The following is a 51,445-nucleotide window of genomic DNA, read 5'->3' on the forward strand; positions in this document are numbered from 1 at the left end:
TGATGGATCCAACCCCTCCGCTGCTATAGTGCAGTCGGCTTCTGACGTTCAGTGCAGCCGTCTTCTGAAAACGACAATGGAGGTGGTAGCCGAGGGTGTGGAAACACCCGACTGCCTTGCGTGGTTGCGGCAGGCGGGTTGCGACACGGTGCAGGGTTTCCTGTTCGCCAGGCCGATGCCGGCGGCGGCCTTCGTCGGCTTCGTCAACCAATGGAGGAACACCACCATGAACGCCAATGAACCGAGCACCAGTTGCTGCGTGTGCTGCAAGGAAATCCCGCTCGATGCCGCCTTCACGCCGGAAGGGGCCGAGTACGTGGAGCATTTCTGCGGGCTGGAGTGCTATCAGCGCTTCCAGGCGCGGGCCAGCACTGCGACCGAAACCAGCGTCAAACCGGACGCTTGTGATTCGCCGCCGTCAGGTTGAGGCATACCCTAACCTGATGTCAGATGCCATGTGTAAATTGCGTCAGGATAGGATTGAATTTTGAATTTATTGACATATCTCGTTGAAGGTCATAGAGTCTTCCCTGACATTTTGCAGGGAATTCCATGACTGGACAGCGCATTGGGTATATCAGGGTCAGCACCTTCGACCAGAACCCGGAACGGCAACTGGAAGGCGTCAAGGTTGATCGCGCTTTTAGCGACAAGGCATCCGGCAAGGATGTCAAGCGTCCGCAACTGGAAGCGCTGATAAGCTTCGCCCGCACCGGCGACACCGTGGTGGTGCATAGCATGGATCGCCTGGCGCGCAATCTCGATGATTTGCGCCGGATCGTGCAAACGCTGACACAACGCGGCGTGCATATCGAATTCGTCAAGGAACACCTCAGTTTTACTGGCGAAGACTCTCCGATGGCGAACCTGATGCTCTCGGTGATGGGCGCGTTCGCCGAGTTCGAGCGCGCCCTGATCCGCGAGCGTCAGCGCGAGGGTATTGCGCTCGCCAAGCAACGCGGGGCTTACCGTGGCAGGAAGAAATCCCTGTCGTCTGAGCGTATTGCCGAACTGCGCCAACGTGTCGAGGCTGGCGAGCAAAAGACCAAGCTTGCTCGTGAATTCGGAATCAGTCGCGAAACCCTGTATCAATACTTGAGAACGGATCAGTAAATATGCCACGTCGTTCTATCCTGTCCGCCGCCGAGCGGGAAAGCCTGCTGGCGTTGCCGGACTCCAAGGACGACCTGATCCGACATTACACATTCAACGATACCGACCTCTCGATCATCCGACAGCGGCGCGGGCCAGCCAATCGGCTGGGCTTCGCGGTGCAGCTCTGTTACCTGCGCTTTCCCGGCGTCATCCTGGGCGTCGATGAACTACCGTTCCCGCCCTTGTTGAAGCTGGTCGCCGACCAGCTCAAGGTCGGCGTCGAAAGCTGGAACGAGTACGGCCAGCGGGAGCAGACCCGGCGCGAGCACCTGAGCGAGCTGCAAACCGTGTTCGGTTTCCGGCCCTTCACCATGAGCCATTACCGGCAGGCCGTCCAGATGCTGACCGAGCTGGCGATGCAAACCGACAAAGGCATCGTGCTGGCCAGCGCCTTGATCGGGCACCTGCGGCGGCAGTCGGTCATTCTGCCCGCCCTCAACGCCGTCGAGCGGGCGAGTGCAGAGGCGATCACCCGTGCTAACCGGCGCATCTACGACGCCTTGGCCGAACCACTGGCGGACGCGCATCGCCGCCGCCTCGACGATCTGCTCAAGCGCCGGGACAACGGCAAGACGACCTGGTTGGCTTGGTTGCGCCAGTCTCCGGCCAAGCCAAATTCGCGGCATATGCTGGAACACATCGAACGCCTCAAGGCATGGCAGGCACTCGATCTGCCTACCGGCATCGAGCGGCTGGTTCACCAGAACCGCCTGCTCAAGATTGCCCGCGAGGGCGGCCAGATGACACCCGCCGACCTGGCCAAATTCGAGCCGCAACGGCGCTACGCCACTCTCGTGGCGCTGGCCACCGAGGGCATGGCCACCGTCACCGACGAAATCATCGACCTGCACGACCGCATCCTGGGTAAGCTGTTTAACGCTGCCAAGAATAAGCATCAGCAGCAGTTCCAGGCGTCAGGCAAGGCCATCAACGCCAAGGTACGTCTGTACGGGCGCATCGGTCAGGCGCTGATCGACGCCAAGCAATCAGGCCGCGATGCGTTTGCCGCCATCGAGGCCGTCATGTCCTGGGATTCCTTTGCCGAGAGCGTCACCGAGGCGCAGAAGCTCGCGCAACCCGATGACTTCGATTTCCTGCATCGCATCGGCGAGAGCTACGCCACCCTGCGCCGCTATGCACCGGAATTCCTTGCCGTGCTCAAGCTGCGGGCCGCGCCCGCCGCCAAAAACGTGCTTGATGCCATTGAGGTGCTGCGCGGCATGAACACCGACAACGCCCGCAAGCTGCCAGCCGATGCACCGACCGGCTTCATCAAGCCGCGCTGGCAGAAACTGGTGATGACCGACGCCGGCATCGACCGGCGCTACTACGAACTGTGCGCGCTGTCCGAGTTGAAGAACTCCCTGCGCTCGGGCGACATCTGGGTGCAGGGTTCACGCCAGTTCAAGGACTTCGAGGACTACCTGGTACCGCCCGAGAAGTTCACCAGCCTCAAGCAGTCCAGCGAATTGCCGCTGGCCGTGGCCACCGACTGCGAACAATATCTGCATGAGCGGCTGACGCTGCTGGAAGCACAACTTGCCACCGTCAACCGCATGGCGGCAGCCAACGACCTGCCGGATGCCATCATCACCGAGTCGGGCTTGAAGATCACGCCGCTGGATGCGGCGGTGCCCGACACCGCGCAGGCGCTGATAGACCAGACAGCCATGGTCCTGCCGCACGTCAAGATCACCGAACTGCTGCTCGAAGTCGATGAGTGGACGGGCTTCACCCGGCACTTCACGCACTTGAAATCGGGCGATCTGGCCAAGGACAAGAACCTGTTGTTGACCACGATCCTGGCCGACGCGATCAACCTGGGCCTGACCAAGATGGCCGAGTCCTGCCCCGGCACGACCTACGCGAAGCTCGCTTGGCTGCAAGCCTGGCATACCCGCGACGAAACGTACTCGACAGCGTTGGCTGAACTGGTCAACGCTCAGTTTCGGCATCCCTTTGCCGGGCACTGGGGCGATGGCACCACATCATCATCGGACGGACAGAATTTCCGAACCGCTAGCAAGGCAAAGAGCACGGGGCACATCAACCCAAAATATGGCAGCAGCCCAGGACGGACTTTCTACACCCACATCTCCGACCAATACGCGCCATTCCACACCAAGGTGGTCAATGTCGGCCTGCGCGACTCAACCTACGTGCTCGACGGCCTGCTGTACCACGAATCCGACCTGCGGATCGAGGAGCACTACACCGACACGGCGGGCTTCACCGATCACGTCTTCGCCCTGATGCACCTCTTGGGCTTCCGCTTCGCGCCGCGCATCCGCGACCTGGGCGACACCAAGCTCTACATCCCGAAGGGCGATGCCGCCTATGACGCGCTCAAGCCGATGATCGGCGGCACGCTCAACATCAAGCACGTCCGCGCCCATTGGGACGAAATCCTGCGGCTGGCCACCTCGATCAAGCAGGGCACGGTGACGGCCTCGCTGATGCTCAGGAAACTCGGCAGCTACCCGCGCCAGAACGGCTTGGCCGTCGCGCTGCGCGAGTTGGGCCGCATCGAGCGCACGCTGTTCATCCTCGACTGGCTGCAAAGCGTCGAGCTACGCCGCCGCGTGCATGCCGGGCTGAACAAGGGCGAGGCGCGCAATGCGCTGGCCCGTGCCGTGTTCTTCAACCGCCTTGGTGAAATCCGTGACCGCAGTTTCGAGCAGCAGCGCTACCGGGCCAGCGGCCTCAACCTGGTGACGGCGGCCATCGTGCTGTGGAACACGGTCTACCTGGAGCGTGCGGCGCATGCGTTGCGCGGCAATGGTCATGCCGTCGATGACTCGCTATTGCAGTACCTGTCGCCACTCGGCTGGGAGCACATCAACCTGACCGGTGATTACCTATGGCGCAGCAGCGCCAAGATCGGCGCGGGGAAGTTCAGGCCGCTACGGCCTCTGCAACCGGCTTAGCGTGCTTTATTTTCCGTTTTCTGAGACGACCCCTCCTTGATCATTGCGCTTTTGAACAATCGCGCCATTGAGGTACGCGATCCACATCCGAGCATATCTAATACGACTGTTCCTAACCCGGACGAAACAATGGCCGCCCAGCACAAAGCAGAGGAAATAAAAGCGGCCTGGGAGTCGTGGGTGCTGGATGATGCCGAACGACGCAACGAAATTGAGCTTGCTTATAACGCACATTTCAACGGCTTTGTTGCCCCCAAATATAATGGTTCACACCTTCCTTTAGCTGGAAGTGCAGTTGACCTATATCACACACAGAGAAATGCCATTGCTCGGATCATTCACGAGTCGTGCACTTTGATAGATCACGCTGTCGGCGCCGGGAAAACGTTCACAATGATCGGAGCAGCAAGCGAACTAAGACGCATTAACAAATGTGAGCGTGTAGTGCTGGTCGCTCCCAATCACCTCGTCGCTCAGCATGCCACCGCCGCACAATTCATTTTCCCTGGCATGAACATCTTTGTGCTCGATAAAACAATGATGACCCCGGCCACACGCCGAACAGCCTTAGCCCGCCTTGCAATGACAGACTTCGATCTATGCATCATCCCGTTGAGTGTGTTCGGGCTAATCCCAGCCCCTCACGATCTCTTGGTCGAAATGTTGGAAGCAGAGATTGATGATCTTCACCGGTGTTTGTCGGAGCTGAAAAATGAGCGGATATCTGTACGCCGGATGCAGACGCGGATCCAGCGCAAAGAAGCTGACCTTGCTGAGCTCGTGAAAAAACGCACTGATGAAATGCTCGATTTTGCTGACCTGAGGATCACAACTCTAATCATTGATGAGAGCCAATTCGGTAAGAACCTAAGCTATTCTTCATCCCTGCAAAGCGTTGCTGGCATGGGCCAGGCATCAGGCAGTAAGCGAGCCTTTGATCTATTTATCAAAAGCCGTGCCGTTCTGCGTGCCGGTGGGCGATATGTTGAGGCTACCGGAACACCAATCCTCAACTCCGTTGTGGAAGCGCATCGCCATCTGCGAGTGATGGCAGAAGATTTTACTCAGTCAGCGAAGCTGACCCACTTTGACGCATTCAGTGCAGTCTTCGCCCAGCCAGTGACAGACTATGAATTGGCGGCGTCCGGGCGCGGCTACAAGATGAGAACTCGAATTAGTACATTCACAAATTTGACAGAGCTTCAAGCTATCTACTCAGGCTTCGCTGATGTAGTTACTTCTGAGCAGTTGCCTAATGTCTTGCCAAAACTAGCTGATGGCCGAAGTGCTATCCCTCCCCTCACAGGGGGCAAGATCATCGAGTTGGTGATTGAACCCAATGAGCACCAGGAAAACGGCTTCGCCGAAATCGTCAGTGCATATTCTCGAGTCGATAACCGGGAGAACAACCCCCTTAAATTGCTCAACCGGGGGCGAATGCTCTCACTAGATGCTCGGCTTGTGTACCCAGACGCACCGGACTACCAGGACAGCAAAATTAATACCGTAGTGCGCTACCTGCTCGAAAAATATCAAACGACAACTAGCGTTCGCGGCACTCAGATGGTCTTCATGGATCGCAGCATTCCCGCTCGCCATCGTGCCGGAGCTTCGAAAGAGTGGGCGGCAATATTCAACCTTGCTAGGCAGGGTGATGAAGAAGCGTTAGAGCGTATCGAAGGCCTGGACGAGCTCGAACTTACCGCCATGGTCTGCAGTTCATTCAGCCTTTACGATGAGCTGGTAGAAAAATTGGTTGAGGGTGGCATCCCCCGCAATGAGATCGCAGTTATCCACGATTACCGGACGGACACGAGAAAGGAAGCGTTGCGTGACATGATGAATGAGGGGCAGATCCGAATTTTGCTTGGCTCTACCGAATTGGCAGGCTCTGGGCTCAATATCAACCGGCGTTTGGTTTCGTTGGTTCACTTCGATCTCCCTTATCGGCCGGGTGATTTGGCTCAACGAGCTGGCCGCATTGAGCGCCAAGGCAACCTGTTATGGGCGAATGATCCCGAGTTCACCATTGATATTGTCGTGCCAATCACCCGTCGCTGTCTTGATGCTTGGCAACTGGGTTTGCTCAACACCAAGCAGCGTTTTATCAGCCGGTTCCGTCAACTCGATAGCTCAGTCCGGCACTACACAGAGCAAAATGAATCGATTGATTATGCCGAGTTAAGCGCCATCGTAGCCGATGACCCGCGAATCCTGGCTCATGTCAAAGGCAAGGCAAAACTGCGAAAGCTTGAGGCAGCCCGGAATAACTGGTTCCGGAATCGCGTCAGATTGGACGACCAGGCACAATCCCTTGAGCAAAGAAGCGCAACCTTGGCGACCAAAATGCAGATGATTCGAGCCGACGCAGCGAACATTGCGGCCACAGCGGCTGAGTTGTTGATCACTGTGGATGGTGTGACATATGAAAAAATGGGGGTGGATTCGACGGCCACAGATCGTCTGAACATAACCGCCGCCGCCCCGGCTGTCGGTTCAAAATATAGCAGACTGAACTACCGTGCAGATATTGGCAGTCAACACGACATGGCTACTTACCGGGGCGCTACTCTGGTCTATGAAAAACCGTATTTCGCTAAGCTGTGCTTCGCCACCGAGTTCACAGTTCGCGGCCCCTCTGGTCATCACTATGAGCTGAGAAATGTAGAGCGCAATAGCATTAACGCTGTGATGGCCGCCTTTGTCGCGCTTGTCGATAACTTGCCGCGCTTACCAAACATAGCCACGGCACAAATGGCTACTTGGGCAAAGAACTCTACCGACTATCGCACTGAGGCTGCGAAGCCATTCAGCGCCCAAGCAGAGCTTGATGAACTGATCCCATTTTTGCGGCAACTTGAAAAGGAGTTAGCAGATTCAGCCACTCATTCAGCACATCAAGTGGCTGCTTGAGGAATGATGTGTCCCCTGCTGACACAGGGGTTGTTCGTTGACGAAAGATATTCGTCTGTTATTTGACAGCCCTAACTTCTGGATATTTGTTTGCTTTCCCCTCCCTTGCATTGACCGATGCCGTGGGATCATAACCCCATCGAAACCAGAATGGGGTTATGAACATGAACGCATTGGAACAAGGCGCCTCCAACCGCACGGATGATTCTTTGGTGATGCTCACTGCTGGTCAGGTAGTCGCAGCCCCGTGGGGCAACGTACGTCGCGGCAGCCGCAACAGTACCAAGTGGTCGGATTTTCTTGCTGATGTGAGGCTGCGGGGGATCATCCAACCGGTGACGGTTCGCCCCCATTCAGAAGTGGCAGGTGTTTTCGAGCTGTTAGCAGGATATGGCCGTTGGGATGCCACCAAAATTGTGGGTTGCCCTCTCCCCGCCCTTGTCGTCAATTGCAGTGACTTAGAAGGCGTTGCCATTGGCATGATGGAGAACCTGCAGCGGGAAGACATGGGGCCGGTTGATGAAGCTCACGCCGCCCAAACGGCACTAGCTCTTTGCAATGGTGATTACGAAGAAGCCCGCAAGCAACTCGGTTGGTCGCTGGGCCGCCTCAAACAACGCCTGCATCTTACTCGCTGCACTCCGGCAGTACTTGATGCAATCTCAGCCAAAAAGGTTTCACTTCGTCATGCTGATTTGCTCGCAGGTATCAGTGCTGAGGCACAGAACGCTCTGTTGCCCTCAATTACCGAGAAAAGCCTTAGCGTGGATGCGCTCAAAGCCTTGCTGGGTAAAGCCTCGGCACCAATTACCTCTGCGCGTTTTGATGTTGGAGATTGCGCCTCCTGCTCTCACAACAGCCAGCAACAATCCAGCCTGTTTAATGAGTTCGCTGTTGTTGATGGGGCTGTTTGCCGGAATCTCGTGTGCTTTAAACAAAAAACCGCTGATATGGTTGCGGCCCGCAAGGAAGAACTCGCCGAGCGTTATGGCACCATCATTGTTCTATCCGAAGTATCCCAAGGTTCTATTAACCATGTAAGCCATGACACCGTAGGCGCAGAGCAGATGTTTGATGGCTGCTTGCCTTGCTCGAAGCGTGTTGCATTGCTTGATGACCGCATTGATACCGCAGGTGATGTGCTCGAAGATCGTTGTACTGACCCAGATTGCTTCAAAGCGTGTGTTGCGAAACACCGTGATGCAGTGGCGGAAGCTGCTGAAATCACTGAAATGGCAAACTGGGCGGCAGGGTTTGATCCCGCCCTCACCAGCGCAGCTCAACCCTTGCAAAAAGGTGATGGAAAAAAGCTGACTCCCAATGTGTCCAATAGAATGGCTACCGATAGTGATCCCGCAACCTCTTTGAGTAGTTCGGTGGTTGCAGATCACAAGATGATGCTTAGACGCGCAGCCGTTGATGCGTGGGGAAGCGATGTTGAGGCTTCACAGCGGTTCCAACTATCAGTTGTTTTGTCGAGCCTTTTGTCCGTTGCTGGCAAAGCAACCTTTGGACGCGCCCTGCCGGATACCATCGCTGATAGCAGCAAGAGCATTGAGGCGTTGCGAAGCGAGATCGCCAGCACCATGAGCTTTATCGTGGAGCGTTTAGACGGCACCGGCTACTGCCCGATGGTGGACGTTATGATGGCCACTCTCTCCCACGCACCTAACGCTAAGGAGAAGGCTATAGCCCAATGGGTTCCCACACCCGAGCGACTGAAAAGGTACACGACAGATACAATCACCTTCATCTTGAAGGAGTCCGGCTTCTTGACTGCCTATGAGGCTGCCCACGATGCCAAGGCACTGAAAAAGCTTATCGGTATGAGCAAAGGCGACCTTATCAAGACAGTCGGATCCTTTGCCTTCGATTGGTCAGGCTACGCCCCCAGCTTTTACCTCAAAGGGTTCGAATAGTCCCCCTCCCCCCGCCTAGTAGGCGGGGGGCACTCCTTTAGGATCCCCTATGCTTATTCCACATTATTTCCTGTTCCTGGTAACTCTCCAGTGGGGGGGTAATCGGCTTGGATTCGCAAGGGTGACAACAGGCTCAGTTCATCCGGCCCAGTTTAATTTGAGGTTTTGTTTTCTTCCCTTACTCCAATCCATCAGAGGATTTTCTGCAAGGAGCCCTACCTGATGGGCACTTGCATTATCAAGTAACGGCGTAAGTTTGCTCCACTCACCAAGGAGACAACCGTTATGATGGAATTTACCTTTAAATCCAGTTCATCTTTTACCGACGCAATCACCTTTGTTGCAGCTCATGCAAAAGGGAGCATTTCACAGATTCATAAATACCTTCTACTGCAAATTGCAGAGAACGGCGTTCTGTCAGTTCAAGCCACGAATGGTGGCTTCTTTGCGTCCCGCATGACGAAAATGGATTCGTTCAGCGGCTCTGGTTCTATCTGTGTTGATGCGGCTAAATTCAATGCCATCGTTCACTCGATACCTGTTGATGCAACCGCGACTGTCAAGTTTTCCTCTGACGGCAATAAATTTTCAGGCATTGTTCAAGCAGGGCGTAGCCGGTTCCAGTTAGTATGCTTGTCAGCCGACGAGTTCCCTCAGCCAGATATTTGTAATAACACCTCTCGCTTTTCCATCCAAAGTAGCGATCTGCTTCCCACTCTGACCCGTCTAAACCGTATGGTTCCGACAAATGATTGCCGCCCAACACTCAATTCCATTTGCGTTGAGCTGGACGATACGATGGCTGTAGTTGTGGCATCTGATGGGATGCGGCTGGCTAAAGGGGAGTTCCCTATCAGCAGTATTAGCGGTGATGTGCGGGGGCGTCAGCTGTTGATCCCGAAACAGCAAGTGCAGCAAATCATTTCAATGACAAAGATGGGGTCTGAGCTGGTAGTTCTCTTTGATGCTTCACGCCTTGCCATCATCTGTCCGGTACATGGTTGGAAGCTACAATTCAGCCTACTGGAAGGAAAGTACCCCAACTGGCAGCGTGTTGTCCCGAATCCCTCTGGGCATGGTTGGGCTGATCTAGGGGTAGATAGAGAATATTTCATTTCCTGCCTTGAGAGAGCCAAGATATTGGCCGATGGTCGCAAACAAACTGTGCGTGTCCAAGTCCAAGCTGGGGAGATCACTATCAGCTCGAAGAACGAAGGGAGCGACGAGGGGGCAACCGAGATCGTCCCCTGTAAGATGCCGTCAGGCTTAGACAGAGTATCGGCCATCTTCAATGTTGGTTATCTCGTCGATGCTCTGCGCGGATTGTCCGGTGCAATAGTCAATCTGACCATTGATACCTCGGAGCAGAATAGTGCGGTTCTCATGCGTTCTGAAACTGACATTACTGCATTGCAGGTGTTGGCCCAAGTTAAGGCTTGATGTTATCTGACAGCTTGCTTTTGTCGTTCTAAGGGGGGGCAAACTAATCGCTATGCCCCCTTGCATCATCCGGTATCGGGTTAACCTAAGTCCACTGAATCAAGAACCACACCGGAGAAATGTCCATGTTCCAGCCCCTGATTGAATGCCTTTCCACTCGCCTCGGGGTGAGTCAATTCAACCTTCAAGTGTCCGGCTCGGCAGAGTTAACGCGGGTCATCATCATCCCCGTCCTCTCGGCTCCTGCGGCTAATGTTACGGGGGCAGGTTATCAGACTGGGAATCAAGCCTACCGTGCTGCCCTAACCACTCCAGTTGTCGTTTCCGCCCCTCTGAGTGACATTGACACACGATTGGCTGAGATCCTTGACGAGTACGCTCGCAATCTCTCGAATACATTGCGCCAACCAAGCATCACTGAGCAATTGCAGAAGGCTGTCTCTCAAGCTGCAGTCAAGGATGTTGAGCCGAAGAAAAAGGGGGGGGTCACAAAGTCGGTGGCTGATGGAGAGAGTCCAGCTGCATCAGGGGCAGGGGCAGGGGCAGGGGCAGGGGCAGCTCAGGAACAAGTTGAACCCCAAGCACTTTTTGACAAAGATATTTTGTCCTCTTTGGGTATCTAAGGGGAGTCAATATGCAAACCATCAACTCACTGCGTCGCACCTTTAAAATTGGCTCTGCTATCGTAGATGACCCTGTTCCTGGCCTGCCACTCGAAACAGCACAGCAGATCCTATCAGCCACCTACCCACAGGTTCGTTGGACAACCTTGTACGAGACAGATGGCCTGCTGGTCGGGGATACCTTGCAATACGAATTTCTAATTCCACCAGTCAAAACCAACGGCTAGATGTTGGGTGGGAGAGGGGGACTAGATCTAAAACCGCCGCAAGGCGGTTTTATCAGTTTGGGCGTGTGGATTCACCCGCTAGTCATTCGCTCTAAGTGGGGGGGGCTTGAGCGATCCGGCACTTCTGATGGAGTGCTGTTGTCGGTGAACATATAGTCGAAAAATACAGTGTATTTCTGTTTCCAACTTGTTAACGGCCGTGCGGAAGATCAACAAAAATACACTGTATTTTTTGGGGCTTGCTCTGATCTTGCGTCTGAAAATTCTAAGGGATACTAGCTGCATTGGAGGTGCTTACATGCCGACTCATGATGAATTAGCCGCATGGCTGGATGTAATTGAGGCTGAACCCGAACAGCCAACTGAGCAAGTTTCCGAACAAAATTACCTCGAAGAATTTTCCAAGGAGAAAGTGAAATGGATGCAGTTTGCTCAGAAAGTTGCGCGAGCACCAACCGAGCGGGATTTGCAATCCGGCTGGGCGTTCCGGCCTCGCTGACAGGACAGACTCGCGCACGTTTGCATATACCACCCTCCTTGCGTCTGCGCGGGGCTGTCATACCAAGGCCGGGGCTTGCGACTGCAGATGGCTTCCATTCATCAATTCATTCTCTGGGTGAAATTGCACCACTGCTGAAGCCTGTGGTCACTCTGGCTCACAAGAACGGCTGGGGGGCTACTGAACTGACCGATTTGGTGGCAGCGCAGACTCTAACTGAGCGCCTGAGTCGTTTTGAGGATCTTGCGCATGTGGTATGCCAAGAGCTGTCTACGCGGGCTGAACGGGCAGGGGAGGTATGTGCCCGCGAACTGAGGGAGATACTGATAAATGTGGGTGGGGAAGCGTTGGCTGTAGAGTTTGACGAAAACTATGCAGCCTGTAGGCAGATACTTGATTTTAGTTTTGGCCTTGTTAACGACCGTAACGGTAATGAGTTCGGTGAGGCCAGCGAGCAGTTCAGATTCCGGCTGTTCTCTGATCTCGAATTCATGGTATTCCCATCGTCAGTGTCCAGCGACTACCTCGCAGCATTTCAAAACCTCATGTTCTCGCAACTCCCACTTGTAGGGTTCATCCCAAGCAATGCCTTCTTTGAATACACTCTCGACTGGATGACTGAGTGTTACGATCTTGAGTTACCCGAGACTTTGGAGGCCAGCCAAATTCGCGAGTTCATCGGCGATTTGGAGCAAGCAGAAAGTGAATTATCCAAGATAGACTCTGCTTCAAGCATCGAAACAGAAGCTCCCGACTTTTTCGATAAACTCGTGCTGCTTGTCGGTGGCAAAGCAGAGGCAACGGCTGTTCTTATGAAGGTCAAAGATGCCAGTGATGAACTCGGTGGTGATGGATACTCAGCTATATGGAGCTGTTTTGATTATTGCCATCAGAAAGCTGGCTGGGCTGAAATCACTCAGTCAGAAAAAGAGATCACAGCTGAAGGAGGGCTTACGGCTGTGTTTGGCCGCTTGCGTGAGGTGGATGATAACACCTCTCTGAGTGCCTTCCTGTTGGGGGCTCAGACAATCATTGAAAGGGAAATGGCGACCAATAGGGTAGCGAAGGAGGTGTTCGACTATCAAGACGAGTCTGACATATCCATTGACTTTAAAATCCCCTTTGAAACAAAGGCTCTGCCACGCAGGGAGCTTGCAGATGATGCCTACAACACTCACAACGATTTTGCCATGAACGGGGATCTATGTACCTCTAGCGTTTGCGTCCACATCAATGATGATACTTTGGTAGCCATGGAATCGTGGCAGCGAAGCATTGCAATTATGGCTGCCGTGTACGTCGCTGGAAACAACGTTAAAGAGGAAACAGGTCATGCAAGTGGTCAGGAATAACACCAGCCAGATGAAACAGAGTTTACCCCGCCTTGCGCTCGTATTTTCCAGCTCTAGTGAGCAGATGGCTGACCTGACCGGCATTACACGACACGCCATCGTTGACGACCAGATCGGGCTAGGCGAACCCTTGTCAATTCAGACTATTCAGGCGCTGTTGGCAGACCTCACCGGCTCGCTGGATCGCTCCCAGGGCAACACGAAGGGCAGCTACCAATTCATACCCGCCAACGTGCTGCTCAGTAGCCCGAGCGCCATTACATGGTATCAACCCTCGCGGGAAGGAATGTTATGGTTGCAGGTGGGTGGTGAGCGGAACGGCTTCAAGATCCTTTGGCCAGCACTTGTATTCAATGTCCAGAAAGGGTCGGCACGGCTATCTGTAGCCGCTCTGGACACCGACGAGCGCCCTACACCCGAAACCAATGTCTACGATGTTCCGATGCCCAACTGCTACCACGGGGGAGGGTTTTGCATTGGAAGTGCAACGTTGCCCCGCGAAATTGATTACTCGACCTTGCCGGAGATTGAGGCTTGCATGTACGAGGCGCTGAAAACTCACAGTAACAACACCCAAGCGATAGCCGATGGCTCTACACCGACCGCGTTTTGGGTCGCGATGGACGTAGAGCGGAGAAGGACCGGCGTAATCCCGACAATATCGGCCTCCCAAATGACGAGAATTGGCTATCTCGGAGATTGGATTGAGCAGGTTGCATCACGATAAAGAAGGGGATAATTGCGAAAATTGAGTGGAGGAGCAAGGCGATGAAGTGGAAAACCCCCATCGAGTATTTATCTCAAGAAGTGGATGTTGTGCTAATTGGGTGTGGAGGTACTGGCAGCTTTGTAATGGGTGAGCTGTCAATGTTACATGATCTCTTGACCCGTCTTGGTCATCCCGGCATCAATGTAACTGCCTATGATGGCTCTCCGGTTCGTGAAGCCAATTTAGGTCGCCAGAGGTTCCATGCGGTAGATCTGGGATTACCCAAAGCGCAAGCCTTGGTCGATGCGGAGCGTTGCTATAACGGTTTCACTTGGGAAGCTAAGGGGGACTATGAGGTGGGTCAGGAACCCATTAATCGCCGCCGTCCAACCATATATATCACCGCCGTGGACAAGCCAAGTTTTCGTGTGCAATTCGGGTCGAAGTTTGCGACCTTGAGCAAGGAAAACAGCCTCTGGATTGACGCAGGTAATGATAACAAGACGGGGCAGGTGGTCATAGGGGGGGCGGGCTTGCCGACAGCCTATGACTTGTTTGCGGGGCAGTATGAGGTGATGGAAGATGACCTCTCCAAGAGCTGTTCATCAGCGGAGGCCGTTGCCAAGCAAGATTTCGGGGTGAACTCAACGGCAGCCCGGATTGTTGGCCAACTCATGTGGAATATGTTCCGGCATGGCGGTCTTGACTCCCACGGAGCGTTTTTCGACGTTCACCGGTTATCAGTTGACCCCATGCCCATTGACGAAAAAGTGTGGTCATCATTCGGTTACTCTCCGAAGGCCCACTGAATGCAATGAACGCAACCCTAAATAAAAACCGCATCATGATGCGGTTTTTATTTACTGGTATGTTGGTGGAGTCCTATTGATGCTGTTGCTTCCATGCCCAGCTCCCCCAAGCTTGTTTCTCATTTCTTTAGCATGGCAAGGAGATCGAACAGTTGCTGACTGGAGATTTCGTCTGGTAGGGTCAGTTCGAAGATATTGCCCTTTTTCTGCTTCACCTCGATCCCGGCAATCACATTCACATTGGTGCGCTTTTTCGGCTTTTCACCCGCAAGTTCTGTTGCTTGTGCGGCAATGTCGGCCAGCGCTTTCGGTGCTGAGGCGTATGGTTCTTTACCTTGGGCCCATAATATCAGGGCTTCAACTTGTCCCTTCGTGAGTAGCTTTAAGGTTCTTCGCAGATTCAGTATTGTTGGGCGCCCTGTGCCGGTTCCATCCGGTAGCAGTTCATAGAGTGGTAGCGGGATCTCGAGTGCCCACTGCGAGGCACGGACTTCTGACTCATGCACCCCGAAAAGTGATGCGGCCTGGAGTACATCCAGCCCTTCATCCTTCATCACCCGGGCATAATGCAGCCCTTTGTCATAAAGCGAATTGGGCCGAGTGAGGTTGGCAATTCGGCTCAGCTCGCGTAGCTCAGCCATGCTCAGATCTTCTGTTTCGTCGGTGTAAGCTATGGGCAAACCTTTATCAGCCAACAGTGCACAGTATCGGCGACGCTGGCCATCAAATATCCCGTACCTGGTATCTGCTCCTCGTACAGCCAACACCTCCATCACGACGCCACCAGACCGAACCGAGCCGATCAGGTCATCTACGGTATCTTCAGTCACTCCGGACTTGGAGCGAATGTTCGCTTCGTGGATATAGGTTAGCTCCTCAACATGTGCAGAGGGGATATAGACAGACGTCAGCCGCACGAGGCGCCCGCTTTTCAGGCGTATAACCCGGAAAGCACCGGTCGATCGAATCTTGCTGGCCAATGCTTCTTCCGCGTCCTGAAATCCCCCAGCAACATCCTCAGGAATGCTGAAGACACCGCTTGAAGTGGATTGCCCCACTGCAGATGCGGCCATGTGGGCCGCTAAGCCTGTACTCATTGGCGTGCGCTTTTTGTTCATCAGTTCGCTACCTCAAGAATGTTAGAGAAAAACTCAGCCACAACGTTTTCCGCAACGTTCTGGGCGCGTCGGAGTGACCTGGTATCTCCTGCATAATGCTTAGGTTGGATGGTGAATACTGTTCGACCATCTTCAGTGACAGAAGAGAATGGCCTCAGCTGCTCCATCCTGTTGACAAACAACTTCGCTGGTTCAAGGTTCTTCAGCATCATGTAGTTATCTAGATGCTGTGGATTGGTGCCGTCAAATTTACTGCCCAGAAGCCACACGGATGCGGGATCAAGGTGTGGGGAGGGGATATTCGCCAACAACCCATGAATGGACTCGAGGAATTTCAAGCTCGAGTCAAACTCCAGCGGGTCGAGGCCGATAGCAACAAACAAGCTGTCACTCGCTTGCAAGGTGTTAATCAAGGCCGCATCAAGATGAGGGCCCGCATCAAGTAAGATGAGGTCGAAGTGATCACGAATAGGATCAATGACATATTTTGTCAGCAATTCGGTCATATTGATGCCGGTATCTGCGGCGTGTTGGTATGCCTGCAGTGAGAAGAAACCATCAGCAGTACCCGCCGGCATTACAAATAGCCCATCGCTAGATGTAGGCAGCATCCATGACCTTACCGTTTCAGGTGTAGCCCGGGTGGCAATGGCTTCGATTGCAGAATGCTGTGGCATTTTACCTAGCCCGGCGAATCCAAAAGCCACGGAAGTTGACCCCTGGGGATCCATGTCGATGACCGCTACCCGTAATTGATGGCGGATCAGGTTGCGATGATGAACCAAGCCGGTCGCGATGGTGACTGTCGATGTGGTCTTGCCAACCCCCCCCTTTAGGTTGAGGCAAGCAACCACCTTGGCGCGTGTATCGGAGCCCAAAGTGGCCTTTATCTCGGCAAACGAACGCTGACCTGCAGCCTTATAAATGGCCCGCACATCGGCATGAGAAAATGTGTGCGGTTGGAGCGCGTTTTTCTCTGCTGGTAGCCGGCTAAACTCTCGACCACCTTCTCGCAACACCTTGATGGCCCCTTCAACCCTGGCCCGAGTCATTTCAGGTAAGCGCTGCACCTGGTACATCGTGTAGACCGCACTTTGATAGCCGTCCTCAATGGAGGAGTCCCGGCGGTCTTGCTTCACATCGGCTATGTACCCCAACACCATTCTTGCTTGGTCGCGGAGTTTCTCGAAGCCCACCAGGCGTTGCTGCCTTGCCAATATACTGCTCATTCAACAATCCCCCTTAATTCCATGTTTTTAGGTCTTGGGATGATAATTCAGGAATTATAGGTTTGTCTAATTTTTGGCTCCAGGCGCCGCTGATAGCGCAATCTCTGCCCTCAGTGATATGCGGCCAACTAAGCCTAAAAGCACACCAGATGGCCTAACACATTCTTTCGTCACCGGAATGATTGATTGGCAGAAATAGCTGCTTATTTCTTCGTCTCCACAAATCTGCAGCGAGGCCAAACACGGTCGTTTTGCGACCGCAAGGTGATACAAAGCGACTACAACGGTAGCTCAACAGCGATACGAGATAACTACGTTGGTAACTCAACGGTGATACGACTTGCATCAAATGTGATTCGTTTATGATGCAAAGCGTTGACAAGGGTAAGCGCGAAAATGAGCACAACAGCCACCAATCCTTGGCACTTAGACAGCATCTCTTAGCGAGGACCTTATGTTACCAAGCAGAAAAGGCGCATCGAAACTCGAGCCCTACACAGATGAAATCCTGGAGCTGAGGGAAAAGCATTCGCTTGAGGTGATCCGTGAGTATCTAGAGGAGAAGTACGACATTGAGATAACAAGGTCTGCAATAAACGCATTCGTAAAACGTCGACAGAAAAGATTGGTAAACCATAGTTCGATGCCTCCAACCCCTCTCGCTCCCAGTGAGGAACCAAATAAGGCTCCTGCCGCCGTACACCGTGGCCATGTAGCGGAACAACTGCCTTCTTACACTCCTGATCGGGTGGAAAAGCCGGCCGTTGTTGATGTGTGGGCAGGCAAGGTAACACTCTGAATATTAAGGAATTACTAGATGAAAATTGTTGTAGTATCTAAAACAGGATTTGTGGGAAAAACCGTTCTGTCTGCCCACTGGTTGAAAACCATGATGCCCGCAGCGCAGCTCTTCTCGATTGAGGACATGAACCAGGCCGCTGATGCACTTGGTGTTGACGTAACCACAATGAACGGTGGTCAATTCTCTAATCTGATGAATTTCATCATGGTAGAAGATGAGGCCATCATCGATGTGGGTATGAGCAACGTCCGGTTCTTCATCGACGGACTTCGCAAGTTCAGTAACTCTTGCAAAGAGTTCGACTACTACTTTGTCCCCCTCACACCGGAGAAGCGTTGCCAGGCCGAAGCGGCAGAAACCATCAACACACTGTTGGAAATAGGTGTAGATCCAGCTCGGATTCGCCCGATTTTCAACAAAATCCCGGCCACATTTTTCTCCTTCGACCAGTTCGCAGGCTTCGTGTCATACATGAAGAAGAACACCAAAGTGGACACCGACTTCAAGTGGGCAGTGGAAGAAAACCCGGCGTTTGAAATGCTGTCGCGGCAGGGGCTGAGCCTTGCTAGTGTGGTTGCTGATACTCGTGATTATAAGGGTGAGGCAAAGGAGATCGTTATGAAAGCTCGTGCCGAAGGGGTGGAGATCAATGCCAGTAAGGTAGAAGAGCTTACTTCCATGCACACTCTTCGCATGTGCTGTATCCCGCTCCTTGAAAAGCTCACCACAGTCTGGGGAGATTTGCGTCTCACTAAGCAGGTAGCTTAATGACCCCCCCCCGACAACCGGACGCCCTATCGTTGAAGGGGGGCGTGTTGCCGGCAGAACATTACCAGGCAATCTTTGCATCCATGCTTGGTGATGTGTACGAAGCGATTCAAGCAGCCAGCCGTCTGCAAGGGGAGGTGGAGCGAAACCACGAACTGTTTAGCAAGATTGAGTCGCTTTTAAGGTGGCTGTCCCGCGAGCGGCAAGAGATACATGATGCAGCAACACGCTTTGGAGTCATGCTAGAGCGACTCGATGAAGAGAACGAGCGATTTATTCGTGTGCATCGTTCCACTCTCGATGCGATGAGGAGCGAGCTCGAATTCATAGCCCGCTCTGAATTGAAGGAGAGGGAAAGTAAACTGAATGTCGTTACATACGCTCCCTGGTTAATAGCAATGATCTGTTCTGGCATCACAGGTTACTTGCTTGGCATGATGGCGAAATGATTAGAAGGCCGCACAGCGATTGTGCGGCCTTTTGTTTGCTCAATCACTTCTGGCCAACTCGGCGATGCGCTGTCCGAGAGGCCGCCAGGTCCAGTACCCCCACAGGGACAGCCAAGGGCACCGGCCCGATGACCCGTCAGTACCAGCACACCGGCAGGCCCGCCGCCAGCACGGGTAGGGGCTAAGCCATCCAGGGCACCAGCGAGCACAAATTCTCAATCTGGGTAGTTCAGTGGATGGCCATGCACCAGCAGGCGCTGGCTGCCGGTTGAGATCCCGGACGTAACACTGATGGCTTTGACATTATCTCCGCCACTTGCCCTGGGGTCCTGTGGGTCACCATCCGTCTTGCACTCACCCAGCAGCCCAGCTGCTCGAAGCCATGGTTGCAGCCGAAGCCGGGGTGGCCAGTTGGGAGCTGGTGGCCCGGGCGGATGCGTCAGGCAATCGCCGGCCCGCGAACCCAATCTGGATAGTCAACAAGGAGCCTAAAGCCGATGGCCATGCTGCCGAACGTGAAGCCTGCGGTTGAATATCAAGGCAGCTGACCGCCGAGTAGTCCGGGCCACCACCAAAAGGGGGAGGGGAGGGTCCCGCAGTCGATCAACACGAAGCAAAAGGCGGTCGCTGGCGCATCTAACGATACTGCTTCACTGACTTGGCTGATGTGGTAGAAGCTACACATGCTGCCCCTTATCTCTGCTACGTCTTCGATAACCCCAGATCTATCAACAAAAAGCCCCGCAGTGCGGGGCTTTGGTCATTTTGCGTGATCTGTCTATGCGCTGATCTTAACTGGGCGCGGCAACGGCTTACAGGCGATGATTGCGAGCTGCCATTCGTGGGGCTGGGAGCTGCCCCATATCTGATCAGACAATGAGGCCAACTCAGCATCAGTACGGATCTGGTGCAGTTCTCCGGTCATCAGCTGATAGTGGTACACGTACAGCCGACGATAAAGCGCCTCGGACATTCTGGCTTTCCAGAAGTGCATTCCCTCCCCAGTCTGCATGTTATCACTCAGGATCACATCATATCGAGCCAGGATATAGCCGAAGAATACCGCAGACGGCAGATCTCGAAGCGCAGCCTTGTGGTGCTGATTGAACGAGCGCCAAACCCGTTGTTGGGTGGCCGGGCGACATTTCAGGTCTTCATAGTGAACAATGATCACCTGGTTGTAATAGGCGACCTCAGCCGTGTAGTCATTGACCAAGGCTATCTCGAACTTGTCAACACCGAGTCGAGTAGTCACGCAGACCAAGCGGTAGCCGGGCGGTAGAGCGAGGCCTAACTCCGGCGCAATCTCCTGGATGTGTTCATGCCCCACTAGGGCTTGATACATCGCCCCGTTGGTTGCGGTCACTTCCAGATCACGGAATGTTTCTGTGACCTTGTTTGCGTCGAGGATGAGTTGCGGCATAGCGTCTCGTAGTGGATTGCTCATATTTGATTCATGCCTACTCTACCACCCAGAGGCGGGTGACTTCCATAAGAATAGACAAAGCCCCGCGGAGCGGGGCTAGACGACCAAAACAAGAAGTGTCAGGTGAATCACCGACTTGTTTTATCCCGAAGTCTCATGTTGATGAGCCCGAAGAAATGGCAGGCGATCAGGGAACCCAGGAAGTAGAGGATGAAGGGTACCACCATCCGATATGGGAAGGAGCTAGCGGCCTGACCATTCGGAATAGAAATTTCCTTAAAGTTTTTGAATTTAATAGTTTTTCCGCCTGCACCAGTCAGATTGTAAGTCCCGTTCCAGTCAACAGAGAGGTCACCGGCAAAAGTTCTATCATTAGGAAGCACGACTTCGACATTGTGGCGAACAGAGCCAACCGAGTGCCATTTCATCCCTAAATTGATGCTCCCGATAGCCATCCATAGCCAACACCCTCCGACCAACAAGATAACTGGAGCATACCGTATCTGACTCACTTATGATTTCTCCTAGAACGCTAGAGATGTGGGGTGTCGACCAAACCCCTGAAAACAACGATTGTTTGGCTCTAAAGCTTCATTACCTTATTCCTACGGCTACCCGCTGCTGCCCGGTTCCAGTCATCCCGCTTATTGCTTTCAATCGACTCTCTTCCTGCTTCCCAAGTTCCGCTGAAAAAATTGGCATCCTCTGTTCTACCAACAGCGTTCAGGGGTGTTACCAAGCGGGAGAAATATACTCTCTTGTGAATCTGAGCCGCAGTTTCAAGCGGCGACCGAGAGGAAGAGAGCATTTTTTTCAATCTTGCGATAGTTTCTGCGTTATCCCTATACCAGAACGCGACTCGAAGATGCGCCTGTTTAAGCGGGATAGAGCGGAGAATCGTTTCAAATTCTGACTGTTTGCTTTTGCGTGGGTCATGACTCGCAATCTGACGCAACAGTGTGGCGTCTGCATCACGATCCACCGATTCAAACACCTTAGCCAGACTGGTCAATTTACGATCGTCACCCCCTTTGAGCAAAAGGCGAGCGCTGGCCGGTGACTTCTTGGCTGCCTTTCGCAATCCCAACATTATCCGCTCTACCGCGTCTTGGTTAGCAGATAGCCACTCTTTAGGCTTGGTTCTCGCGGATGGATTCGTACTTGATGACGTGAAACTGAGCCCCTGCAGTTCCTCCGCCACCTCAGTGCTATACGCCTTACCGCGGCCCCGCTTTTTGGGCACATCGATTACTGGAAGTATAAGGTCCGCATTCGCTACGGACCGAGCATCCCCGATTGAATGCGATTTGAAGTGAATTTCCGTTGCCAGTGTGAGTCGTTCATCACTGTCCTTTGACTTTACGTTACGATAATTAATATCGACATCGATCAGTCCCGCACTCAGCAGTTCGTTAAGGGCCAATGAGAGTTGCCGGCGATCATTGTGGTTGTGCCGACCTGTCTCGCGTGGATGAATCTCACGCAGGAGTTCAAGAACCGTTATAGGCCGCAGATTCAGAAACACCCTGCGTCCAATTAGCTTGCCAGACCTAGCAGCGATCCATAGCGCTAGCAGGCGGGCCATCTGTGAGTTCAGCTGAATAACTGCGCTTCGGTTTATTGGAACGAGCTTTTTAGTGCTCAGATACAAGGTCCGGAGCTCAGGGGTCGGGGATATCTCTATTGTCCCATCGGGTTCCAGCCTCAGAGTACCAACGATATTCGCAATCATGACCGATCTCTTACGGCTAGTTTCATCAGCATCATCAAGCGTTGGGTAAAAGAGCAGAGCAACGCTCTTTAGCCTTGCAAGCGAGTCCACGATTTTTTTGTCCAACAGGTAATCCGATGGCCGCATATCCTCAGGAATCGGCGAGAAAAATCGCTCTATGCTCATACGAATTGGCTTGATGATGGCCTGCTCAAACCTATCTTTTGACAGCCGCCCCAACCAGTGAGTGATGCAAATATAAGAGACCAAATCCATTTGAGTGTTGAGAGTTGGCCCCCTCAGAGACATATAAGCGTGACCACTGCTAAGCGGGGTAGTCAGATGGTAAATTCTATGCTCATCCAATGCTGGGTGCGTCTTCCCGCTTGCTAGCACTCGGAACATCCCCGTTTTCAGAGTCATATCCAGGTGCAAATCAATGTTCTCAGGGGGAGGGCTGCGATCTGGGTACAAGGAGCGGGCTTGATACCTATCGTACTCAACTAGGTAGTCCGAATCTTGTTCGATCACAACCGGGGCTCTTGTGTTCGCCACGACAGTAGTTTCAGGGGGCCCTATTTCTTCAGATCCCCCTACATTCTGTTCATTGGCTTCATCCACTAGCAACGTCATTTTGTCCATTGCTGGCCAAATGATCTCCAGGGCTCGCTCTACTGACAGTTCAGGTGCCGTTGACACGAAATTCAGCAGCATTGAGACAGCCGACTTGTTAATTTTTGGTAAAAGCGGGGGAGCCATAACCTTGATTACGTCAGCAGGAAATCCCTGTTTGGTTAAATACGCCTCTAAAATCGCGTTCGCGCAGCTAATTTTATCAACACTCATGCGTGCCACCTCCCCCCTGTGCATATGCTGAACATAACCTGTCTAGAACCTGTTAATAACCTGTTGACACCTACACTTTAGGCCTCATTGGAGGCTTGACGGCATAGTAGATAAGAGACCACGGCATAGTACATAGCATATCACGGCATATAACATAGAACATCACGGCATAGTAGATAGGAAACAACGGCATATAGCATGGAGGAACACGGCATATAACATAGCGGAGCACGGCATATAACATAAGAACCAAAAAACCTATATACATCATTATGTTATGAGACCTCCATCTTTAAAGATCTTCAACAGATCTAAGATATTAAGAGATCAAGAGATCAAAAGATCAAAAGAAAGAGATCAATGATCTATAATAAGGTGCAGTCGTTCTCTTCTCGATGAAAGCCATTTTCGCACTCATTATCCGATTGCTGCGTTCGAGAGAGCTAAAATGAGGCCCTACACGGCGTTCTGATGGAGTGGAGACCCCGAGGCAATGCGATGGTATGCCTCAGCGATGAAGGCCCTAAAAACCGTCATTCCTGCGATTTTAGAACTGGGTGCAAATCTGCTTAAAAAACAGTCCCACCCTATCGGATCCACCCAATGGATCCACTGGATCTTCTGGATCCGTATTTTAACAGTTCCACGTTTACCTCACACCATCAATAACCTACCGCTAGTCGTCGACTTAAATCCGTCCGAATAGGATCCAGTTCTCGTTAAGCCAATGCTCTCAGTTCGATCCTAACTAGGGTGTGACAGGGCGCGACGACGCAAACTGACGCTCAAAGCTCACTATTCAGCTTCATTCAGCATCCATCAGATCCACATGGATTAATATACGCCTTTCGATGCGGAGGCATTTGATGAGAAACGTAGCAAGGAAAGGGGATCCAACGAGCACTGGTGGAACGATCCAAGACGGGGACAACAATTGGCTCAGTGAGGGTTCTCCAACCACCTATATCGGGATGATAGCGATTTGCCCAGCCTGTAAAGTCGGACAAGGCCCTATCGTAGCCGTTGGGCCCCGCTCCATTATCGGGCCTGGCGGCCCAGTTGCGCTGCAGGGGGACTATGTTGCGTGTGGCTGCCCACCTATGAGCAACACCATTCAGCCCGCCCAGGGGACAACGGTCGGCGACAACAAAGGGCCTCGGGCAAAAGCAGCCAGCGTCCCAGCAGAACCACCAGCACCACCAACACCTGCCTGTTCGCCGGCGACCCCTCTTGTCACGCTGGTTGATCCCGCGGAACATCGGATCGGCATCTTCTTCGATGGCACCCAGAACAACAGGAACAACAGTGAGCTCAGGGAGCAGTGCGAAAAGGCCAGTGACGTCGTTTGCCGGTCAATAGAGAAGCTGATTGGCGCCGGAACGTCTTACGACAACGGCCCAACCAACGTGGCTCGCCTGTACGGCGCCTACACGGGGCCGGCCATCTATATCGAGGGGATCGGCACACAACCTGGGCAGGCCGACGACTCAAAAGGCTTGGCTCTTGGCATCGGTGCAACTGGCGTAATAATGAAGGCTCAGAAAGGCTTGGATCAACTGGCCGGCAAAGTCCAATCCCTCCCCCCTGGCCCCGTAGTAATTGACGTGTTCGGGTTTAGTCGTGGAGCCGCGGTGGCCCGCCATTTCACCAACAAGCTGCTCGGCCTCGATTTGGGCCGGCCTGTCCGAGTTGGATTTGTCGGCCTGTTCGACACGGTTGCCGCCATAGGCTCCTTTAGCGATGGCCTAGACACGACTGACGCTGACAACCTGGGTGTATATCTCTACCTCGCCCCTGGATGCGCTGACCAGGTGGTGCAACTTACCGCCCACCACGAATATCGGGTCAACTTTGCCCTCAACTCGGTCAGCTCGACACATCGAGAGATCCCGCTGTACGGCGCCCATAGCGACATAGGCGGTGGTTACCTTGCCGGTGAAGAACGAATACCTGTTGCTAGGCCCCTTGAAACGACAATTATGCAGGGCGACCAAGCCACATTGAAGGTGTTCAAGCAGGAGGCCGCCAAGCGATACTATGAGGCACAGGATACCTACAAGGCATATCTGGCAGACCCATCACAACTAAAAGACGAGCTCCATGAATACTTCGTCCCAACGCCAGCGGGAGGGCGTAACGGCTATATAGCCAACACGGTTATGACCAGACATGTGAAACCAGAACTGCAGCTGCTGGCTGGCCACCTCATGCAGCAGTTAGCCGCCGAGGCCGGCGCACCGCTTGAAGCGATTTCCGACCCCATACCCGGTGAGCTCGAGCCTGTATTCACCGCATACCAGGCTGCAGCCACATCGGGCGGGCTACCGGTACTGACACCAGAGCAAGAGCACCTGGTCATGAGCCAGTACGCCCACTGTTCGGACAGTTGGGTTACATCGGCCGGGATCTTCGTCAATGCGCCTGCACCATCCAGAAGGCGCAGGGTGTACCAGCAGCAACAGGGGAAGTAACCACATGAAGCCACACCACTTGATTGTAACGCTGGTAGTTATTGCAGGGATCGCCGCCATGGCGCTGACCAGCTTGGGCAACATCGGGCAAGACCGACCGAAAGAGGGCGAGCCAAGTATCAACACACCCAGCCATGGAGTGGGGGTTCTGTTTGGTTCGCCAAAGTACCAGGTGAAAGGGGATCTGGTGGAGGGTGGCTTTCTGGATAAGCAGCTGCTGGACGAGAAGGGCGAAGCGGCCACCCCCCAGACGACGCCTGCCAACACTGATCCCCTCAAGGCACCAAGCCATGGGGTTACCAGCAGGAACGAAGGGCAGTAGTAACCCCATGAAGCGAATAGCAATTGCCCTACCCCTTTCCCTCGCACTTGCAGCGTGTGGCGACACTCAGGAGAAGCAGCAGCGCCATAAGCCGCCAGAGGACCGCTGGAAAAAGATCACCCTCAATCAATATGGGGAAGTAGTGCCAAATGAGAGTGAGCCAAGCACGGCGGCCGGCGTAGATAAATGAGAGCTCGCGGGACTATCGCACTCATGGCGGTAATAGGTTTTTTTGCCAAGGCCGCCTTGGGCTACGTCAGGCCAAACCGAAGGCGGGTGAGAAAAGTATCAACACCCCAGCCATTGAGTGGAGATTCTGTCCGTTCGCCAAAGCATCAGGTGAAAGGGGAGCTGGTAGATGGGGGGCTTTCTGAATAAGCTGCAGTTGGACGAGAAGGGCTGCACGGAATAGGGCGGAAACCAGTGACACCAGACCGACCAGCTGCAATGATGAACCAATCAATCAACACGGAGGGCAAGCAATGTCCTTTACTGCGATCACCCTTGAGGCCGCTTTGGCCATTGAACCGACCAAGCTATCTGGCGTCATAGATGGGATACCGGTCAACCCGGCCAATCCACCAGCCAGTGACATCAAGCACGACGAGCGCGAAACTGAAGAGATGATACTGTGGTGGCGCCAGCCGTACCTGGAATGGGACAGCGGAGGGCGCTGGGAGGTTAGATGCCTCGATGGAGGTGCTTGGGATCGCCCGACGTTCATAGGCAGCCATGAAGAACTGGCCAGCGCCATAGAGCTGGCCAAGAAGCCGACCCGCGCCTATGCCATAGGAGAGATGCAAGCCTTGGAGAACGGCGAGGCCCTAATGAGATCTCTGGGGGTTAATGAATAAGCCAAGGGCGCCATATAGGCGCCCTAGTTGTGGGATGAAAATAAACAGTACCCATAACTTTGGTGCTGTAGCTGCTTGGGTTCTACTGTCACCACACCGAGATCGAAATCAAACCCAGAGGTAGTTACCCCAAGTGCGATCACCGCTGTAAAAGTCATGTCCTGCATCTGTTCATTCGTGCCGTTATTCCTCTATCAACTCAGAGCCCCGACAATCGCCCGTTTGGCGTCTGTCCTCGTGAGGGTCTTAATTGTGTGTGTGGCCCTGCTCTGTCGTGGGGCCAGAGTGACGCGACAAAATCGAATTACGCCGGCCAGATCACTGGTCACGACATTTGCGCCCGGAGTCCAGTAGAACTCGTAGCCTCCACACGTCCAACAATGCCTCCCGTCGATCTCGCCGATGTACTCCAAATCGGATTGCCTCATAGTTACTCCTAACTCGCCATTGGTTCCTAGTGGTTATCACTCCAGGTGTTGTGTATGGCCATGGTCTCCCCATATGGCCGACCATGACGCCTGCAGATCATGTTCGTGGCCAATTAGCTCTGATTCTCATCATCCAACCCTGCAGCGGTATACCCAACCATAGAGTTTTGATACCGAACCGCAGCGATATGAATACAGATGGAAGAAAAAAGCCCCGCCGCGGCAACGACTGCAGACAGCCATGGGCTAGGCCTAGTGTTAGCTAGACCAAGTACCAGAAGCATGATGCCAATGCCGATCATGTGGCTGGCGGTTACAATGCCATGGGCTCGCAGTCTGGCAATCATTCTGTTCATTTGTGGCGTTTGTTCCTCACCGAAATTCAAGCGTTGAAGTGGTTCATAAGCTGGAGGTGATCCATTAATCTCTGAGCTTTTTTATCCTGGCTCTGAGAGGAATCATCCCGTTTTCTGTCGTTCTTATCAAAAAGCGCTCTCAAGCTGGCTATACCTCTCTGGGAGGCTTCATATCGAGACCGACTCAGGATATCCCTTACTTCTTGGACAACAAGCTTACACTCGTGCTCATCCAGCCAGCCGATGCCCCGACGAGTGTATGGCAGGCGAAGAAGTTGCTGCATCCATGCATAGGCTTCGTGCCTATTCATTCTGCCGGAATCAATTAGGCCGTTGATGCTGGCATGTGCCTCGCGTCTCGCTAATCTGGTTTCCCTGTTGGCAACAGAGCCGATCGCGATGTCAGTTCCTTCTCGGCAGCTCACGTAGCTATCACATGCATCACGGTTGCAACGGTAGATCATCGCTTTTGCCGGAGCGGCAGGATACACCAACTGTTTGCTAACGAGCTCCAGAGGGGCGCCACAATAGCGGCAGTCCTTGGGATGAAAATGACTATTTGCTGTGTTGCGAGCCATATGCACAATCCTGATGAGAGGGTTGTAGCCATTGTCTCGTGGTACTCAGGAATGCAAGATTGAGTTGTAGGCATGCCAGCTGCGATAGCCGTGCTAGGCAGGTAAGGGGGCCTACACCCGGGTGTGTAATTGGGAGTGCAAAACGATCTCGGGTTTAGCCCAAAAATATCCTTGCTGCAGATTGAATCCGAGCATTTGAGATGAGACCGCTTGGTTGTAGGTTTCGATGCGCTCAGCGATGATTGGGATCCCCATTTTCATACAGGCATCAATCCCCTCCAGCATAGAGGGTGTGTAGCCGTTGGTTTGGCCACACTCAAACTTCACTATGTCCCATTCAAAATCATGCAGTCGCGTAAGCGTGGAGTATTTCGTGCCGAAGTCATCCATGACAAGCTCGACATCCATCGATCTCAGGCTATCCCATCGTTTTTGGAGCGTGGAGGCTGTGACCAGCTCGGTGATTTCTACCGCGATGTGGTGCTTGCGGGCCAGTTGGAGGATCAAAGTGCGCCATTGATGGAACCGGTGCTCAACTGCCAAGGAATGCTCACTCACATTGACCAGTAGATTTGATTCCCCCTTAAGAAGCTGGTCCGCGAGATCTAGAACAGCTTTATCGATGTCGAACCAGGAGTGGTAATCGGAGGTTGGAGGGGAGAACCTTGATAGACCACTATTTCTTGCAAGCAACTCATAAGCATGAATCACCTGTTTCTCTGTATCGAACACTGGTTGTCTTGCAATGAGCATTAACTTTGATCCCCTCTGAAATTGCCGCGAGAGAGTCTACAACTCTATCGCCGAGTAAATCCTATGGTGAAATCGTGACCTATTTCTGATGTGAGTTATCCACAAAATTGCTGGATAAGTAGCCTGCGAACGTGTGGACAGTTCGCTGCAGCCATTGCCAGGACTGCGTTATTGGCAGCCCCTGGCTGCAGCGCAGTTGATAAGGGTTATCTCGCGCCAGGGAAGCCGAGCAGAGGCCAGGTCATGACATCCGCAAGCAGGTCTTCGTATTCAGACTGTGCCGCCCGGCCAAGAGCTATCTGCAGCTTGATTAGGTTGGTAGCCAAAGCCGTGAAACCGACCGCCTCGGTGCAACTGTTTTCGCTATTACGCGCCGCGGATAAAATGTCAAAGGAGTGGTTAAACTCGGGCAGCTGGGCAGCATCATTGATGGCGTCGTAGATCAAAGCCAACCGCGATATGGACTCAAAGGCCAGTTCAGGGAATGCATCCGGAGCTGAGCCCATCTTGCGGCTAAAAAATGGTGCAATGACGGAACCTGCCTGGCAGGACAGGTCACTAGAGATTTTCTCGATGCATTCCAGCATTGAATTCAGAAACTCCTGGGAATACCCGGCTCCCTGATCACCCAGATTCAGCAATACGTCGTTCTTAATTTGTTCCTCAATGGCCATCAGGATCAGTTGATACGAGGCGTGCACTGCTCGTACACAAGCCGTCAATGGCTGGTGAGGAATGAGCTCCTGGTGCCAGGTGGCCAGGGGATGGGATTTCAGTTCCGCATCATCTGCATCGGAGTAGGAGTAAGTTACGAGCGGCCGGCCATCGAGGTATATGATGTTATGCACGATTACTACAAAGCCGTTCTTCGTAAGCCACAGGGAACCGGCTCTTACCCTCGAATTAAACTGGACTGCGGTGTTTGTTAATGTGTCTATTGCGGTCATTTTTGCCTCTCAAAATTAGTGAATGGTAAGGTTGCGATGGTGCAGTTCGCTGGAATCGATCAAGTATCGGTGTCGGTATAGCTCACTGGCCTGTTGGTTCAACGGCACCAATACCCACTCCACGTCTGAATGGCAGATGATGGAGAAGCAGTGATCGTTGATGATGAAAATGTCACCGGGGAAGTGCCGGCATTTAGAAAGGAAATCATCACGCTGAGCCAACGTCAGTGGCTTGCACTCTGCATAGTTGAGGATTTTTTCCCGCTCGCTAACCTGCACCGGCAGGTCTATGGTGGTGGCGATTGCTTTGCTGAAGTCCATAGGGTCCCCCCCCCATTGTTTTTGATCAGTTGGTGACAGGATAAATTGCTTTTTAGCAATGCAAGGGGGGGGAGCACACCGGGCGGCAAGCACCTAGACAGCTTCATATCGAGAGGGATAGAGCACCGGACCTATTGGGCCGGTACCTGGGATTGTGTGCTGGATGGGAGTGGGAAACCAAATTCATCCTGCCGGTGGTTCTAGGCGGGCAGGGAATGCAATCTTCGGGTTATAAGGACTTCAGTAACAGTCCACGGAGAAAGTCCTGCTGTGAAATAGAGCAGGCTTTGAACCCGCGAAACACACCATTATCGACCAGGATTTCGTCATAACGGCCAATGGTATCTCGATAAATAAGACGACGCTTTCCAATACCGCCGACCAACTCATCAACCGTGCGCACTACCTGTTCGGCAGTATTCGTGATTGTTGCGCCGCGGTCTAAGTCCAGAAGGATCAGCATGGTCTCGTCCTTGTGCACAATTTCAAAAACGGGTGTTGGCAAATCGTCTGCTCCCTATATCTCTGTTGAGCCAACCCAGGTCTCGCCAAGGTAAGCATCCGCCCCCCGGAGCCGCTCCAGAGGGATATCTAGAGCACACAGGTTTTCATGTGTCCAACCCTCTGCTGGAGGGGTGTATTCAAAGATGACTACTGTGTTGTCGAACAAGTCGACGATCTGCAGCAGACAGTGAATTAATGAGGGGGCTAAAATCACGCTTTCACCAGGTAAAACATCAGTGATGAACTTCATGGGTAATCCGATTTTTGTAATTGAGATATAGGATGAGTATTACCCAGCTGCAGATTGCTAGCAGGTGAATTAATGACTGATAGCTTGTTGATAGGTTGGCCAAGTCACCGAAGAATGTGCTGATCGAGAGCGCCGTCGTGACCAGCATAAAGCATGCAATGCACGCTGTTACATTGTGCCTGCAATACGACACAATGATGCACACCACCAGCCAGAAGGAAACAAAAGGATCCATACTGGATTCAACTATGCCAAATTCCATCCTACTCTCCTTGATTAACGCCGTTCTTCTACAAGAACAGCGTTAATGGTGTTGTACGGCATGGCCATTTTGATCAACCCGGCCCTTTCCATATAATTCACCAATTCGTCACCGATAAGGTGCTGTACTTTCTTATGATAAGGTTTTGGGGGGGCGGACAGATACCACCCCATCCCCCGGTTTGCCAGTTCCCACCCGGCACGAAGAAGCTCAATGATGTCACGCACTTCCATATCTGTTCTCCAGCTCACTTGTCTAAGTTGATCGCTGTCAAAAGCTTGTTCACCCGAACCATGTCCTCGGCGCTATGAGTAGGCCCGCTGTGGTACAAACGACCACACTCTTGGCATTCGAAGAGAAACCCTCCAGCCAGCGGTTCGATGATGAAAGACACTTCAGAATGGCACTCGCAACTCAGATGTAAACCATCAATGTCGACCGTGGTTTGAACCGATTCATAATGGTCGACACTCGGTGCAAGGTAGTGCTTTGCCGTTTCAGTAGTCATTTAAATCAGCCCCAGGCGCTCGAGCTCTGCACGGAGGTCAGGGGCGAGGCTGTCAGGCTTAAAGGTCCTCCAACCCCCGCAAGATACTTCGTGAACTTGCCGCTGAGTTCCTGTTTCTGTGATCCAGATTTGTCCATGTTCCTTAGCAGCATTCATTGCTGCCTCACGGGTCCGGTGGCTTTTAACGTCTCGGTCTCTGCCTACGCGGAGACTATAAAACGGAGCGTTTTTGGTGGCCATTCAGATACCACCTTCTTCGACTGCCGGGCGATTTGTCGGATCAAGCCAAGCCAGAGCATCCTTCTCGCATGCTTCGCGAGACTCACTGAACCCGGCCAGTTCCATGACCCGGCCATACTCGGCTGCCAGGTATTCATAGGCGTCGGCTAGGTCTGTCAGGAGCTGGGCTGCGTCGACATTTCCTGAATGGAACAGACCCTTTGCTTGCATTCTGACTTTGGGGATTCCTTTGATGTTCATCGTGTTCTCTCTTTCGCTGGGGTCGGTAATATTTCAATGAGTTGAATGTACCATTATGCCGAGTGACGCAACTCTATGTGCTCCCCCGGCTTGGTAAATCTAGGAATGACAGATCGCACTCACGAATGCGGATCAGCTGTCGTGATTATGCAGGGGGGTAGGGAGATCCAAGAATGGGTGGCCATCCTGCTGGTGGACCTTCCCTAGGTCTCTCGGTTGGTGAGTCACCGGCGGCTATGTTAGGAACTCGACGAGTTGTGGGCCGCTGATGATAGTGACATGGGACCCTTTTATCGCGTGCCAAGCTGATTTCGGGGTTCTCCCTGTATGAATGAACAGGCCTTTGCATTCCTGTTGCCGGCATTGCTCGGCAAATGCTCTAACATGGTCTGTGCTGATGAATTTCTTGTAGCGTTTTGCCTGGATGAGTACCAATTCACCGCCTATAACCGCCTTTCCATCAATCCCTCCATCTCGCGAGTAGCTTTTGTTTCGAATGATCGTCAATCCTTGCAGTTCCAATGCGCTCAAAATGAGCTCCTCAAATGTGTATGGGTCGATCTTGCGGAGGTAGGCTATCCGGGCCTGCCACGTCGGTATTCCCCGAATTTTTGCCAGCACCGAACCAGATTGTTCGATCCGAACCTCATGTCTTCCTTTTCTACCCCTAGGCCTGCGGGCCGGGTTTAAAATTACGAGCATAGCTAGCAACACAACTGCAACCAGAATCGGCCAGGTCTGCAGGTGAAGAAGAAGAGATGAAAGCGGCTCAGTGAATGAGGTGGAGGATGGAAGCACAATCATGGTAACGCCCTTGGTGGGTGGTTGATGAAAGGCAGGGAAAGCTCCCAGACAATCACCGTGTGTGAGAAGAAGAAGGCGGGGCCTTTGGCCCCGCTGTTAGTTTCGGATCGCGCTATTCGCCGGCGTCCAGGATTTGGTAGATACCGATGGCGGCAAACTCTTGCTCTAATTGTTCTAGTTGCCGAAGGGCATCCGAGTTGTCCCCTGCATGTTGATGATCAAGGCACGTAGAAATGCGGTCCCAGACAAACAACACCTCTTTCATGCTGAGGGATGATTCGTGGCTGTCAGTAAGCAACTCCAATGCTTGCGATGTCTCCAGACTGCTTACCCGGGATAGGATCGCAACGACTTGGGATCTGGTCATAGGCACCTCCATTAAAGATGCTTTTTGAAGAACCTTACAGCCAACCAGAGGGATACAGAGGATAGCACTGCGCTCGGTACCAATATCCAGTTGGGGTGGATTGTGAATGGAATGGCCAAGTACAGCCCCCACCCACACCACATGCACGGTAAAATCATACGCTTGGCATAGTGGTGCCTTAACCCAGACTCCCGGGCCCCTCCGTATTTGCGTAGATCCCGGAGCATCAACCCATCAAAAAAGGCCACAAACATGAATAGCCCATACAGTGGCAACGAAAACAGCAAGATCACCGCTCGGATTAGGCAGACGATAGAGATGTAGATGGCAGCGAGCAGGTATTGTTCGAAAACTTTCATCGACGCAGACCAAGTGGTGAGCCATCTATACCTCGCAGGGTCTAGAACGTCTGGCCCCATAGGGGAACCCGTTACGGCCTGCGTGATGTAATGGATTGCTTCAGTCGGTGTCCAACCAAACAGCGCTGCATTAACGAAGTCTGCATTCAGATAACCCGCCTCGTCGATCACCATTTTGAGGGCGTGCTGGGCGCCTTGCTCAGGCCAGAACCATATCATGCCGCACCATTCAATAATGACGCCGGTGACGGTGGCCCCTACAACCATTCCGATGGAAATGATGACAAACGAGAGGATGTCGATCCGTTCATTCGGTGTGGCCATCAGGCAACCCTCGCAGCCAGTTCATCGGGGAGGCCAGCTGCAGTTTGACCAAAGGGGTTATTGGCCGCGGTTGGCCTGTCTATGCTCTTCCAGGATCTCAAGTTGTTGTACCAGCTATCCGAGGTCTGGTAGTTCGATTCCATCAATGCGCAGATCTCTTCCACGTCTTTCGGGATCGGTATGTTGTCTTTCCTGTCGTCCATCAGCGGGAAACGAAGCTTGTAGAGCTTGGCGCCATCGAGTAGTGCGAAGGCCTGACCTTTGGGCAGGCGAATAATGTCGGAGGGCTGCAGTAGTGGGACCTGGCGTGTGCCGATGGTGTCCGAGTTGTTCGACTCGAAGTGAATGGTACTGGTCACGTCGGAGTTATCACGTGCAGAGCTCATTGCACCCAACTCGCTTATCGTGACCTCTGGTAACTGGTTGGTAAGAAGCTCAGCTGTTTCTATGGTCTTGACGCGCAGCATGATGATCGCATTGAAGTTTGACAACATTTGCTGGGCTTTGGCGGCGTTGCCAAGTTTGGCCTCTAGGTCGAAAACTGACTGGGTGTAGGCTGTGAACCTAACCCCAGAGCCACCGGACTTGTTGAGGATCGGGATGGCGAAGTCTGTCGCCAACTCATTGAACTCGTCACAGTGGAGGTACACCTTCGGCAACACACCATTTTTGGCGTCCACAAGCCCTTTTTCCATCCCGTATTTATACAGATAGCCACAGGTAGAGAGCAGGTCGGACAGCATGGAGCCGCCAATGGCTTCTGCTACGGTCTTATCTGTCATGGCATCCAGACCGATATAGACCACTGCCTTTTGCCGCATAATGGTCATCCAGTCGATGATGGGTCGGGAGTCTTTGGCGTCGTATGTTGGGGCCACCAGCTCCACCAGCCGGCCGGATGTAACTTTCTCCACGAACGGCAGCAAGGATGCAGTCAGCTTGTCAAAGTAGGTCTTGTCGTACTGAATTGCGGATAGCAGGGCCAGCAGCACAGGATCAAAGATACGCTTCCCCTTGATGTAGGCTTCCAGGGCTGCTGTTCGCTTGGTCCGGCCTTGCATGTGCCGGGGAGGAGCCTTCATGTTCAACTCGATAGTGCTCACGTCCTCTCGCCAGCGAGTAATCCGGTGCTTCTCGAAGTAATACTCGCTGTAGTCGTTGAAAAGCGGCTCCATGTCAGCAATGTCGCCTTGGATCTGCACGTAACTTGGTCGACTACCCATTGCAACCCGGGCTTGTGCAACGATGTTCACGAATCGCCAAGAGAACTCCGCAAATGCAGCACTGTTTCCCTCACTGGCGAGTTGGCTGGTGGCCCGAGTGGCTACTTCCGAAATCCTGGCGAATGAGCCCACGGCGTTATAGCGGCAGCTTATGTCGGGGAATCCTAAGTGGAAGATGTAGAACGGGCGGTTGTGCCTCTTGGCCTCCGTATAGAGACGTTTTAGGATGCCGGCGTCTGATTTGGGGTCCATGAAGACAGTGCAGCCATCGCCGCGGGCAATATCGGATGCGACGTATATCTCGGCGGCTCGGGTTTTCCCCACTCGAGTTGTGCCAATGACGATTTTGTGCGCTACCCGTTCCCCTAAATCTTCGTAGACATCCCTTTCATGAGGCTCAACAGCATGCATGATCGGCGATCCCCCAACGGGGGGGAGGGGGCGTACCGGATTCCAAGGACTGTCCTTGCGAAGCGCTTTGGCGATGGACTCAGCCAAAAAACCTTTACCCTCCAAGGTAATCTCCGTCTGGCGGGCCAGCTTACTTATATTGCTGGGCTCCAGGTACTTCATCGCCTTGATGGATTGCGCCTCAATCATCCGTTGTGTGTGAATGGGCTTCCACTCAAAGCCGCGGCCGATCCAGTTGAGACGTTGTGAACAGGGAACGTCCTGGGGCTTCATCTCGTAGTAACTAAGGCGCGTAAGGTTGCGATGGTACTTGCTGACGGTCCATCCGTCGTGAAACCTGCTGAGGGCCCCGGCCGCCAATATGCCGCCACAGGCATAGCTGACTGAGGGCGTCATCATGAGAGTGTGAGGCGCCCACATGCACAGCGCAGCGCCCCCTGACATGATCGCAGAGCTATAGAGCTCAACAGGCGGGCGTAGCAGGGATTCGATTTCAAATTTTGCAGTCATGGATGCATTCCATAAATGAGATATTGGGGGGGGGATCTCGCCGGTGAGCAAGGTTCACCGGCGTGGCGGTGGCAGATGGGAGGATGGCCATCACGGACTAGCTACTGAAAAAAACCAGACTTGGTGATCATGATCGGGTAGCCAGGGGCGCCTAGCTGATCGGCCAGAGCATCAGCATTCATTGGCCAGAGTTGCATGGGAGCTACCAGCTTTTGCATGTACTCCCACTCGGTTTGATTCCTTACCTTCGTCAACACTCCGGACGAACCGTACTGCTCCAACACCTTTCTATTTGCCTGGAACCATCTAATGCTGTACTCGTCTGTGCCTATGACGAACAGTGGCTGGGGGAGGTCCGGTAGCTCCTTGATCATCTGGGTACCGGGAAGAACTACCTGCTTGATGAGTTTAGGTTCAATAGGGAAGATCCTTGGCAGTGCTGCAGATGTGGGCTTGAAATTCTCCATAGCAGTTTTGAGGTTGGCCTTGATCTGAACCAGTGAATCCGGCTTCTTCAAGTCAGAGTAAAACTGATCATCAACCCAGTTCTTGATAGGGAAGGCATTCTCATTCTGGTAGATCACAATCCCTGGTGATGGCACATCTGCATGTGCACAGCCAGCGATCGTCGCCAGCATGATCCCCACAGCTGTCATTGCATGGTTTGTTTCACATATTGCCATTGTTTATACACCGACTTGCGATAGGCTGCGGCTTTCGCTACATCCGTTGGATTATGATACTGGCCGGTTGCTTGCCACCAGTTTCGGGATTTCTGGTAATGCTCTGATAGGTAGTCAGCAGCCGCGTTGAGGTTCGTCCATGGGTCAGTAGCCGCCCAAAGGTCTCCACCAAACCTCCCGGAGTGCCAACGCCAATTCACCTGGGCAATGCCGATGTCTACGGACCGGTGTCCCTGGTCAATTAGTCGCTTGCAAAACTGATAAAGCGCAACGCGGGTTTTGAACCTATACCCTTTCCCCTTGAAGTTGGCCGTCCATGGCCAAGGCACGATCCGCCCCTTGTTTGTCGGCAACTTACTTTCGGCCAACGAGATTGAATACAGAAGATCTGCCGGCACACGCTTAATCATGGCTACTTCATAGTAGGCTGGTGGTATCGGTGCTACTTGGTGCTTTGTACCCTTAACCTGCTTAGTTGCAGGGCGGCCTCGAACATCGGTTGAGGCGCTTCCTTGTGAGGGGCTGGCAAAGGTAAGTATGGCCAGAATAACTGCAGCACTGATCGCCCCTGTCCTCATGGCTTCAACTCAACCGTGTTGTTTAGTTGGACACGATATGCCACAGGTAACCCAGGTGCAGGTTTAAGGCGAGCATAGTATCCGCTGTCATAGTTCACGGTCGCTTTACCATCAGCCAGCATCTGAGTTGAGATCCCGATACCACGAGAGAAGGACAACAGATTTTCATCGGAGCTGGCATTGATGACGAACAGATCGAGGCGGTTGAGCTTGCTCGATCGGGTGGCGAGATTCTTGATGAACGCAGAGCATCTGACATCGCAGTTTGCAGCGTCAGCATAGGCAACGGTTCTAGTGTCCTTGATCGGGACCGCTACACTGTTGTTGCTTAAGCCAGCGGCCTTAGAGCTGTCAACCCCAGATTCAGCATTGCGCTTGGCCCAAGTTCTTCTCTCCGAATCAGACATCCAAACCGGGTGGTTCGGGATCAGCGTCTTGATGTATTGATTAACAGCCTCGTCAAACTTAACCTCCCTTGCCAGGCGGGCGCGTTCCATTTCGACCGAAAGCTTGGCATATCGGGTGCGATCAAAATCTGTCTTAGCGTTGATACCCATGACCATGAGTGGTGTGAGTTCTGGCTTATTCGCGTAGTAGGCGGCATTCGGTCCGGTGGACATCAACTCCTTGTACTCCATCCATTCTGATTGCTTCATCCCCCAGGCCTTGGATTGCCGCAGATCCTCTTTCGTCCACAGCAGATACGACGGCACGTCGTTAACGGCCTGTATAGTGTCGCGCTGTGTTGCTGATTGGCCAATGGTGGTGAGATTGGTATTTACTCCTGAGCGCAGCTCTACAGCTTGTGCAGATATGCCGAGCGTGCCAGCGACAATGGCTGATAAGATTGCACGTTTAAATTTCATCGTAAGTTCCTCAGTGGTAGAAGGCAACGCGAGCCATCCCGGCCGTAAATGAAGATTGAACCGTCAGAGTAGTAGGGCCTCGATGAGTCAATGTAAAGCGAACTGAGGCCGGCAATGTCTTGTGATGAGCATGCAGGGACGGTAGCCACTTTCTTCGGTTCACGCTCTGTCCCTCCGAAGCTTTTGGCTAGCGAATTGGAAAAGTTTTGGATGGTGCTACACCCACTAAGCAACAAGACTGTTGCAGAAAGTAAAATCCATCTAGGCATCAGTAGCCTCCGCTGGCCACGACAGTGAGAACCTTGTCCCCCTGGATGAATACAGCCTGCCTTGATTGACGGTCGGCGCTCTCCAAGCGCCACACTCCAATTTCATCACCAACTTGAAGTCGCTTAACGTCGTCGCCATTCATCATGGTGACAAGCAGGATACCGCCCCAATCATCAACATCGAAGAGCGTGTGACCATCAATGACTTTGACTAGCTGTGGTTTCCTAGCTGGTTGAATCTTCGTTTCATACTGGTGTGACTCTGCCGCGCGTGCTGTTTGAGGAATGGTCTGTGTGCCGGCATTCTTTAGCTTATTGATAGCTGCCTGAGATGCCTCCTGACTAACCCTCAATGTATCAACAGACTCCTGAATGTTGTCGACAAGTTGGCGAGTCTGCCTGGCCCATGTCAAACTAAGGTCTGTGTCCGTCGACAGTTTTTCGGTAGATGATTTTAGCGAACTCAGCTCTGAGTTAAGAGCTGACAAATCTGCTGACTGTTGCTGAACATGCCGCGAAATTTCACCTACAGCTGCATCTATTTCAGAGGTCCTGTTTACGGTGTTCGATTCGATCTTATCCATCCTTGCGACCATCTCAGTACGCAGATCATTGAAAGTCTGTTGAGTATTTTGATTTTTTGGGAGAGATAGAAATGTGTAGCTGGCTAAGCCAAAGCTGAAAACACCAAGAGCTAAACTGACATAGGCAGCAGCAATGGTTCTTCCCCCAATAGGGTCAGCATCATATCTCTCATGTCTGTATCCATGGTCATGATCCTGAGCCGGTTCGATCACGTGTTCATGTTCCGAGCTGGGATTGGGTACCGGCTGCTTTTTCTTTCTCATTCGACTGAGTATATTGCCCGATGATTTTTGCCTATCGCTAGACTCGGCATGGATAGACTCTAGCGGTGGTCCGAAGGTCTCATCCTGTATCTGTAATTTTGTGTCATCAGTCGCGAGTGGATCATCTTGGGTTATCTCTGGAAGAAATGCGTCACAATCGGTTCCACTCTCACTACGCTGGGGTTGAGTTTGTTGAGGGTGCTCGGTAACAGAATTTTTTTCATCACTGGTCGTTTGTTCCGTATTCTCTACCACTCCACCAACAAGCCAACCTGCACTTGAGTCTTCCCCCATGAGTTCTCTGGCAACATCCATCGGGTCGATCTCTGTAACAGCTTCGATAGCACCTGCCGAATCTAAGCCAGCGTCATATTGGTGATTGTTATTTTCATGAACCTGGTTGTTGCCAACTAACGAGTCACGTTCCGGAGTGTTGGCCGGAGTGGAAGAAACACCAAATGAAGAGAGAAGGCTGTCTGTCTCACTGCTCTTACTTTTGAGGAACTCGCTATCTTTCTTCATTTCTGTGCACCGCCATCTTCATTTGTAGAAGGATCTGAATCATGCAGTAATGGAACAAATGTGACCACGCGATGTACGGGGTCTACAAGCAGCAAAAAGGCATCGCCAGCAAGTGTCTTTAGTGCGGATTGGACAGTGACATATGAGAATTTTCTTTGAACGCTTGGCAATGGTAGTGTGAGCATCACCTTCGTGCTTTCAGGCAGATTAGACATCTCAGCCAGCGTGTACCCGGTCTGCTGAATCGTGTAATTGATCGCTTGCCCTACAGTCTCAACGGTGGGAGGAAATGAAAAGCTCACAACGGTAAGAAGCGGATTAGATTGGCGTACTTCCGGAGTGGTGTTGATAGTGGTGTAACGCGAAATTGCATACCGATCTTCTGGTGTAGCTGCGGTGGCACCCTGCGCAATCATCATCCAGATTGTCGCAACTGTCAGCGCACTTTTTACTGTCTGCATCTCAATGCGTCCATGGTTGATTTTAGTCGTCAATTTTACCATGACGAGAAACCGGAAAATGGGTGCAGTTTTGGCAGTGATTTTTTCTGCAATATGCTTTGTGAGACATATCGAACCTTGACTGCACGAACTGCGATATCCAGCAGAGTGAGCCATTGTGTGAGGTAGGATCTACGAAGAGGGAATAAATAATATAGGGAGGTGTGATGGTGCGACGGTATGACAGATAAAGTTAAGGCGCCATCAGGCGCCCTAATAATATTCGTGTATTTCTTGAAATTAAAAAGCCGGTTTCATTTCTTGGCAATTTGATTTGTTGTTGGGGAGGAATTTTCATTCCGGCCTCTGGCAGCCCCTGGGCCTTTCGTCGGGCCAGATTTACTCTGACTAACTGGCCGATCGTTTTTGCCGACGATCTGCGCGGCGTGGTTGATGTCATGTTCACCATGACGTTCCCAATGCTATCGGATCACTCCGGGCTGATCAAGGGAACTAATCGACCACCAATGAGCAAGGGGAATGGCGAAGGGAAGGGGGCAGGCTGCGCTGCCCTTAACCATTAAAGGGGGTGTGGGGGAAAATAGAGGGCCCAGCACCAAGGCGCTTGCGTATGCCTGTATATCCTCAGGGCGGATTGGGTTTCGATAGCCGCCGGCACTTGAATGCGGACCAAGCAACGCATGCCGAGTTATCATACTGTGTTGTTTTTTAATGTTTAAATTGATTTCTTTGCCTTGGCAGCGCTCTACCATTTAAGCAGCCAGGCGGGCTGGAATATACGAAAAATGGCCCCATATGGGGACAGGCGTCTTGCTGAGGTCAATCCGCATGGATCCAATGGGGGCCAACTTAAGAATCCAACACGTACTCGAGGAGGTTTGCCGGTCCGTGTTTCATAGGCCCTTTCATGAAATTGGTCGCTTGTATTGCGGAAACGCCGACCAACGGCTGGGAGAGGTAGTGCAATGAACGTGATCTGGATCATGTTATTTTTCAGATTCATGCGACCACTAGTAGTGTGGGCGGCATGCTGTCGTTGTGCCGCCTGTGAAAAAGGACCCGCAATAATTGCGGGTCTTTCCTATCTTCTCGTTCGCTTGGCGAACAGGCCGAGTTGAGAGTTTATATAGTCGAGCTGCGTTTGGGTTTCTATGGCCAGAGTGCACTCTGTTTCATCTAGCTTGAGATCAAACCCACTGTAATTCGATATCCTTCTGTTACTACCATCGACAATTTTCCATCTTAGGTAAATCCTATTGTAACTTCGATGTGGGATTATTCTTAATGGAAGAACATCTCGAATATTCAAATTAAGCTCATGGACGATATTTGAAATCTCGGCCTCTATATAGTCATCGCTCATCTGTTTCAGAGAGTTTAGACAGAGGCCATCTATCCCTTTCATCATGCCTCTTCGGCTATCGTTTCCTTCACGATTTCAGGTTCGATGTATGCGTCTGCTGGATTGCTCTTTCTTTCAGCTACGTTATGGATTTCAGGGGCGAATTCATGCCGGGTTTCACCACGCATGTGACCATTCGATGGCAAGATTCCAATCGACTCATAACGCTCTGCAGCGATGCGAGCTTTTTCGTTATTTGCTGACACATCATCTCGCGTGACAGGAGTGTGTCGATAGGATGCTGCGCGAGAAATGAGAGCCCTGCAGCCCCTCATAACGTCCCGAATGTAAGTAGTTCTTGCACTCGGGCTCAGCAGCGCGACATGACTTGCAAGCATGACAAGGCGAATGAAAGAATCAATTTCCAGGACTGCATAGAGGAATTGATAGTAGAGCTGACTACCACTACGAACCTGGTAGACGATTGGTTTCACGGAGAATGATTCAGAGGATGTGAAATTCTCTGGCACTCGGTCTTCCATGTAGCTAATCAGTGACTGCTTTTTGGTTTTTAACTCATCACGGAACTCTGTGATTGCTGTCCAGATTGAATCAAACCAGAAGTCTGCATAGGGGTTATCGAGTCGGATATCCCCTTCCAGAATCATCATGGATTGCGCCAACATGGTCAGATTGTGTGGGGTGAATTTCTTCTTCTGACCATTGTCGTCAGTACCATCTTGATCCGATTCACGCTTTACGCCGGAGAACAGCGCCGCTCCCTCATAGGTATGGATCTCGATCTTGATATGTGATCTGAGTCTACCCAGTTCGGTTACTCTGTTGTTCGGTGTGCTTGAGACCTCTTCATTACTGAGGGCTCCAAGAATTAGTTTGCTGCTCATTTCTTCTATTTCTCCGTTTGTTGATCAAATGATGATGTCGACAGCGTGGTATACCTGTGTTGCCATTTTTTTGATGCTGGGTGTGATAGTAATGTTGAGCCCCATGCCACTACATGCATTAGTACACCTCCTGACGTCGGCCTGGTTCCACTTTGAAATCCTACCCATAAGTACGCCTAGATGCTGGCCAGCATGCTTCAGTGAAATCTCCTCCCGCTCATCTCCTTGGTAAAATTCAACTATGAATCTGACGATCTGCGTGTAGAGATCAAAAGGGTCCATTACATCGAAATTTGGTTGGAATAGATTCAGCGTGTGGATCACGAGCCCTTCAAGACGGGGGTCTATTTTCGATGTGGGTCGACCTGGGGTGTTCTGTGTCCCCATCCATTGAATTGCCGAAATTGGTGAGCCCGTGATGATACCAATCTTCTTTCTGTGAATTTTCAGCATGGACAGAAGTTGCTGAGTTCGGATCACTTCGTTTAGCTGTTCCGAGGTCTCCCCAATGATCATGGCAATGTCAGGCGACAACCTTATGTGCTCCGGCAGTATCAAGGTAGCAAGAGAACCAAGCCTGCTGGGATTCATCCTGCAGTATTGGACTACTGACATGAGTTCATCCCTTTTCAGTAGGCATACATCAGCTAGGAAATCACAATTTGTGAAACTGCTGCTGATCAGGTGCAGCAGAAGGGCTCGGGGAAATTGAGCATCTGCGTCCACGTCTCGTGCAGGCATACCGCTTGCGATTGCATTGAACACGGGTCGTAGATCGATAGTCCCAAAGCACCCACTGGGGTCATCATGTATGTCATCCATCACACGACGTTTGAACTGAAGCGTTTTTATCCAAAATTCATTCTGGCAAAATTGCTCAAGCCCATACCCCGTTAGGTTGTGAGAAAATGGGGTCGCATATGAACGATGTAAGATGGCGTGCCTAATTATCTCTGCCAGGAGTGAGCCACAGCATGCGATCAATTTGTCCCGTTTATTCGACATCAAACTCTCCGCTGTTTAGTGCCACACTGATCGACATACGTCGTATCAACCGCATTAGTCTGCCACAAGCTGGGTGAATTGTGTTGTCGTTTGATTCGTCGATCATGGAGATGATTGCGGCGTTGGCCCAGGACGAACGAGATAGGTTGAATCGCAGATGAATTGATTCTGCCATCTCGTATTCATCGCGATATCCATTCCGGAGTGCCAACTTGTCCAGGCCGGCAGCCAGTGACTCGCTTCGTGATGATTGTGCGCCGAGCAGAAGTAGGGGAATTGCTCTGATCATTTGCATCCTGCTGGATACGCTACGCAGATCAACACAGAAGCCACCATGGGTTAGTGTTGACAGTTTTATGCCATATGTTGAAGAAATGGACTCGGCGGTTAGGTAGATTGCGTGATCCAGAAATGAGAGATCTTGTTGTGCTTCAGAGATGTATTCTGGTGCCGTAGTGATCGCGATGTCTGGTTTGTTAGCGACCAGAAATGAAATGGCCTGGCCAACAGTGTAACCCTCGATGGGGCTCGTTGGATTGTTATCCCACTTATCTTGACCGTCGCAAATTTGCGAGAGAAGGGCGGCCACGTTTTTGATTTCCATGGCCGATGCTAACCGGAGCTTATCCGCACCAAACGTAACGATGCTGTTCCAGCTTGCTCTGTAGTCACGAATAAACCGCTTCGACGAGGCTATCACCTCTTCGTAACAACTAGGTGTATCAATTGGAATTTCAAGCTGCTCGTTGCCGTAGAGCTCTGCAATTGCTAACAGTCGCTCCCCGCCATCAAGCCTCCTAAGATCCAAGTCTTCTTCTAGCCCGTTCACAAATTATCCTCCCGCAATCACCACAAATTTTGTGTCTTTTTTTTTGCGATATCTATCTGATATCGCCGAGTGTTATGAATCTATTTGCATTGTTAAAGTCGAGGTCAAGCATCAACCCCTCTGTACCATGTGCTGTCAGTACCATCACGTGCATGTCAGCACGTTTTCTCATACCAACAATCTCAGCTGTGATCATTGTGCCCCCCAGGATAGAGCGCTCGAACATCAAAACCGATGCAAGGGCATGCTGAATTTTGGATACTGCCTCGCGTCTCGCTTTCGGATCCAGGTTCTTGTTTGCGCCATTTTGGTCCAGAAAGGTATAGAAGATACCTGGACTGACAAAGCAGAGTCGGCGTTCTGAAACGATGTGTACCACGCCAGCTCTAGTATTGACCGGGAGGGCCCCGGTCATGATCTGTGCACGTAGCCACTCAATAAACTGGTGTGCAGTATCAGCTCGACCAGAATTTGTTTTTTTGATAGAGATCGGCGCGGATTGTCGAGTCTCCTGGTGTGTATCCGGCGTCTCATTTCTTTGAACGAAGTTTTTGAAGTCGTCGCTTTTAGTCTTCACCGTCAAGGGGTACTCAACGTTGCCTGCTCCATCTTCGGCGGCTAGTTCATTGAAACTCAGATCACCGGTGAAAGTTGGTGGGACTTGCTCATTGCGCTGTTGAGGCTGTAGCTCCATGCTTTGACCGGGTTGGACCTGCTTGGCCTCAGGAGCGGTGGTGTTCTTCGGTACCGTTGGAGTAGAGGTGGCCTTCTGTTCCGAACGAACTTGTGATTGAGCTGGTTTAGAAACCTGCTTCATGTCGCTTGTTGATGAGCCAGCCTTGGACGGCTGAGCTTCTCCGGGGATCTGATGATGATATTGTTCATCAACAGATGGGCACAGAAGCCTGCCGGTGTAGACCGGTAGCTTTGCATCTGGGTCTAGCACCTTGCGCTTGACCAGCACTACCGCAAGAGGCTTTTGATTTGGCGCGAACATGAGCGAGTGCATTGCCTTCCCATTCACGTTAAGTATCAACATGCCGTTGTCACCCATAGTGTCGTAAATCAGGCTGGTGTTATCCGGCAGGAACTGGTTTTCGGTACCAAGCGCAGAGCGGATGCACTCTACGAAACGCGGGGCGACACAAGCAATGAAGTGCTGGGATACCCAATAGGGTGAATTTTTCTTGTTAGGCTCAAAGTCACGCAGTGACAATGTAATTCCCTTGATGGCCAGGGCATGAATTTGTGGCCTTTTTGCAAGAGAGCTATTCACAGAGGCTTGCGCAGCTGTGGCTACAGGGGCATCTTCCATGGCGTCTCCTGTTGATTGAGAGTCGCACTCAATCACGCACCGACCGATATTCCCCCCCAGCTCCATTGCTTTTCCACCGATCGTGGCAAGCCATTCATCGCGGATGAGTGATTTTTTCCAGATCCAACTTAGTGCTGCTTTTGGCATGATCTGGAATATGAGTGGAAGGCTCGCGACTTCGTGGACGCCGTGCTGGCGGCGGTCATTGTATCGATAGATGTACTTGGTTCCCGGCGCCATAGGGCCGAGGTGTGGCAACCAGGGTGTCATGCTTGAGCCCTTCATAACCACAACATCAACATCAGTGAGGAGCTTGCCAACATCGTGCAGCGCACCCGCTGATGTCATCGCGAAGATATATAAGGCCTGCCATTGAGAGATCTGTTCCTCTCCATCGGCTATGTATAAGAATCGACCTGCGATCCGGGCTGAGTACACAGCCACTTCGATGCTGTGCTCTAACAGACCACCAAGGTGAGCATGATGATGTCGTTCACTCGCGGGCAGGTGCTGGCACCAGGCCGCAAGATTTCGAAAGAGCTCCATGTAAATTTGATTGAACCGGGTCTCATCGAGTTGCGTGAACGCACTCAAGTTTTGCAGCAGGGGCATATGGCGTTTTAACAAGGCATCAGGGCTTTCTGCGACGAGGGCACCACCGCTTAGTGCATTTGCTTGTTGTGTTGGCTCTGCGTGTGATTTGTTATCGATTTGTCCGAATTGTTGCCTTGTTGACCACTTGAACCACCAATTACGCACGCCTGCCTCTCCTTCACTTCTTGTAGTATTTTCTTCCAAACACTGATCACTCTAGGGTCAGCCTCTGGCATCACTTTTCTCTGGACTTGTGTTGGGTACATTCGACCGATGAAAGAGTGAAGGGCTTCATCTTCAGGGTTCCAGCTTTCCCCCTGGCAGTAAAAGTGCAGCCTCCCTAATGAACAGCTTGCTATCGCCATATGGGCGGCGGCTTCCGGTGTTTTCTCGGTTTGTAGGCAATGGCTTGCCACCAGTAGCAACGGAAGTTCATTTTTGGGGGCCATAGAGCTGGGCGTTGCTGAGTCGAAAATTGCACAGTGGGCGGAGAAATCTCTGATCGCTGTGTATAGGACTCTCATCTCTGGCTCAAGAGCAAAGTTGAGTTTTTCCTTCCCGGTCAGAAATTCGTATAACTCACCCCAAGGGTTCACCGCTTTCTCTTTAACCAACACAACAACCCCCCTTTAAGTTTTGTGGCATTATCTAGCAACTGAGGACGAATAAACGGCTGTCAATTTAGAGGGGGTTTTTTATGGCGGGTGTTTGGATTGTAAAGGGGGGGACGCTTCAACCCATTCGGCGTCTCGAGAAGTCTATAATCTTGCATCCAGACAACCGCGATAGCCTTGAGACGCAGGAGCTTCTTGCAACGTTGCACCACAACAAGTATTGGCTGCTCTGTGGGTGTAAGAAACCGGACGCGAGGATGTTTGTGCGCCAGGTAGCAGAAGATAGGTACCTGATAGTTAATCACCATGAACATGGTCACCATGACCCACATTGCCCTCTGCGCACGTCTCTTGGGTTGGGAGGCACATCGGAGGATTCTGGCCCTGATGCCGGCGACAATACGACCGCGATGAAGCAGCCAGAGTATCGCTTGCTCTCTCCATACCGCAAGATAGACCTGCTTTCGTTGGATGGTGATGTCATTGATGATGCGGAATCACAGCGGAGTGCTGTTCTTGATGAATTGGGCATATCACCAGTTGATAATTCGGATAAACCAAAGCGAACTCATGCCGAGAACCCCGCACAGAAGGTAGACGTTCTCTACAAGCTCCTCTGGCAACTGATGGACGATTCGTTCTGCACCTATCGTCACCACCGGCAAAAGATCTCGATTAACTCTTTGCAGATGAAGATACGAGCGGCAGCGTATCCACTAAATCTCAAGGGATTTGGGTGCTTGCAGCAATTCACATTTGTTGGGGAGCAGGGTTTGGACATGCTTCTTGGCCAACTGAATCGTGCCCATAAACGCGACCCTAAGACCCGGCACCAATTCCTCTTCTTATCGGTGATCGCCGACTACACCCTGTTTAATGGAGCGGCATCTTGTGTTTTGCTCAATGGTTCTGCACTAATGTTGGGGCAGGCTAAGCGACCACCATTGTTGCTAAATGGTATGCAGTCAGGTGATGGCCCGTTCATGCTGGCTGTAACCTTCGGATACGATAAGCCAACCGATGAGGGCCCCTCAATCCTCCGTTGGGCGTTGCAACCACTCGCCAGTGCAGAGACACCGTTGCCTGTTGCCAGTTGGCCGGAGCGCCTTATCGTTATTGAGATGGCTCGCTGCCTGGACAATATTGATCCCAACATCAGCACACGTTACCAGCTATGGTTGCACAAGCCCGTTTTACCAATGGTCGATCGGATGACTGGAGTCTGGATCCAGCCTGCGATCACATTGATGGCCAAAGACTCTCGCGGTGAACGTTGCCGTGTTGCCTTCAGGCTCCAGGGGGAGGGTGATAATATCGAAGCCTACAAACGAACCTTTGAGCACGTCCATACCCTGGATCTGGATAGCCCCAGTACGTTGGCCAAGTCATGTCATGAGATGTTTGTCATCGGAAAGGGAGTGATGGACCTTCACTATCGTGCGCTCGACAAAGAACGAGTTGAGCAAGAAGCAATGGAAGAAGAGAAAAAGTTAACCTATAGAATGCAAAATAGGGAGCTTGAAATTCGTGAGGCGCTATCGTACCCAGATATACCCCCGATGCCGATGGACTCTCCAGAGTATGAGCCTATCCCCTATGATGAAGACTGGGAACGTAGGATTGCGGATCCGGACGACTGAGTGGCCGGCAACAAAGGAAAAAAAAACCACGCCTGAGCGTGGTTTTTTCGTTTTTTAACTTCGGGCCTTAATTCGAAGGATGCGTGAACGCTCAAAAGCGGCCGCATCTTCCCGGCAGATAAACCAGAAACGAATTGCAAAGGCTAAGCCGACGACTTCAAGTGCTAAAACAATGTTGATCCACATAATGAGATCCTTGGCCAAAAGGCCTGGTTGAGGTGGCCCAGATGGGCGGGTTGGAGGTTGGCAGCCGCGGTAAGCGGTACAGGCTGGTTATGCCATCGCCTGTCAGCTCACTCTCGGGAGAGAGTGGTTTGGGCTGTGCGCGTGCGAGGGCGCTCAGGCCAAACTTGACAGTCTAAGAACGACAAAACGCAGCCAGGGCTGCGTTTTGTGATTGAGGTGACTCCGATGCATTTCTGCGTGTGCTATGCGGATAAACCGAAGGAGAATGAGCACTTCGGGTAAATTATCCTATCAGCGGCCGTCATGCAACGGCAGTTATTTATTGCCCATGATGTTCGTGACCAATTTCTTGAGCATCCCGGGTTCTTGTTGCCCTTCCAGGGGAATGGGATGACCCTGTTCACTGTTTGGTGAGTGACGGCGGGACCGTTCTTGCCTATCACGCTCTGCCCGCTCCAGCGCGACACGATAAGTGATACTGCCGCGCATAAAGCCAATCAAGGCGTTGAAGCTGAGGCAAAATGCCTGGCACAGTCTGCGGCTTGTTTCATGCTTGTCTTTGGGTGAGCGATTGTGGGTCAGCAGCTCCATAAACTGCAGGTCACGGTCGCTGGGCCCATCTGGAATGATGATGCCTGTTGGAGGGGTGATGTCGAACACCTCCAGGATCGCTTTCTCTGGTGAGTAACTCATATCGAAGACAAGCTGACGTAGCCTTGTGATGTGCTGCCGTGCTCGTTCTGCTCGCCGGTCGGCCTCGATCATCTCTAGTTTGGTGGCACTCATACCCGGGGTGCATAAGGTGGTAGCGTTGATTGGCTTGATGTTGACCGCCAGATACCCTTTTTGTATGGCGCGGGCGCTGAACTCTACGATCATGCCGACTTCGGGGGGAGTCTCACCTAGCCAGTTTTGAGGGGTAATGAAGTAATCGGTGCCGGAGATGTCTGCGATAGTGCCGATGGGGCCCGTATCATTGATCACTGTACCGACGACAAAGCCGCGTAGAGGGCCAAATGCGATGCTCATGATTTACTACTGCTCCTGGTAAAGCCAGAGGCGCGAGATAAGCGGCTCATTGGCGGTTGTTTTTGCTTGCCGCGGAGGGCGTTTTTGGGTGATGTCGTAGTTTTTAAGAAGACCGATCTTCACTTTCTGAGCTCCGAGAATGAGAACCGGGGTCGATGCTACTTGCATACGGCGGCTGTCTCCGTCCACCAGCCAGGCTTGCGGATGGACTGGGTTGGGGCGCCGGATGACAAGGCGAGCATCATCGGAGAGGGCGGATAGCAGCACAATTTCATCCTCTAGCTGTGCAGACCATCCCGCTGGATCGATTACATGACGAGGGGGCGAGTCCTGTGATGCCCTGAGCGTACCGATGATCTGCTGTTTGGTCATTCTCTGCATGGTGTTTTTATGAGCCCAACAGAACGAGATTGACCGGGCCGTGTCGCCGGCGACGGTGATTTGTCGGTAAAACTGCAAAGTGATCAGCCCCTCGAACATGCCTTTGCTATGCAGAAATTCCCACCGAGTATTGGGCCCACCGATTATCGTGCTTGAGTTTGTCACCAGGTCTCGGAAGGTTCTTCGGTCAGCATTGATTGCCTCGATTATACCGGCGAGCTCCTCGCTGTGTCTGGAATGAATCTGTATAGCTCCCGGCAAGCGGTACACGAGGCGAGTGTTTTCACCAGCGTCAGCGTACAGATGGCCCCAGGCATGGTGAGCAGTATACAGAGCCTCGATCCCGTGAGCCGGAGTCACCGGGATCGAGGGCGTGTCGTAACGTGTCTCCTGCTTCGGGTCGTGTGGGGGGAGGGCAAAGGTGCTGCCTTGGATGAGCTCGCTGTCGTCTATGAAGTCGCGCAGCATTGCCAACAGCCGGTGTTGACGCTGCTCCAGGATGCGGAGTTGTGCAGCCAATTCGTATTTATTCATGGGGCACTCCATTGAAGGGCTCAAGCTGGTGCTATTATGACCAGCAGAGGATGATTTCTCAACCAACATTCCTGTACCCTGTATTCAATTCACGCGAGCCCTTCGGGCTGCGCACAAACTCTAGACTACTTTGATTTATACCTACCCCCGAGTGCTCGGTTAGACTTGGTTCCGACACTTCTGCCAGACCGCGCACGCGCGAAGAGAAAGGGGGAGAGAAAGAAGATAAAGAGAGAAAAAAGAGATTCTTACTGAGGCCTCGGGGTATATGAAGAGAACATCGGTTCAGCAGGTTGGAGTCTTGTATCATTTTAGGCTTTAGGAATGTTGGTTGAGATTTGTATTGTGGTCACATACCTCTACCGACTCTACCCTGTAGACTCCTCTGCCCTATGGCCACCAGCGTACGACATAAAAAAGCCCCGCACTGCGGGGCTCTCTCTTGAATGTCAGTCTATACGCTGCATTCACTGTTGATCAGACCTCATTGAGTGAGAGGTAAACCTTGAACACTGAGCCAGTTCAGCACCGCTTCGTGTAGATTCTGGTCTGACTCCATTTTCAGAACAGACTCGAGAATCACTCGAGCCAAGCAATCTCCATCACTCTTATCAGCATGATCGTACTCGAAGATGCATCCAAGCCGGGTGTAATCAACTAGCTCGGCAATCCAGGCTGAGGTTTTGCCACAAGCAGTGACCAGGGCATCCATTAAATTGCTTGCCCCCCCATCGTGTATGTGCGGAGAAGTCTTATACGATCCGAGATCGCTTAAGTGCAATTGCCAAGTGTTTGCCAACAGGTAGCCCATAGGGCACTGTTGCAAAGTTAGCGATGAGGCAGCCTTTTGTCTTATTCAAAGGCCTTACATTTCAAAAACTCTGCTTACC

General features: G+C 52.3%; 51 protein-coding genes. 20 read left to right on the top strand and 31 right to left on the bottom strand.

Going from position 1 to position 51,445, the window contains the following annotated elements:
• The 12 genes from OKC28_RS22955 to OKC28_RS17450 form a co-directional block, all read left to right on the top strand.
• The coding region (locus OKC28_RS22955) for a DUF3330 domain-containing protein (RefSeq protein WP_058662800.1) at positions 1 to 427 on the top strand (427 nt) is incomplete at its 5' end.
• 125 nt (positions 428 to 552) lie between these two features.
• Entirely contained in the window at positions 553 to 1,113 is a 561-nt protein-coding gene (locus OKC28_RS17400) for a recombinase family protein (protein WP_000147567.1), read from the top strand.
• 2 nt (positions 1,114 to 1,115) lie between these two features.
• Entirely contained in the window at positions 1,116 to 4,082 is a 2,967-nt protein-coding gene (locus tag OKC28_RS17405) for a Tn3-like element TnAs3 family transposase (RefSeq protein WP_001138064.1), read from the top strand.
• Positions 4,083 to 4,118: 36 nt separating this feature from the next.
• Positions 4,119 to 6,995 carry a helicase-related protein gene (locus tag OKC28_RS17410; protein WP_270690575.1) on the top strand — a complete coding sequence of 959 codons (2,877 nt, stop codon included), beginning with the start codon at positions 4,119 to 4,121 and terminating at the stop codon, positions 6,993 to 6,995.
• 164 nt (positions 6,996 to 7,159) lie between these two features.
• The gene (locus tag OKC28_RS17415) at positions 7,160 to 8,914 is read left to right on the top strand and encodes a PRTRC system ParB family protein (protein WP_157669164.1); all 1,755 of its coding nucleotides are present in this window, start codon (positions 7,160 to 7,162) and stop codon (positions 8,912 to 8,914) included.
• Positions 8,915 to 9,199: 285 nt separating this feature from the next.
• Positions 9,200 to 10,354, top strand: coding sequence for a DNA polymerase III subunit beta (locus OKC28_RS17420; RefSeq protein WP_088814026.1), 1,155 nt, complete (start codon positions 9,200 to 9,202; stop codon positions 10,352 to 10,354).
• 125 nt (positions 10,355 to 10,479) lie between these two features.
• Positions 10,480 to 10,977 carry a hypothetical protein gene (locus OKC28_RS17425; protein WP_171277344.1) on the top strand — a complete coding sequence of 166 codons (498 nt, stop codon included), beginning with the start codon at positions 10,480 to 10,482 and terminating at the stop codon, positions 10,975 to 10,977.
• Positions 10,978 to 10,988: 11 nt separating this feature from the next.
• Positions 10,989 to 11,204 (top strand): hypothetical protein, encoded by a 216-nt coding sequence (locus tag OKC28_RS17430; protein WP_157669163.1) that lies wholly within the window; start codon positions 10,989 to 10,991, stop codon positions 11,202 to 11,204.
• Positions 11,205 to 11,502: 298 nt separating this feature from the next.
• The gene (locus tag OKC28_RS17435; protein ID WP_088814023.1) at positions 11,503 to 11,703 is read left to right on the top strand and encodes a hypothetical protein; all 201 of its coding nucleotides are present in this window, start codon (positions 11,503 to 11,505) and stop codon (positions 11,701 to 11,703) included.
• A 20-nt stretch (positions 11,704 to 11,723) separates the two neighbouring features.
• Entirely contained in the window at positions 11,724 to 13,055 is a 1,332-nt protein-coding gene (locus tag OKC28_RS17440; RefSeq protein WP_198318507.1) for a hypothetical protein, read from the top strand.
• On the top strand, positions 13,036 to 13,782 hold the full coding sequence (locus OKC28_RS17445; protein ID WP_088814021.1) for a hypothetical protein: 747 nt from the start codon (positions 13,036 to 13,038) through the stop codon (positions 13,780 to 13,782). Before OKC28_RS17440 ends, OKC28_RS17445 begins: the two co-directional genes overlap by 20 nt.
• Before the next feature lie 41 nt (positions 13,783 to 13,823).
• A complete protein-coding gene (locus OKC28_RS17450) occupies positions 13,824 to 14,573 on the top strand; it encodes a PRTRC system ThiF family protein (RefSeq protein WP_088814020.1) in 750 nt (249 codons plus the stop codon).
• A 119-nt stretch (positions 14,574 to 14,692) separates the two neighbouring features.
• On the opposite strand, the gene OKC28_RS17455 is transcribed toward OKC28_RS17450, so the two are convergent.
• Both OKC28_RS17455 and OKC28_RS17460 read right to left on the bottom strand, forming a co-directional pair.
• The gene (locus OKC28_RS17455; protein ID WP_088814018.1) at positions 14,693 to 15,691 is read right to left on the bottom strand and encodes a ParB N-terminal domain-containing protein; all 999 of its coding nucleotides are present in this window, start codon (positions 15,689 to 15,691) and stop codon (positions 14,693 to 14,695) included.
• Positions 15,691 to 16,920, bottom strand: a complete 1,230-nt coding sequence (locus OKC28_RS17460) for a ParA family protein (RefSeq protein WP_088814017.1) — start codon at positions 16,918 to 16,920, stop codon at positions 15,691 to 15,693. Before OKC28_RS17460 ends, OKC28_RS17455 begins: the two co-directional genes overlap by 1 nt.
• A 454-nt stretch (positions 16,921 to 17,374) precedes the next feature.
• Between OKC28_RS17460 and OKC28_RS17465 the strand changes: the two genes are divergently transcribed.
• The 4 genes from OKC28_RS17465 (at position 17,375) to OKC28_RS17480 (ending at position 19,471) form a co-directional block, all read left to right on the top strand.
• A complete protein-coding gene (locus tag OKC28_RS17465) occupies positions 17,375 to 17,719 on the top strand; it encodes a hypothetical protein (RefSeq protein ID WP_088814016.1) in 345 nt (114 codons plus the stop codon).
• A gap of 18 nt (positions 17,720 to 17,737) precedes the next feature.
• Positions 17,738 to 18,490 carry a hypothetical protein gene (locus OKC28_RS17470; RefSeq protein ID WP_088814015.1) on the top strand — a complete coding sequence of 251 codons (753 nt, stop codon included), beginning with the start codon at positions 17,738 to 17,740 and terminating at the stop codon, positions 18,488 to 18,490.
• A gap of 47 nt (positions 18,491 to 18,537) precedes the next feature.
• Positions 18,538 to 18,939 (top strand): hypothetical protein, encoded by a 402-nt coding sequence (locus OKC28_RS17475; RefSeq protein ID WP_157669162.1) that lies wholly within the window; start codon positions 18,538 to 18,540, stop codon positions 18,937 to 18,939.
• A gap of 382 nt (positions 18,940 to 19,321) precedes the next feature.
• On the top strand, positions 19,322 to 19,471 hold the full coding sequence (locus tag OKC28_RS17480; protein ID WP_270690587.1) for a hypothetical protein: 150 nt from the start codon (positions 19,322 to 19,324) through the stop codon (positions 19,469 to 19,471).
• 246 nt (positions 19,472 to 19,717) lie between these two features.
• Here OKC28_RS17480 and OKC28_RS17485 read toward each other — a convergent pair whose 3' ends face one another.
• The 3 genes from OKC28_RS17485 to OKC28_RS17495 form a co-directional block, all read right to left on the bottom strand.
• Positions 19,718 to 20,386 carry a hypothetical protein gene (locus tag OKC28_RS17485; protein ID WP_270690590.1) on the bottom strand — a complete coding sequence of 223 codons (669 nt, stop codon included), beginning with the start codon at positions 20,384 to 20,386 and terminating at the stop codon, positions 19,718 to 19,720.
• Positions 20,387 to 20,493: 107 nt separating this feature from the next.
• Complete coding sequence (locus OKC28_RS17490; protein ID WP_258057410.1) at positions 20,494 to 20,820, bottom strand: hypothetical protein; 327 nt, start codon at positions 20,818 to 20,820, stop codon at positions 20,494 to 20,496.
• 128 nt (positions 20,821 to 20,948) lie between these two features.
• Positions 20,949 to 22,922, bottom strand: coding sequence for a hypothetical protein (locus OKC28_RS17495; RefSeq protein ID WP_171277323.1), 1,974 nt, complete (start codon positions 22,920 to 22,922; stop codon positions 20,949 to 20,951).
• Positions 22,923 to 23,788: 866 nt separating this feature from the next.
• Here OKC28_RS17495 and OKC28_RS17500 point away from each other — a divergent pair.
• The 3 genes from OKC28_RS17500 (at position 23,789) to OKC28_RS17510 (ending at position 26,569) form a co-directional block, all read left to right on the top strand.
• Positions 23,789 to 25,393, top strand: a complete 1,605-nt coding sequence (locus tag OKC28_RS17500) for a phospholipase effector Tle1 domain-containing protein (RefSeq protein WP_088814007.1) — start codon at positions 23,789 to 23,791, stop codon at positions 25,391 to 25,393.
• A 4-nt stretch (positions 25,394 to 25,397) separates the two neighbouring features.
• On the top strand, positions 25,398 to 25,715 hold the full coding sequence (locus tag OKC28_RS17505) for a hypothetical protein (RefSeq protein WP_157669159.1): 318 nt from the start codon (positions 25,398 to 25,400) through the stop codon (positions 25,713 to 25,715).
• A 482-nt stretch (positions 25,716 to 26,197) separates the two neighbouring features.
• Positions 26,198 to 26,569 (top strand): hypothetical protein, encoded by a 372-nt coding sequence (locus OKC28_RS17510; RefSeq protein ID WP_088814002.1) that lies wholly within the window; start codon positions 26,198 to 26,200, stop codon positions 26,567 to 26,569.
• An 810-nt stretch (positions 26,570 to 27,379) separates the two neighbouring features.
• On the opposite strand, the gene OKC28_RS17515 is transcribed toward OKC28_RS17510, so the two are convergent.
• From OKC28_RS17515 to OKC28_RS17625, 23 genes are all read right to left on the bottom strand, one after another.
• Positions 27,380 to 27,931: a zinc-finger-containing protein gene (locus tag OKC28_RS17515; protein WP_088813997.1), complete on the bottom strand. Its 552-nt coding sequence runs from the start codon at positions 27,929 to 27,931 to the stop codon at positions 27,380 to 27,382.
• A gap of 111 nt (positions 27,932 to 28,042) precedes the next feature.
• Positions 28,043 to 28,684 carry an EAL domain-containing protein gene (locus OKC28_RS17520; RefSeq protein ID WP_088813996.1) on the bottom strand — a complete coding sequence of 214 codons (642 nt, stop codon included), beginning with the start codon at positions 28,682 to 28,684 and terminating at the stop codon, positions 28,043 to 28,045.
• Between the two features lie 206 nt (positions 28,685 to 28,890).
• Positions 28,891 to 29,631 (bottom strand): hypothetical protein, encoded by a 741-nt coding sequence (locus OKC28_RS17525; RefSeq protein ID WP_088813994.1) that lies wholly within the window; start codon positions 29,629 to 29,631, stop codon positions 28,891 to 28,893.
• A 15-nt stretch (positions 29,632 to 29,646) separates the two neighbouring features.
• Positions 29,647 to 29,952 carry a hypothetical protein gene (locus OKC28_RS17530; protein ID WP_157669158.1) on the bottom strand — a complete coding sequence of 102 codons (306 nt, stop codon included), beginning with the start codon at positions 29,950 to 29,952 and terminating at the stop codon, positions 29,647 to 29,649.
• A gap of 229 nt (positions 29,953 to 30,181) precedes the next feature.
• Entirely contained in the window at positions 30,182 to 30,415 is a 234-nt protein-coding gene (locus tag OKC28_RS17535; protein WP_157669157.1) for a hypothetical protein, read from the bottom strand.
• Between the two features lie 54 nt (positions 30,416 to 30,469).
• A complete protein-coding gene (locus tag OKC28_RS17540; RefSeq protein WP_088813990.1) occupies positions 30,470 to 30,706 on the bottom strand; it encodes a hypothetical protein in 237 nt (78 codons plus the stop codon).
• A 276-nt stretch (positions 30,707 to 30,982) separates the two neighbouring features.
• Positions 30,983 to 31,201 carry a hypothetical protein gene (locus OKC28_RS17545; protein ID WP_088813987.1) on the bottom strand — a complete coding sequence of 73 codons (219 nt, stop codon included), beginning with the start codon at positions 31,199 to 31,201 and terminating at the stop codon, positions 30,983 to 30,985.
• 14 nt (positions 31,202 to 31,215) lie between these two features.
• Positions 31,216 to 31,476 (bottom strand): hypothetical protein, encoded by a 261-nt coding sequence (locus OKC28_RS17550; RefSeq protein ID WP_088813986.1) that lies wholly within the window; start codon positions 31,474 to 31,476, stop codon positions 31,216 to 31,218.
• A 240-nt stretch (positions 31,477 to 31,716) separates the two neighbouring features.
• On the bottom strand, positions 31,717 to 31,956 hold the full coding sequence (locus OKC28_RS17555) for a hypothetical protein (RefSeq protein ID WP_088813983.1): 240 nt from the start codon (positions 31,954 to 31,956) through the stop codon (positions 31,717 to 31,719).
• A 234-nt stretch (positions 31,957 to 32,190) separates the two neighbouring features.
• On the bottom strand, positions 32,191 to 32,760 hold the full coding sequence (locus OKC28_RS17560; protein ID WP_088813981.1) for a restriction endonuclease: 570 nt from the start codon (positions 32,758 to 32,760) through the stop codon (positions 32,191 to 32,193).
• Between the two features lie 112 nt (positions 32,761 to 32,872).
• Positions 32,873 to 33,127 (bottom strand): hypothetical protein, encoded by a 255-nt coding sequence (locus OKC28_RS17565; protein WP_157669156.1) that lies wholly within the window; start codon positions 33,125 to 33,127, stop codon positions 32,873 to 32,875.
• 11 nt (positions 33,128 to 33,138) lie between these two features.
• Complete coding sequence (locus OKC28_RS17570) at positions 33,139 to 33,810, bottom strand: DUF4400 domain-containing protein (RefSeq protein ID WP_088813979.1); 672 nt, start codon at positions 33,808 to 33,810, stop codon at positions 33,139 to 33,141.
• The gene (gene traD / locus OKC28_RS17575) at positions 33,810 to 35,954 is read right to left on the bottom strand and encodes a type IV conjugative transfer system coupling protein TraD (protein WP_088813978.1); all 2,145 of its coding nucleotides are present in this window, start codon (positions 35,952 to 35,954) and stop codon (positions 33,810 to 33,812) included. Before traD ends, OKC28_RS17570 begins: the two co-directional genes overlap by 1 nt.
• A 101-nt stretch (positions 35,955 to 36,055) precedes the next feature.
• Positions 36,056 to 36,592, bottom strand: a complete 537-nt coding sequence (locus OKC28_RS17580; protein WP_157669155.1) for a PFL_4695 family integrating conjugative element protein — start codon at positions 36,590 to 36,592, stop codon at positions 36,056 to 36,058.
• 14 nt (positions 36,593 to 36,606) lie between these two features.
• Positions 36,607 to 37,047 carry a transglycosylase SLT domain-containing protein gene (locus tag OKC28_RS17585; protein ID WP_157669154.1) on the bottom strand — a complete coding sequence of 147 codons (441 nt, stop codon included), beginning with the start codon at positions 37,045 to 37,047 and terminating at the stop codon, positions 36,607 to 36,609.
• A gap of 164 nt (positions 37,048 to 37,211) precedes the next feature.
• The gene (locus OKC28_RS17590) at positions 37,212 to 38,081 is read right to left on the bottom strand and encodes a hypothetical protein (RefSeq protein WP_088813975.1); all 870 of its coding nucleotides are present in this window, start codon (positions 38,079 to 38,081) and stop codon (positions 37,212 to 37,214) included.
• 268 nt (positions 38,082 to 38,349) lie between these two features.
• Positions 38,350 to 39,720, bottom strand: a complete 1,371-nt coding sequence (locus tag OKC28_RS17595; protein ID WP_088813974.1) for a hypothetical protein — start codon at positions 39,718 to 39,720, stop codon at positions 38,350 to 38,352.
• Positions 39,717 to 40,223: a PFGI-1 class ICE element type IV pilus protein PilL2 gene (gene pilL2, locus OKC28_RS17600; protein WP_157669153.1), complete on the bottom strand. Its 507-nt coding sequence runs from the start codon at positions 40,221 to 40,223 to the stop codon at positions 39,717 to 39,719. Before pilL2 ends, OKC28_RS17595 begins: the two co-directional genes overlap by 4 nt.
• 1,362 nt (positions 40,224 to 41,585) lie before the next feature.
• Positions 41,586 to 42,428: a PFL_4669 family integrating conjugative element protein gene (locus OKC28_RS17605; RefSeq protein WP_088813971.1), complete on the bottom strand. Its 843-nt coding sequence runs from the start codon at positions 42,426 to 42,428 to the stop codon at positions 41,586 to 41,588.
• A 24-nt stretch (positions 42,429 to 42,452) separates the two neighbouring features.
• A complete protein-coding gene (locus OKC28_RS17610; RefSeq protein ID WP_157669151.1) occupies positions 42,453 to 43,043 on the bottom strand; it encodes a hypothetical protein in 591 nt (196 codons plus the stop codon).
• Positions 43,044 to 43,422: 379 nt separating this feature from the next.
• Complete coding sequence (locus OKC28_RS17615; RefSeq protein ID WP_270690607.1) at positions 43,423 to 44,262, bottom strand: hypothetical protein; 840 nt, start codon at positions 44,260 to 44,262, stop codon at positions 43,423 to 43,425.
• A 52-nt stretch (positions 44,263 to 44,314) separates the two neighbouring features.
• Entirely contained in the window at positions 44,315 to 46,336 is a 2,022-nt protein-coding gene (locus OKC28_RS17620; RefSeq protein ID WP_157669150.1) for a TraI domain-containing protein, read from the bottom strand.
• Positions 46,240 to 46,788, bottom strand: coding sequence for a hypothetical protein (locus OKC28_RS17625; protein ID WP_157669149.1), 549 nt, complete (start codon positions 46,786 to 46,788; stop codon positions 46,240 to 46,242). The genes OKC28_RS17620 and OKC28_RS17625 overlap by 97 nt, the downstream gene beginning before the upstream one ends.
• Positions 46,789 to 47,042: 254 nt before the next feature.
• Here OKC28_RS17625 and OKC28_RS17630 point away from each other — a divergent pair, with 254 nt between their 5' ends.
• Positions 47,043 to 48,425, top strand: coding sequence for a hypothetical protein (locus OKC28_RS17630; protein WP_171277327.1), 1,383 nt, complete (start codon positions 47,043 to 47,045; stop codon positions 48,423 to 48,425).
• A gap of 54 nt (positions 48,426 to 48,479) precedes the next feature.
• On the opposite strand, the gene OKC28_RS17635 is transcribed toward OKC28_RS17630, so the two are convergent.
• The 3 genes from OKC28_RS17635 to OKC28_RS17645 all read right to left on the bottom strand — a co-directional run bounded on the left by OKC28_RS17635 (position 48,480) and on the right by OKC28_RS17645 (position 50,555).
• Positions 48,480 to 48,611 (bottom strand): hypothetical protein, encoded by a 132-nt coding sequence (locus OKC28_RS17635; RefSeq protein ID WP_269768568.1) that lies wholly within the window; start codon positions 48,609 to 48,611, stop codon positions 48,480 to 48,482.
• Positions 48,612 to 48,926: 315 nt separating this feature from the next.
• Positions 48,927 to 49,640 (bottom strand): hypothetical protein, encoded by a 714-nt coding sequence (locus tag OKC28_RS17640; protein WP_088813965.1) that lies wholly within the window; start codon positions 49,638 to 49,640, stop codon positions 48,927 to 48,929.
• 6 nt (positions 49,641 to 49,646) lie between these two features.
• On the bottom strand, positions 49,647 to 50,555 hold the full coding sequence (locus OKC28_RS17645; RefSeq protein ID WP_157669147.1) for a DNA replication terminus site-binding protein: 909 nt from the start codon (positions 50,553 to 50,555) through the stop codon (positions 49,647 to 49,649).
• Between the last annotated feature and the right edge of the window lie 890 nt (positions 50,556 to 51,445).

Source organism: Aeromonas sp. D3, assembly GCF_027705025.1.
Classification (GTDB): Bacteria; Pseudomonadota; Gammaproteobacteria; order Enterobacterales; family Aeromonadaceae; genus Aeromonas; species Aeromonas salmonicida.

What these genes read in the sequence shown, in the direction of transcription:
- OKC28_RS17400 (WP_000147567.1), top strand. Translation starts at nt 553, where the DNA reads ATGACTGGACAGCGCATTGGGTATATCAGGGTCAGCACCTTCGACCAG.
- OKC28_RS17405 (WP_001138064.1), top strand. Translation starts at nt 1,116, where the DNA reads ATGCCACGTCGTTCTATCCTGTCCGCCGCCGAGCGGGAAAGCCTGCTG.
- OKC28_RS17415 (WP_157669164.1), top strand. Translation starts at nt 7,160, where the DNA reads ATGAACGCATTGGAACAAGGCGCCTCCAACCGCACGGATGATTCTTTG.
- OKC28_RS17420 (WP_088814026.1), top strand. Translation starts at nt 9,200, where the DNA reads ATGATGGAATTTACCTTTAAATCCAGTTCATCTTTTACCGACGCAATC.
- OKC28_RS17425 (WP_171277344.1), top strand. Translation starts at nt 10,480, where the DNA reads ATGTTCCAGCCCCTGATTGAATGCCTTTCCACTCGCCTCGGGGTGAGT.
- OKC28_RS17430 (WP_157669163.1), top strand. Translation starts at nt 10,989, where the DNA reads ATGCAAACCATCAACTCACTGCGTCGCACCTTTAAAATTGGCTCTGCT.
- OKC28_RS17435 (WP_088814023.1), top strand. Translation starts at nt 11,503, where the DNA reads ATGCCGACTCATGATGAATTAGCCGCATGGCTGGATGTAATTGAGGCT.
- OKC28_RS17445 (WP_088814021.1), top strand. Translation starts at nt 13,036, where the DNA reads ATGCAAGTGGTCAGGAATAACACCAGCCAGATGAAACAGAGTTTACCC.
- OKC28_RS17450 (WP_088814020.1), top strand. Translation starts at nt 13,824, where the DNA reads ATGAAGTGGAAAACCCCCATCGAGTATTTATCTCAAGAAGTGGATGTT.
- OKC28_RS17455 (WP_088814018.1), bottom strand. Translation starts at nt 15,691, where the DNA reads ATGAACAAAAAGCGCACGCCAATGAGTACAGGCTTAGCGGCCCACATG.
- OKC28_RS17460 (WP_088814017.1), bottom strand. Translation starts at nt 16,920, where the DNA reads ATGAGCAGTATATTGGCAAGGCAGCAACGCCTGGTGGGCTTCGAGAAA.
- OKC28_RS17465 (WP_088814016.1), top strand. Translation starts at nt 17,375, where the DNA reads ATGTTACCAAGCAGAAAAGGCGCATCGAAACTCGAGCCCTACACAGAT.
- OKC28_RS17470 (WP_088814015.1), top strand. Translation starts at nt 17,738, where the DNA reads ATGAAAATTGTTGTAGTATCTAAAACAGGATTTGTGGGAAAAACCGTT.
- OKC28_RS17480 (WP_270690587.1), top strand. Translation starts at nt 19,322, where the DNA reads ATGGTTGCAGCCGAAGCCGGGGTGGCCAGTTGGGAGCTGGTGGCCCGG.
- OKC28_RS17485 (WP_270690590.1), bottom strand. Translation starts at nt 20,386, where the DNA reads ATGAGCAATCCACTACGAGACGCTATGCCGCAACTCATCCTCGACGCA.
- OKC28_RS17490 (WP_258057410.1), bottom strand. Translation starts at nt 20,820, where the DNA reads ATGGCTATCGGGAGCATCAATTTAGGGATGAAATGGCACTCGGTTGGC.
- OKC28_RS17495 (WP_171277323.1), bottom strand. Translation starts at nt 22,922, where the DNA reads ATGAGTGTTGATAAAATTAGCTGCGCGAACGCGATTTTAGAGGCGTAT.
- OKC28_RS17500 (WP_088814007.1), top strand. Translation starts at nt 23,789, where the DNA reads ATGAGAAACGTAGCAAGGAAAGGGGATCCAACGAGCACTGGTGGAACG.
- OKC28_RS17505 (WP_157669159.1), top strand. Translation starts at nt 25,398, where the DNA reads ATGAAGCCACACCACTTGATTGTAACGCTGGTAGTTATTGCAGGGATC.
- OKC28_RS17510 (WP_088814002.1), top strand. Translation starts at nt 26,198, where the DNA reads ATGTCCTTTACTGCGATCACCCTTGAGGCCGCTTTGGCCATTGAACCG.
- OKC28_RS17515 (WP_088813997.1), bottom strand. Translation starts at nt 27,931, where the DNA reads ATGGCTCGCAACACAGCAAATAGTCATTTTCATCCCAAGGACTGCCGC.
- OKC28_RS17520 (WP_088813996.1), bottom strand. Translation starts at nt 28,684, where the DNA reads ATGCTCATTGCAAGACAACCAGTGTTCGATACAGAGAAACAGGTGATT.
- OKC28_RS17525 (WP_088813994.1), bottom strand. Translation starts at nt 29,631, where the DNA reads ATGACCGCAATAGACACATTAACAAACACCGCAGTCCAGTTTAATTCG.
- OKC28_RS17530 (WP_157669158.1), bottom strand. Translation starts at nt 29,952, where the DNA reads ATGGACTTCAGCAAAGCAATCGCCACCACCATAGACCTGCCGGTGCAG.
- OKC28_RS17535 (WP_157669157.1), bottom strand. Translation starts at nt 30,415, where the DNA reads ATGCTGATCCTTCTGGACTTAGACCGCGGCGCAACAATCACGAATACT.
- OKC28_RS17540 (WP_088813990.1), bottom strand. Translation starts at nt 30,706, where the DNA reads ATGAAGTTCATCACTGATGTTTTACCTGGTGAAAGCGTGATTTTAGCC.
- OKC28_RS17545 (WP_088813987.1), bottom strand. Translation starts at nt 31,201, where the DNA reads ATGGAAGTGCGTGACATCATTGAGCTTCTTCGTGCCGGGTGGGAACTG.
- OKC28_RS17550 (WP_088813986.1), bottom strand. Translation starts at nt 31,476, where the DNA reads ATGACTACTGAAACGGCAAAGCACTACCTTGCACCGAGTGTCGACCAT.
- OKC28_RS17555 (WP_088813983.1), bottom strand. Translation starts at nt 31,956, where the DNA reads ATGAACATCAAAGGAATCCCCAAAGTCAGAATGCAAGCAAAGGGTCTG.
- OKC28_RS17560 (WP_088813981.1), bottom strand. Translation starts at nt 32,760, where the DNA reads ATGATTGTGCTTCCATCCTCCACCTCATTCACTGAGCCGCTTTCATCT.
- OKC28_RS17565 (WP_157669156.1), bottom strand. Translation starts at nt 33,127, where the DNA reads ATGACCAGATCCCAAGTCGTTGCGATCCTATCCCGGGTAAGCAGTCTG.
- OKC28_RS17570 (WP_088813979.1), bottom strand. Translation starts at nt 33,810, where the DNA reads ATGGCCACACCGAATGAACGGATCGACATCCTCTCGTTTGTCATCATT.
- traD (WP_088813978.1), bottom strand. Translation starts at nt 35,954, where the DNA reads ATGACTGCAAAATTTGAAATCGAATCCCTGCTACGCCCGCCTGTTGAG.
- OKC28_RS17580 (WP_157669155.1), bottom strand. Translation starts at nt 36,592, where the DNA reads ATGCTGGCGACGATCGCTGGCTGTGCACATGCAGATGTGCCATCACCA.
- OKC28_RS17585 (WP_157669154.1), bottom strand. Translation starts at nt 37,047, where the DNA reads ATGATTAAGCGTGTGCCGGCAGATCTTCTGTATTCAATCTCGTTGGCC.
- OKC28_RS17590 (WP_088813975.1), bottom strand. Translation starts at nt 38,081, where the DNA reads ATGAAATTTAAACGTGCAATCTTATCAGCCATTGTCGCTGGCACGCTC.
- OKC28_RS17595 (WP_088813974.1), bottom strand. Translation starts at nt 39,720, where the DNA reads ATGAAGAAAGATAGCGAGTTCCTCAAAAGTAAGAGCAGTGAGACAGAC.
- pilL2 (WP_157669153.1), bottom strand. Translation starts at nt 40,223, where the DNA reads ATGGTAAAATTGACGACTAAAATCAACCATGGACGCATTGAGATGCAG.
- OKC28_RS17605 (WP_088813971.1), bottom strand. Translation starts at nt 42,428, where the DNA reads ATGAGCAGCAAACTAATTCTTGGAGCCCTCAGTAATGAAGAGGTCTCA.
- OKC28_RS17610 (WP_157669151.1), bottom strand. Translation starts at nt 43,043, where the DNA reads ATGTCAGTAGTCCAATACTGCAGGATGAATCCCAGCAGGCTTGGTTCT.
- OKC28_RS17630 (WP_171277327.1), top strand. Translation starts at nt 47,043, where the DNA reads ATGTTTGTGCGCCAGGTAGCAGAAGATAGGTACCTGATAGTTAATCAC.
- OKC28_RS17635 (WP_269768568.1), bottom strand. Translation starts at nt 48,611, where the DNA reads ATGTGGATCAACATTGTTTTAGCACTTGAAGTCGTCGGCTTAGCCTTT.
- OKC28_RS17640 (WP_088813965.1), bottom strand. Translation starts at nt 49,640, where the DNA reads ATGAGCATCGCATTTGGCCCTCTACGCGGCTTTGTCGTCGGTACAGTG.
- OKC28_RS17645 (WP_157669147.1), bottom strand. Translation starts at nt 50,555, where the DNA reads ATGAATAAATACGAATTGGCTGCACAACTCCGCATCCTGGAGCAGCGT.